Here is a 57671-nt window from a genome sequence, read left to right as displayed (position 1 = left end):
CCTTCCATTCAGGATCGACGGCGGCGGGATGGTCCAGAGCAGCGACGACGCCGTCGACGATGTCGTCGATGAAGGTGAAGTCCCGCTCCATCTCGCCGTGGCCGTAGACGTCGATCGGGCGTCCCTCGAGGATCGCCTTGGTGAATTTGAACAGCGCCATGTCCGGGCGACCCCACGGTCCGTAGACGGTGAAGAAGCGCAGGCCCGTCGAGGGAAAGCCGAACAGATGGGAATAGGAATGCGCCATCGCCTCATTGGCGATCTTGGTCGCGGCATAGACGGTCAGCGGATGGGCGACCCCCTGTTTGACCGAGAAGGGCAGGGCGCCGTTGGCCCCGAAGGCGGAGCTGGTCGAGGCGAAGACCAGATGCTCGGCCTTCACCGCCCGGGCGCCTTCCAGCACGGTGAGGAAGCCGACGACGTTCGAATCGACATAGGTCTCGGGCGCTTCAAGGCTGTAGCGCACGCCGGCCTGGGCCCCGAGATGGACGATGCGGCGCGGCGCCTCCAGGGCGAACAGGGCGGCCATGCCGGGGCGGTCGGCGAGGTCCAGCGTGTGATGGCGATAACCGGGCTGGGTCAGCAGCCGCTCGAGCCGCGCCTGTTTCAGCGCCGGGTCGTAGTAGTTGTTCAGATTGTCGAGGCCGATCACCGTCTCGCCGCGCGCCAGCAGGCGGTTTGCGACATGGAAGCCGATGAAGCCGGCGGAGCCGGTGACGAGAACGGGGCCGCGTGCGGTCATGCCGCTTCGTTAGCCCCGCCCGTCGTCGCGCGCCAGCGTCAGCGCGCGTACCTGTCTTCCACCGGGGCATAGCGGTCCCACACCGCGCGGTCGGCGAGGGAGCGCAGCAGCTTGATGTATTCGGCGTGGGTCCAGGCCAGGGGGGTGGCGGAGTTGGTGCCCTGGCCGGGCTGGTAGCCGTGCGGCGTGGCGTCGCCGACGCCGTCCCAGACCTGTTCCGGCAGCAGCAGGCCGTCGTTGGCGAAGGACTCCATGCCGGCGACGTATGTCCGGCGGATGGCGTCGAAGGTGGCGGCGGGCGCGCGATCGGCGGAGGCGCGGGCGATCTCATAGTGGCCGCGCTCGCCGGTGAAGATCGGCCAGACCCGGCCGCGCTGGCCCGGCGTCATGCCGCCGACGCCGTAATTCCCGCCGGTATCGGTGTTCTCGCCATAGCCGTCATTGCCGTAGCGGCGGAAGCCGGGGACGCCGTTCAGGTCGTAGCGGACGCGGAAGCGGGCCTCGCGCTGCTGGTCGTCATATTCGGGCAGGCTGGCGGTGATCGAGGGGGCGTCGGCGGCGCGCACGCCGTAGCGGACCAGTTCGAGGAAGCCGCCGTCGATGATGCGGTCCTCGGGCATGGCGGGCTGGCCGTTGTTCTCGCCCAGCGGCAGCTTGTCGTTCGGGTTTTCGTTGCGGCTGAGGCGCAGGAAGTAGCGGCCGTCGCCGTATTCGCCGGCGGTGGTGAACATCCGCGCCTCGACCTTTGACGCATAGTCGTCGGCGGCCGCGAGATAGCGGGCGGCGGAGGCCGGATCGCCCGAGGCGCGGGCGATGTCGGCGGCCACGGTCAGGCCGGTGATGACGGCGGCGGTGGTGGAGGGGGAATAGCCCTCCTGCTCCTCCCAGCGCTCCTGCTGGGTCCAGGGCGGCGTGATCTGGCGGTCGTTCCACAGGAGGCCGGCCTTGCCGCCGTCCACCAGGAAGTCGGCGGCGGGTTTGATCATCCGCACGTACATGGCCGCCAGTTCGGCGTCCCCGATGCGGCCGGCCTTCCACAGCTTCCAGCCCAGCATGATGGGCATGGCGGTCTGGTCGAGCTGGACCCCGACCCATTCGATCCGGCCGTCGACGTGGGTCTTCTGCAGGAACCAGCCGGTGGCGCCAGTATTGCCGGGGGTGTCGGCGCGGACCTGGACCTGGGGCAGGTAGCGGAAGGCGGCGACCGGCGTCTCGGCGTCGCCCAGGGCCATCAGGGCCATGGCCACCTGATAGAAGTCGCGCGGCCAGACGGCCTTGTAGCCGGTCGAGGATTCCGTGGCGTCGACGGTGTCGCCCCACGGGTTGGACAGGGAGGCGATCAGGGCGCCGGCGTGGGTGCGGTCCTCCTGCACCTTGAGCATCAGCGCCGAGGCGTACGCCAGCTTGCCGCCGTCGGTGGACTGTTCGGCGATCCGGGGCAGGTCGGTGAGGGAGGCGACGTAGTCTTCCCAGCCAATGCGGTCGCCTTCGCCGTTGAAGCGGGCGAGGACCTCGTCGAGGCCGGTCGCCACGGTCCGGTTCGCGGCGCTGCTTGCGGCCGTCCGGGTTGAGCCGAAGCCGATGACGAAGTCGCGGCTCAACGACTGGTTCGGCCCCAGCCGCGGCAAGCCGCCCGTCAACATGATGTTGCCCGGCTGGTTGCCGTTGGTGTCATGGACCTGGTCCAGGCGACCGTCGGCCAGATCGGTCAGGCCGTCAGACGCGCCGACGAAGCCGACGCTGGCGGTATCGAATGGCAAGGTCGGCCGGAGCGTCAGATGGACATCGCCTTCCAAGGCGTACAGCGCGCCGCGCTGGGCCTCGCCTGAATCACCGACGCCGGTATTGGCCATGTGCGGTTCGAGCAGGACATACGGGGTGACGTCGCACTTCAGGGCCCGGATCGTTGCGCGGACGACCAGCGACTGATTGTCCGGGTCCGTGAAGATCCGCTTCTCGATCTCGTACCGGCCCTGCTTGTCAGTGGTGATCACCCGGTAGGCCGGCGACAGCGGCCGGCCCTGTTCGTCCGTATGCAGATATTCCGTGCGGCTGGTGGTGTCCGTTCCCTCGACCGACAGGCCGGTTTCGGTGACGACGGCGAAGCGCAGCTGCTTGATCTGGGCCTCGTGGATCAGGCCGTACATGGTCTCGGTCAGGACGCCGTCGGCGATGGAGAACCAGACACGGCTGACGTCGCCGGTGCGGCCGCCGTCGCGGTACTGGCCGTCGACATAGGCCTCGTACGAGGCCCCCACGCCCGTCTTGGCGGCGTTGACCCAGGTGGGTTTGTCGCCCGGCGCGCCGGGGGCGACGGAGGAGACGACCGGCGCCGGCGTGTCCGCGACCGGAGCGGCGTCAAGGGTGGCGCAGCCGGCGAGGGCGGCGAGGGCGACGCCGGATGCGAGGCGGGTGATCATGCGCATGGGGGGCTCATCAGGCAGGGGGAAGCAGGAAGGTCAGGGGAACGTCGAGGCGCTGGTTCCACGACGCCTCGTTGTGTTCGGCGCCGGGGAAGACGAGGCTGCGGAAGCGGTCGGGGCCCCAGCCGGCGGCGCGGATCGTCTGGTCGATGCGCGACTGGAAGACGGCGTAGAAGGCGTCCAGGGTTTCGTCGCCGCGGTCGAAATAGAGGCGGTGGTTGCGGGGGTCGGGCAGGCCGTCGCGGACGACGCGGGTCCAGGCCGAGACCAGCCGTTCGCGCCAGGGGGCCAGCGCCGCCTCGTCGGTGATCCGGTCGATGCGGATGGGCCAGTGGGTCGAGACGCAGCCGGCCGCGCCGAAGACGCCGGGGTGTTTCATCAGGGCGTAGAGCGAGATCAGCCCGCCCATGCTGGAGCCCATGACGACGGTGTCGTCGCGGCGCGGGCGGGTGCGCCAGGTCCGGTCGATGAAGGGCTTCAGCTCCTCGACCATGAAGCGCAGATAGGCGTCGGACAGGGGCTCGCCGCCATAGACGGCCTGGATGTCGGCGCGCATGTCGTCGGGCAGGGCGCGGATCAGGTCGGCGGGGACGTATTCGCGCAGGCGCAGGGGCGTGTTGTGGATGCCGACGACGATGGGCGCGCGGATCTGGCCGCTGGCGGACAGGCGGGCGGCGTGCTCGTCGACGCCCCATTCCTTGCCGTAGCCGGCGCGCGAGCCGTCGAACAGGTTCTGGCCGTCGTGCATGTAGAGGACGGGGTAGCGGGCCTCCGAGGCGTCGTAGCCGGGCGGCAGCCAGACGGTGACGTCGCGCGGCTGGACGTGGGCCGAGGCCATCTGCCGATAGTCGACGAGGCGGCCTTCGGCGGGGGTGTCGGCGCGGGCAGGGGCGGCACGGGCAGCCAGCGGCAGCAGGGCGAGGCCGGTCAGGGCGGTGCGGCGATCCAGCCTCATGCCGGTCTGGCCTTCGGATCGGCGACCCCCAGGCTGAAGGCGGCGGCGATCAGGAAGCTGACGCCGCCGAGGACCAGGGCCCAGATCGGCTGGCCGTCGAACAGGCCGTTCAGCACGGCCCCGAGGATGGTGGCGGCGACCAGCTGGGGCACGACGATGAAGATGTTGAAGACGCCCATGTAGAGGCCCATTTTCCGGCCCGGGATGGCGTTGGCGAGAATGGCGTAGGGCAGGGAGACGATCGAGGCCCAGGCGAAGCCGACGCCGATCATGGGGATCCACAGCAGGGCCGGGTCGCGGATCAGGAAGAGGCCGAAGAAGCCGGCGGCGCCCAGCGTCAGATTGATCGCATGCGCGCCCCTCACCCCTGTGCGGTGGGCGATCGCGGGGATGAGGAAGGCGGCGAGGGCGGCGACGCCGTTGTAGACGCCCATCAGGACGCCGACCCAGTTGGCCCCCTCGCCATAACCGACCGAGGTCGGGTCGGGCGAGGCGTAGTGCACGGCGGTGACGGCGGGGGTCATGTAGATCCACATCGAGAACAGGGCGAACCAGCTGAAGAACTGGACCACGGCGAGGCCTTGCAGGGTCTTCGGCATGGCGAAGATGTCGCCCATGATGTCGGTCAGGGCGTTGGAGCGGCCGGCGGCGGCGAGCGCCCCGACGGCCATCTGCATGAGGCCGAAGGCGACGATGAACCCGGCGAGGACGTAGAGCTCCTTCTGCAGGTCAAGGGCGCCGACCGCGCCGACGCCAAGCGAGCCGGCGAGGGCCCACATCAGGCCGCCCGTGTACCATGCCGTCTGTGAGCGGGCGGCGGCGGGAGCGTGGTCCGCGTCACGTCCGGCCTCGAAGGCGTCGATCTGTTCGGGGCTGTATTCGCGGGTGGTGAAGACGGTCCACAGCACGGCGGCCAGCAGGGCGGCGGCCCCGACGTAGAAGGATATGCGCACCGCCATCGGCACCACGCCCTCGGGCGCGGTGGAGGCGACGTCGAACCACTCGGTCAGGATCCACGGCAGGCAGGAGGCGAAGACCGCGCCGGCGCCGATGAAGAAGCTCTGCATCGCATAGCCGGTGGTGCGCTGTTCCTCGGGCAGGTTGTCGGCGACGAAGGCGCGGAACGGCTCCATGGTGATGTTGATCGAGGCGTCCATGATCCACAGCATCGACGCGGCCATCCAGAGCCAGGGCGAGTGCGGCATGACGACGAGGGCCAGGGTGGTCAGGATCGCTCCGACAAGGAAGTACGGTCGCCGACGACCCAGCCGGGTCCAGGTCCGGTCGCTGAAATAGCCGACGATGGGCTGGATCAGCAGGCCGGTCAGGGGCGCGGCGATCCACAGGATGGCGAGGCTGTCGACCTCGGCGCCGAGGGTCTGGAAGATGCGGCTGGTGTTGGCGTTCTGCAGGCCGAAGCCGATCTGGATGCCGAAGAAGCCGACGCACATGTTCCAGATCGACCAGCCACTGAGGCGGGGGCGGACGGACGGAGACGGCGGCGCGTCGGTCATGCGCGGCGGCCCCGGCCGAGCGGCACGAAGCGGATGGCCTGGCCGCCGCCGGGGGCGAGGCGCAGGCTGAGGGTGTCGGCGGCGGTGACCTCGCGTTGCTCGATGACGATCGCCTCGCGGTTGGTCTTCCAGTGGGCGTCGGGGGCGTCGCGGTAGATCTCGGCGCGGTAGCGGCGGCCCGGGTCGAGGAAGGACAGCGGCGCGTCGAGCACACGCGGATGTTCGTCGGTGATGGCGCCGAGGAACCATTCGTCCGAGTTGCGGTCCTTGCGGACGGTGGTGACGTAGTCGCCGATCTCGCCGTTGAGGATGCGGGTCTCGGCCCAGTCGACCGCGACGTCCTTGATGAACTGGAACGGGCCGGGGTTGGCCTCGTAGTTCTCCAGCAGGTCGGCGGCCATCTGGATGGGGCTGTAGATGGTCACATACAGGGCCAGTTGCTTGGCCCAGGTGGTGGCGATTCCGTCGGGGCTGCGGGTCTCCATGCCGAAGACGCCAGGGGTGTAGTCCATGGGGCCGGCGAGCAGGCGGGTGAAGACCAGGTTGGCCTCATGCTCGGGCGGATTTCCGGGCTGGCCCCAGGCGCTGAACTCCATGCCGCGCGCGCCCTCGCGGGAGATCATGTTGGGATACGTCCGGCGCAGGCCTGTGTCCTTGAACGGTTCGTGGGCGTTGACGGCGACCTGGTATTTGGCGGCGGTTTCGACGACGCGCAGGTGATGCTGCGCCATCGGCTGGCTCTCATGCCAGGCCAGGCGGGGCTGGCCGTCGGGACCGCGCACCCGGGCGCCGGCGGCGTCGGCGACATAGCCGGTCTTGACCGAATGCCAGCCGAACCGCTGCATCTGGGCGAAGGCGGCGTCCAGTTGCTGCTCGTAGTGGAAGGCGTTGCCACCGGTTTCGTGGTGGCCGATGATCTCGACGCCCTTCGACCGGGCATGGGCGGCGACGCGTTCGATGTCGAAATCCGGGTAGCTCCGGGTGAAGCTGTAATTCCAGCCCGTGCCGAACCATTCGCCGTCCCAGCCGACGTTCCAGCCCTCGATCAGCACGCCGCCGAAGCCGTGCTCGGCGGCGAAGTCGATGTGTTTGATGGCGTTTTCGGTGGTGGCTCCGTGCTTCGGACCCGAGTTCCAGGTCTTCAGGTCGAGGTGCATCTCCCACCAGATGCCGACGTATTTCATCGGCTTGAACCAGCTGACGTCGCCCAGCGCATTGGCCTCGTTGAGGTTCAGGATGAGGCTGGATTCGACCAGGTCGCCGGCGCGGTCGGCGATCTGCAGGGTGCGCCACGGGGTGGTGAAGGGCGTGGTCAGCTCGACCGCCGCATTGGTCAGGCCGGGGGTCAGGAAGGCCTTGAACCGCCCGCCCTCGACGCGGCGCAGGTTCATGCCGGAATAGTCGACCAGGGCGGCCTCATGGATGGAGACGTGCAGGCCGTCGTCGGTGCGGACGGTCAGGGGCGTCTGGGCCACGCCGACCGACTCGATGCGGGTGCGGTTGTAGAGATATTCCTCGCGATTCCATTCGAAGGCGGGGATCCACCAGGCCGTTCCGGAGTCGGCAACGGCGAACTCGGTCAGTTCGTCGCCGATGTTGACGGTCTTCAGATTGGGCTGGTCAGGGAATTCGTAGCGGAAGCCGAGGCCGTCGTCATAGAGGCGGAAGACGACATCGATGCGCCGCTCAAGGCCCCCTTTCTCGGTCAGGTGGACGCGCAGCCGGGTGTAGCGGTTGCGGATGAAACGGCGCTCGCCCCACGGCTGCTCCCAGGTATCGTCGTGCGAGGTCGGGGCGTCGGCGGTGACGGCGAAATTGCGCTCCAGCTTGGCCGCGTCGGTCAGCAGGAAGCCGAGGCGGGACGGGGCGATGACCGGGCGGCCGAGACGGCTGACGCTGTATTCGGCGCGGCCCTCGCCGGTGACGGTCACCGAGACGGACAGGACGCCCTCGGGCGAGGTCGCGCCGACTACGGCGGCGGTCTCCTGCGCCCTGGCGGCGGCGGGCAGGGACGCCAGCGCGGCGGTGGTCGAGATCAGAAAGCGGCGGGTCAGCATGCGGGGGCGCTCCACGTAACGGCACTTGCCAAGCGCGGCCGTAACAGCGCAGAACAAGCAAGGTTTGCAGCAAAATTTGCAGACATGATATCGACCGGAGTCCGCGCTTGAGCCGCCGCAACACCCGTCTGGAAGACCTGGCCACATTGGCGGGCGTGTCGATCTCCACGGCGTCGCGGGCGCTGAACGACAGTCCGGCCGTCAACGCCCGCACCAAACAGCTGATCTGGAAGCTGGCGCGCGAGCACGACTATCCGTTCCGCCGCTACATGCCCGCCGGGCCGATCGGCGCCGACGGCGTGATCGCCCTGGTCACACCCCGTCCGCAGGGCCGCGAGGGCCGGCTGAGCGACCCCTTCTTCCTCGAGCTTCTGGCCGGCGTCGGCGAGGCGGCGCGCGAACGCGGCTGCGACGTGATCATGAGCCATTTTTCGCCGACCAGTTACGACGATCTGTCGGCGGCGATGAACACCAGCCGGGCCGACGGGGTGATCTTCCTGGGCCAGAGCACCCTGCATCAGAGCCTGAACCGTCTGGCCGAGACCGAGGGCCGGTTCGTGGTCTGGGGCGCCCAGATGCCGGACCAGGCCTATTGCTCGGTCGGGTCGGACAATCTGGCCGGCGGTCGGCGCGCGACGCTGCATCTGGCCCGGCTGGGACGCAAGCGCATCGTCTTTCTGGGCGATCTCGAACCGCCCGAAGCCATGCAGCGTCATCGCGGATATCTGGAAGCCCTGGCCAAATCGGGCATCGAGGTCGATCCCGACCTGATCATGGAGGCCCATTTCGAGGTCGAGTCTGCAGAGGCCTCGGTCGACAGCCTGATCCGGCGCGGGGTGAAGTTCGACGGCGTCGTTTGCGCCTCGGACCAGATCGCCCTGGGCGCGGTGCGGGCCCTGCTGCACGCCGGACTGCGGGTGCCCGAGGACGTGTCTGTCATCGGTTTCGATAATGTGCCGTTCAGCCGCTACGCGCGCCCGGCCCTGTCGACCATCGCCCAGGACACGATGAAGGCGGGCCGCCTGCTGGTGTCCAAACTGCTCGACAACCCCGGCGACTCGGTCGGCCGGTCGGAGCGGATCCCCACCGATCTGATCGTGCGCGAGAGTTGCGGCGGCTGAGGTCATCCGGCCGCCAGAACCAGACCGGCCATCGGCGGCAGCACGCCCGATTGTGACGGGTCGAGATTGACCGCCTCCAGCACCTGATGCCCCTCAGGCAGGGTCCAGGCGACGGGCGTGTGGCCGAGGTTGAAGACGCAGACCAGACGTTCGCCGTCGTGGACGCGCTCGAACGCCAGCAGGTCGTCGTTGCGGTCCGCCAACGTCATCTCGCCCAGCACGAGAGCCGGATGCGCCTTGCGGAAAGCGACCAGACGGCGCGTGGCGTGCAGCATGGATGACGGGTCGCGCTCCTGCCGGTCGACGGACAGGGCGATGTGGCGCGGATCGACGGGCAGCCAGGGCTCGACGGTCGAGAAGCCCGCCTGGGGCAGATGCTCCGCCCACGGAATGGGGGTGCGGGCGCCGTCGCGGCCGAGCGTCTGGGGCCAGTTGGCGATGGCCTCCGGGTCGGCCAGCCGGTCGAACGGAACCTCGGCCTGGGGCAGGGCCAGCTCCTCGCCCTGATAGATGAAGACATTGCCGCGCAGGGTCATCAGCAGCAGCATAGCCATCTCGGCGAAGGCCCTGGGATCCCGCCCCTCGGCCCAGCGCGAGATGGCGCGCGGGGCGTCGTGGTTCGAGAAGGTCCATGACGGCCAACCCTGACCGTCGCGGCCGTGCCATGCCTCGGCCCCTTCACGCACCAGCGCCGCGCCCAGCGCGGGGGCGTAAAGGTAGAGGAAGCCGTAGGCGCTGTTCAGATGGTCGTCGCCCTGGGTGAAGGCCTCCATCTCGCGTTCGGCGTGGTCGCCGCCGACCTCGGCCACGCTGAATCGGCCGCCGTAGCTGTCGGTCAGGGCGCGGACGCGGGCGAGGAAGTCGACGATGCCGGGCTGGGACTGGTTGTGCACCTTGTCCTGGAAGTCGAACGGCCGGGTCCGCTTGCCGCCCGGCGGCAGGGGCGGATTGTCGGTCAGCTTCGGGTCGTGCATCGAGAAATTGATGGCGTCGAAGCGGAAGCCGTCGACGCCGCGATCCAGCCAGAAGCGGGCGGCGTCCAGCAGGGCGTCCTGGACGTCGGGATTGTGCAGGTTCAGCTGCGGCTGCTCCGGCAGGAAATTGTGCATGTAGTACTGGCCGCGCCGGGCGTCCCAGGTCCAGGCCGGGCCGCCGAACACCGACTGCCAGTTGGACGGCGGCGAGCCGTCGGCCCTGGCGTCCGCCCAGACGAACCAGTCGGCCTTCGGATTGATGCGCGACTGGCGGCTTTCCTCGAACCAGACGTGCTTGTCGGAGGTGTGGGCGAAGACCAGATCGGTGATGATCTTCAGGCCCAGTTCGTGGGCCCTCGCGATCAGGCGGTCGAAGTCGGCCAGCGAGCCGAAGATCGGATCCACGTCGCAATAGTCGGCGACGTCATAGCCGAAATCCTTCATCGGCGAGGTGAAGAAAGGGCTCAGCCAGATCCCGTCCACGCCCAGCGAGGCGATGTGTTCCAGATGCGCGGCGACGCCGGCCAGATCGCCGACGCCGTCGCCGTTGGTGTCGGCGAAACTGCGCGGATAGACCTGATAGATGACGGCGCCGCGCCACCATTCGGCGGCGTCGGTCCGGGCGGCGGGGTGTTCGAGAATCTGTGCGGTCACGCTGGTCTTTCGGATACGCAGACAAGATAGCCCAGGGCGGGCACGGAGACAGAGACGGCGCCCGGAGCGGCGCTGCGGGCGGGGCAGGCGCCGATCAGGGCGCGCCATTCGGCGGACCCGACCTCGACCGCGACGTTGACGTCGCGCGCCTCGGTTGAGGTGTTGAACACCACCAGGGTCTCGCCGTCATCATCGAGACGCGAGATGGCGAGGACGCCCGGCGCCTGGTCGGCGGTGCGGACCACGACGCGGCCGCGGCGCAGGCGGACGTCGGCGGCGCGGGCCGCGCTCATTGCGGCGATGCGGCGGTACATGTCGGCGTTCGTGTCGAACGGGCCGGCGGCGGATCCTATGCGGCGGTCGTCGGCGTAGGACGGGACGCGGGTCTGGAACATGTCCTGACGCGAACGGCGGTCGTCGCCGTCGCCGGTGAAGCCCTGCTCGTCGCCGTAGTAGATGACCGGCACGCCGCGGCCCAGCAGCACCAGAGCATGGGCGAGGGTCGAGCGGTCCAGCAGTTCAGCGTCCGAAATGTCGGGCTTCGCGGTCAGGATCAGATGGCCGATCCGGCCCATGTCGTGGTTGCCGGTGAAGGTCGGCAGACGCAGCGCCGTCCCGGCCCCGCCGGCGTAGATGGCGTCCTCCATCAGCAGATAGCCCATGGCGTCGGGGTTTCCGGTGCCCGTCACCATGTTCTGGACGGCGCGCTGATAGGCGAAGTCCAGCACCGTCGGCAGGCCGTCGACCACGGTGTGCATGGCGGCCGTGCCGGACTGGAAATCGTAGGTCTCGCCGAAGATGTGGAAGTTGGGGATGCCCTTCGCCCGGGCCCGCTCGAGGATGGCGGGGACGAAGGCCCGCCAGAACTCGGGGTTCACATGCCGGGCCGTGTCGATGCGGTAGCCGTCGATTCCGTAGTCGTCGATCCAGTCGCCGTAGACGTCGATGAAGCCCTGGACCACGCGCGGATGCTCGGTGAACACGTCGTCGAGGCCGGAGAAGTCGCCGTCCATGCGGGCTTCGCTGTACCAGGCGCTGTTGCCCCGGTTGTGATAGAGGTCGACGTCGTTGAGCCAGGCCGGGACCTTGACCGTCTCCTCTCCGGCCGGGACGTAGGGCGTGTACGCATAGTCGGGGCGGGTCAGGGTCGAGAAGTCGCCGCCCGGCGCGCCCGTGAAGCCGGGGTTGATCGCCTCGCCCTGAAGGCCGCCGCGACGCTGGTACGGATAGTCGCCCTTCCAGCGGTAGCCGCAGTCGTTGGCCGGGCACTCCCGGTAACGAATGACGTCGGCGGTGTGGTTGATGACGATGTCGAGATAGACCTTCATCCCCCGCGCATGGGCGGCCTCGACCAGGGCGCGGAAGTCGTCGTTGGTCCCGAAGTGGGGGTCGATACGGGTGAAGTCGGTGATCCAGTAGCCGTGATAGGCCGCGCTTTCCTGGCCCGGGGGGCCCTGCACCGGCTTGTTGACGAAGGGCGGCGCGATCCACAGGGCGGTGGCGCCCATGCCCTGGATGTAGTCCAGCCGCGCGGTCAGGCCCTTCAGGTCGCCGCCGTGGTAGAAGCCGGGATCGGTCGGGTCGTAGCCGGTGGCCAGTCGGTCGCCGCCGGCGCCGCCGCGGTCGTTGGCGGGGTCGCCGTTCTCGAACCGGTCGGGCAGCAGGAAATAGATCACCTCGTCTTCCGCCGGACGCTGGCGCAGCGCCTCCAGACCGGCGGGCGCGGACTGGGCCCAGGCGACCGGGACGGCGCAGACGGCCATGCCGGCCAGCAGGGCGGCGACCCCGGTCTGAATCCGTCGGGCGCGATTCCGTCGGGCAGGATGTCCCGTCATGGTCTGGCGTTCCTCAGTGTCCGCGGACGGCGTGGCCCGCTGGATCAGTTTGCAAGATTTTGCAGTGCTGGAAGCGTCTGTCAATCCGTCCAGTCATCCCGTCGAAAATACGGCGCTGCAAGGCCAAATCCCCTTGTGCAGTGCAGTATGTGCCGTGGGGCCGTCACATTTCGGCCACGCTGACGGTTCGCCGCAAGATTAACGACTTGCAACGTTCCCATAAGTTTGCATAACTTTGCGGTGACAGTCCGGACGCTTCGCCAGAAATGCGCCGGCCCCAGGGAGAGAATGATGAGAACTCAAGCCACCCGACGCGCGCGTCTGCTTGCCGGAGCCGCCATCGGCCTTGTCGGCGTCATGGCCCTCACCGGCGCGGCGGCCGCGCAGACGGCCCCGCAGGACCCCGAGGCGACCGAGATCGACGAAGTCATCGTCACCGGCATCCGCGCCTCGGTCGAGGCCTCGATCTCGGCCAAGGCCAACAACACCTCGATCGTCGAGGTCATCTCGGCCGAGGACATCGGCAAGCTGCCGGACGTCTCCATCGCCGAATCCCTGGCCCGTCTGCCGGGCGTGACCTCGCAGCGTCTCGACGGCCGCAGCCAGTTGATCTCCATCCGGGGCCTCGGCCCGGACTTCACCACGGCGCTGCTGAACGGCCGCGAGCTGGTCACCACCGGCGACAACCGCGGTGTCGAGTTCGACCAGTTCCCGTCTGAACTGCTGGGCAGCGTGGTCGTGTACAAGACCCCCGACGCGCGGCTGGTCGGCCAGGGCCTGGCCGGCACCGTCGATCTTCGCACCGTCCGCCCGCTGGCCTACGGCCGCCAGGCGATCGCGCTGAACTATCGCCATGAGTGGAACGAGATCGGCGCCCTGAACTCGGGCACGACCGACAGCGGCGACCGCTATACCCTCTCCTATATCGACCAGTTCGCGGACGACACGATCGGCGTCGCTCTCGGCTACGCCCATATGTCGTCGCCCTACCAGTCCGAGCGGTTCAACGCCTGGGGCTACCCGACCTATAGCGACGGCAATCTGCTGACGGGCGGCGTCAAACCCTATGTCATGTCGTCGGAGCTGGAGCGCGACGGCTATATGGGCGTGCTGGAATGGCGGCCGAACGATCGCTTCCACACCACCATCGACGCCTTCTATTCCGAGTTCCAGAACACCCAGGTTCTGCGCGGCATCGAATTCCCGCTGGCCTGGGGCGGTTCGGCCGAAGCGGCGCCGGGGGCCTGCGCCGCCGGCGGCAACGTCCAGAGCGCGGTCTGCCGTCCCGGCCCGTCATTGCGCCCCGGCTACACGGTCGAAGACGGTCTGATCGTCGCCGGCACGTGGGACAACATCAAGGGCGTGGTCCGCAACGACCTGAACCAGCGCGAGAGCACGATCACGGCGATCGGCTGGAACACCGAGTTCGTCGCCAATGACGAATGGACCCTGGGTCTCGACCTCAACTATTCGAAGGTCGAGCGCAACGACATCATCCTGGAGACCAACGCCGGCACGGGCCGCAATATCAACGGCGCTCTCGACACCCTCGGCTTCGAGCTGACCGACGACGGCGTCACCCGTTTCAGCAGCCAGCTGAACTATGCGGACCCGACCCTCATCCGCATCACCAGCGCGCAGGGCTGGGGCGGCGACGTCGTTCCGGGCGGGCAGGTCGGCTATATGAACACGCCGGTCGTCACCGACGAGATCAAGGCGGTGCGTCTGAACGCGACGCGGACTGTCCATGACGCGCCGTTCAAATCGGTGGAGTTCGGCGTCAATCTTTCGGAACGCGAGAAGGGCTTCGTCAACGACCAGTTCTACATCGGCGTCCCTGGCGGCGGCGACCTGTTCGTGCCGGCCGGCCTGCTTCTGGCGCCGACCGACCTGGGTTACCTCGGCATTTCGCAGGTGCTGAGCTACGACGCCCTTGGCCTGGTCAACAGCGGCGCGCTGGACCTGATCCGCAACCCGAACGCGGATGTCATCTCGGGCAACTGGGAGGTGACGGAAAAGGTCTCCACCGCCTACGCCATCGCCAATATCGACCACAATCTGTTCGGCCTGCCTCTGACGGGCAATGTCGGCATCCAGCTGGTCTACACCGATCAGAGCTCGGACGGTTTCTCGGCCCGCCAGGTCGGCCCCGGCGTTTCGGAGACGGTCGCGGTGTCGGGCGGCGACAACTACCTGGAAATCCTGCCCAGCTCGAACTTCATCCTCGAAGTCCGCGACGACACCTTTATCCGTTTCGCGCTGGCCCGCACGCTTGCGCGTCCGCGGATGGACGACATGCGTGCGTCGCGGAACTATTCGTTCAACGTCGCCAACAACATTCCGACGGCCCAGCCGGACGTCAATTCTCCCTGGAGCGCGTCGAGCGGCAATCCGCAACTGCGGCCCTACATCGCCGACGTGGTGGACCTCTCGCTCGAGAAATATTTCGCCGACCGCCGCGGCTATGTCTCGCTGGCCGGCTTCTACAAGCATCTCGAGACCTTCGTTTACACCCACAACCAGATTGTCGACTTCACCGGCTATCCGACCGGCGGGGTGACGCCGGTCATCAATCAGGGGCTGTCGTCCGCTCCGGATAACGGCGAGGGCGGCTGGATCCAGGGGGTCGAGTTCGCGGTCTCCGCCCCGCTCGACATCTTCCACCCCGTCCTGGAAGGGTTCGGCTTCATGTTCAGCACCTCGGCGACGGACAGCGAAATCCAGCCCGACCCGACCCAGGCCCCCACGGCCCTGCCGGGGCTGTCGGAAACGGTGGTCAACGGCACGCTCTACTACGAGCGCGCCGGCTTCCAGGCCCGCGTGTCCAGCCGTTACCGCTCGGCCTTCCTCGGCGAAGTCGCCGGTTTCGGAAACGGCCGCACCCTGCGGTCGGTCGCCGCCGAGAACGTCATCGATGCGCAGATCGGCTATGAGTTCCGGTCCGGGCGGCTCGAAGGCCTGTCGATCCTGGCCCAGGCCAACAACCTGACGGACGAGCCGTTCAAGACCTTCGAGAACGGCGACGAGCGCCGGACCATCGACTACCAGCGCTACGGCCGGACCTTCTCGGTCGGGATCAACTACCGCTACTGACCGGCCCGATCGGTCGGGAAGGGGCCGCCGCGGGGAACCGGGGCGGCCTTTTCGCTTTCAGGCGCCCTGCGGCCACTTTTGGTTACGACGTCCTCAAAGCACTGGACGGGGCCGCCCACGGATGAAACCAGAGAAGCAACGGCCGCGCGTGGGGACGACGCGGTGACCCGGGGAGCGAAATGACCGACACCCAAACCTCGACCGTTCACAAGACCGGCGCCGCCTTCGCCTATGTGACGACCCTGTTCTTCGCCTGGGGCTTCGCCACCTCGCTGATCGATCCGTTGATCGCGGCGGTGAAGGGCGTGTTCGATCTGAACTATACCGAGGCGCTGCTGACCCAGTTCGCCTGGTTCACCGCCTATGGCGTCGTGTCCTTGCCGGCCGCGGCCGTGCTGGCCCGGCTGGGCTATGCGCGCTCGATCGTGGGCGCCCTGGCCGTCATGGTGCTGGGGGCGCTGATCGTGCCGCTGTCGACGATGGCGGACTTCTATCCTGGCGTGCTGGTGGCGCTGTTCGTCATCGCCGCCGGCGTGACCCTGCTGCAGGTCGCGGCCAATCCTCTGGCGGCGTCGCTGGGCGCGGCGAAGAGTTCGCACTTCCGCCTCGTCCTGTCCCAGGCTTTCAACTCCCTCGGCACGGTGGTCGGGCCCCTGCTGGGCGCAACGGTGATGCTGTCAGGCGGCATCTTCGCCGTCGGCGGCGTCAGCGCGCTGGCGTCTCCGACCGCCCTGATCCTGATCCTGCTGGGCGTCGGCTTCGGCCTCGTCGCCGGCTTCCTGATCGGCAAGCTTCGGCGAGACGTGAAAGGTTGGCTGGCCATTGGCGCGGCCGCAGGTCTCGTGGTCGGCTGGGTGATCTTCCTGCAGAGCTATATCGGCGCCATGGGGGCCTTCGTGGCGCCGACGGCGCCCGCGACCGCCGCCGCCGCCGAAGCGGCCGCGCCGGCGGTCATGGACGACACGGCCCGCGACGCGACGCTGCGCAACATCGACAGCATCTTCATCGGTCTGGCCGTCTTCTTCGCCATCCTCGGGGCCTTCATCTGGAGCGTGCGCGGCAAGCTGACAGCGGCCAGCGCCAACGCCTCGGCCGAGACGCCGGGCTCGCCCCTGCGGGCGTTGAAGTCGAAATGGGCGATCTTTGGCGCCGTGGCGATCTTCGTCTACGTCGGCTCGGAGGTGACCATCGGCAGCCTGATGACCAACCTGCTGCACTCGGAAGGCGCCCTGGGCCTGCCGATCCACGACGCCGGCCGGCTGGTCGCCCTGTACTGGGCAGGGGCGTTGATGGGCCGGTTCGCCGGCAGCGCCTTCCTGACGCGCGTGCCGGCGGGAATTCTGCTCGCCATCTGCACGGCCTGCGCGGCCGTCCTGTGCCTGATCGTGGCGCAGACGGGCGGGGTCACCGCGGCCTTCGCGGCCCTGGCCGTGGGACTGTTCAACTCGATCATGTTCCCGGCCATTTTCACGCTGACGCTGGAACGGTCCTCGGCCCCGGCCTCGGCCACCTCGGGCCTGCTGTGCATGGCCATCATCGGTGGCGCGGTCCTGCCCCTGATCGGAGGCCGGGTCGCGGACGCCGGCAATCTGAACGCGGCCTTCCTCATACCGATGGCCGGCTACGTCGTCCTGACCGTCTTCGCGATCGCGGCGGCGCGGACGCATGCCGTCGGGTCCGACGTGGTGGCGGCGCCCGCGTCGCACTAGGACCAGGCGCGACACGGCAGGGCCGCCGGCGCATCGTCGGCGGCTCTTGCGCGTTGGGGTCCCGGTCTCCCAGGATGGGGCGGGGCCGCGGAGAGCTGCATGATCGGAATGATGAGACGCGCCGGACTGCTGGGACTGGCGCTGGCGCTGAGCGCGGCCCCGGCCTGGGCGGCGGTGACCCTGACCTTCTACGCTCACCCGGGCGCGCGCATCCGGGGGGGAGAACTGCTGTTCCCCCACGCCTACGTCCACGCCTCGGGATCGCTGGACGACACCGGCGACGCGGTCGACTGGGCGGCGGGCTTCACGGCCCGGTTTCCCGGCCCCCACCTGCTGCTCGCGACCGGCCCCGGCGTCGTCGCCACGCCCGAGGCCCGCTATGTGGGGGAGGGCAGGCCCTATCTGCGGATGACGGTCAGCGACGCCGTCTATCGCTCGGTCCGCGCCCGCGCCGACTGGTGGCACGGGCCGGAGGGATCGCTGTACGACCTGCGGCGACGCAACTGCATCAGCTTCATCGCCGATCTGGCGCGGGTCGCCGGCCTGCAGACGGCCCGGGAGCCGTCGATGAAGCCGGGCACGTTCCTGGAGGCGACGGCGACCCTGAATCCCGCCGCGGCGTGGCGCGAGTCTCCGCCGGGCGACGGCGCGCCGCCCATGCCCGTGCCCACGCCGTTGCCGGAGCAGGCGTCCGCCCCACTTGCCGTCGACTGACCCACGACGCAGGCGGCCCGGGGGTTCGCGATTTGTTTACCTGGGCCAAAGCCATTGTAGCCATTGCCTAAACGGCGATCCGGGCTCTAGGGTCGAGGTGGGGCTTGGTCGGGTAATTATATGCGCAGCCGATTTGCAGTGGGACTGGTGTCCCGGGCCCTCTTCCTCGCCGCGATCCTGACGCCGCTCGCCGCCTGTGGCGGGGGTGGTGGCGGCGGCGGTGGCGGGGGTGGGGGTGGAATTGTCACCCCGCCGCCCCCTCCGCCTCCTCCTCCTCCTCCTCCCCCACCGCCTCCTCCGCCGCCCGCGCCGCCCCCCTCGGCGAGCTCGGCCGAATATCTGCGCAACTATGGCGTGGCCAACATCAGGGCGATCAACGCCTGGAACGCCGGGGCGACGGGCGCCGGCATCAACGTCGGGGTCATCGATTCCGGCATCCATTTCGCGCAGCCGGACCTCGCCGGACGCATTTCGTCGGCCTCGGTCGACGTTGTGCCCGGCCGGTCCACACCCGACGGGCCGGACAACCACGGCACCTTCGTGTCCGGCGTCATCGCCGCGGGCTTCAACGGGTTCGGCACCATCGGCGTCGCCTATGAATCGACCATCGTGTCGATCCGCACCGACGTCGACGACTGCACGGATCCGGCCGACGACGTCTGCTTCAAGTCCTCCGATCTGGTCCGCGCCATCGACTATGCAATCGCCGCCAATGTGAAGGTCGTGAACATGTCCCTGGGCGGCGATTCGCCCCTGGGCGGCGCGTTCGAGGCGGCGCTGCTGCGCGGGGTCAACGCTGGCCTGGTCTTCGCCATCTCGTCCGGCAACGAGGCCGGCGCCGATCCGGAGTGGCCGGGCCGTTACGCCGTCGATCCACGCTTCGCCGGCGCCATCATCGTGGTGGGCGCGCACAACAGCGCCAACCTCATGGCGGACTTCTCGAACCGGGCCGGGGTCGCGGCGGCGAACTACATCAGCGGCCCGGGGGTCGATATCATCACCGGTTGCGACGGGACCATCTGCTATCGCGTCAGCGGCACATCGTTCTCCTCGCCCGCCGTGGCGGGGGCGCTGGCCCTGCTGCTGCAGGCCTTCCCCAATCTGACGGGGCGCGAGGCGGTGCAGATCCTGCTGACCACCGCGCGCGAGGCGGGCGACCCCGGTGTCGACGGCGTCTATGGCCGCGGCCTGCTGGACCTCACCCAGGCCTTCCAGCCGGTCGGTTCGACCCAGGTCAGCACCCGCGGCGGCCAGACGGTGTCGGTCACCACCGACCGGTTCGCCTACACAGGCGGCGCGTTCGGCGACGCCCTCAGGAACGCCCGGGGCGGACTGGATACGGTGGGCCACGACGACTTCAACCGCCTGTTCCGGGTCGATCTGGCCGACAGCTACGGCCCGGCGCCGCGCGGCGTGGCGAACATGCTGCCCCAGGCGCCGCGTCAGCAGGCGCGCCTGATGGCAGAAGGTCCGCTGGGCTCGACCCTGACGCTGACGACCACCGCGGCCCTGGAAGACAGCGCCCAGGACCTGCTGGCCACGACCAACGTCATCACGCCCTGGCTGGATGAGCGCCGGCGCGAGGACATGACGGTGGAATTCTCGGCAGGGCGCGGCGCGGTCGCCTTCTGGCAGGGTCGCAACGGCGCGCGCTCGCCCTTCGAACTTGGCGCGGCCGACAATTTCGCCTCCCTGGCCCAGGTCGACCGGGCCTGGCTGGGCGCTGTGCGGGTGGGGGCCGTGACCCTGACGGCCGATACGGGCGTCGGCGACCGCGCCATGCCCTTCCAGGCGCGGGAGGAAGACGTTTCCAGCTATGCGCGCTTCGTCGCCGACTGGGAGACGTCGTCGACCAGCCGTCTGCGGTTCGCCGTCGGCGGCCTGGACGAGAAGATGGGGCCGCTGGGCTCGTATGCACCGCTCGACTCCGGCTTCGCCCTGCCCAGCACGACGACCTTCGGCTCGGTCGGCGGCCAGTTCGCCCTGCGATCCAATCTGTTCCTGAACGCCGAAATGGGCTGGGCCCGCACGGACCTGACCGGCCGGTTCCTGACCCTGTCCGAGACGGCGCTGAGCTCGACCTGGGCGCTGGGTCTGACGACCTTCTGCAAACAGCTGGGCTTTGCCTGCGAGACCCTGACCTGGGCGATCTCGCAGCCGTTGCGAACCGAAAGCGGCGTGTTCAGCGCGTATCTGGCCGACTCTCCGGCCGGGTATTTTGACGAGCTGACCTTCTCGGAGCGAACCTTCTCGGCGACGCCCAGCGGGCGTCAGATCGACATGTCGCTGGGCAGCGTCCACCGGTTCGGCGACGGGTCGGCGCTGAGCCTGCGCGGCATGGTCACGCGGGACGATCAGAACGTGCGGGCGTCGCCGACGACCTTCACCCTGATGGGAAGCTGGGGGAAGACGTTCTAGGCCGCGCGCCAGCGGGCCCGGGCACGTTTGCCGCCGGCCGTTCCCGCGTCTATGGCTCCTGAAAACGAGGGGCGAAGGTGGCGATATTTCCGGTGATTCTGTGTGGCGGCGCGGGAACGCGTCTTTGGCCGGCCTCGCGTCCGGCGCGCCCCAAGCAGTTCATCGACTTCGCCAGCGACCTGTCCCTGTTCCAGGAGACGGCGCGGCGGACGGCGCCCCTGACGCAGGGGGGCGGACGCCTGCTGGTCGTCTCGGGACAGGCGCATCGGGGCTTTGTCGACGACCAGCTGTCGGCCCTGGGGCTGGAAGCGACGATCCTGCTGGAACCCGAGGGCCGGGAATCCGCGCCCGCGATGGCGGCGGCGGCGGCCTGGATCGCGCGCGAGGCGCCCGACGGGGTGGCGCTGTTCGTGGCCTCCGATCACCACATCCCCGACGCCGAAGCCTTCCAGCACGCGGTGCTGGAGGCCCTGCCGACGGCGGAGGCGGGACGCATCGTCACCTTCGGCATCCGACCGACAGAGCCCTCGTCGGCCTATGGCTATATCCGGCCTGAGGGCCCCGGCCTGTCGCCGGTTGCGGCCTTCGTCGAAAAGCCGGACCGGACGCTGGCCGAAAGCCATGTGCGCGACGGCTATCTGTGGAACAGCGGCAACTTCATGGTGCGGGCCTCGGTCCTGCTGGACGAGCTGGACGCCTTCGCGCCCGACGTGGCCCGTGTCGCGCGCGCGGCGGTTCCCCGGGACGCAGGCCGTGTCGTCCTGCTGTCGCCAGTGTTCCGCACCGCGCCCAGGATCTCGATCGACTATGCGGTCATGGAGCACAGCCGCCGGATCTCGGTCCTGCCGGTCGACTATGGCTGGTCGGACCTGGGGGCTTGGGACGCGGTCGCGGCCGCGGGCTCGGGCGACCGCGGCGTCTGGATCGCGGCGGACGGTGACAGCGGTCTGGTGCGCGCGGCCGAAGGCATGGTGGTCGCCACCGTCGGCGTGACCAACCTGGCCATTATCGCCGAGCGTGACGCTGTCCTTGTCTGCAGCCTGGACCGGGCGCAGGAGGTGAAGGGGCTGGTCGAGCGACTCCGCGAGGTCTCTTCGGCGCACGCGCACGGCCGGTGGGAGGCCGGCGGGACGCTGGCCGAGCGCGCGCGCTATTTCGACAGCTGGATGCGGCTGAATGCCCTGCCGGTCTGGGGTGCCCTGGGCGTCGACGAGGACGGCGGCTTCCGGGAAGCGATCGGCCTGTCCGGCCGGCCCTTCGGCGATTTCCGCCGGGCGCGGGTACAGGCGCGCCAGGCCTGTGTCTATGCGGTAGCGGGCGCGGCCGGCTGGGCGGGTCCATGGCGGACATTGGTCAGCCGAAGTCTGGAGCGGTTCGAGGCGACCAATCGGCGCGCCGACGACCTGTACCGGACGCGGGTATCGGCGGACGGCGCCGTTCTGGACGACAGCGCCTCGCTGTACGACCAGGCCTTCGCCCTGTTCGCCTTCGCCGCGGCCGCCGGAGCCGGGATCGCTCCAGAAATGATGGCGGAGCGGGCGCACTCCCTGAGTGATGCCCTGGCGGCTCTGCGGGCGCCGGCCGGCGGGTGGCGCGAGACCGGCGATCACCCGTATCAGGCCAACGCCCACATGCATCTGCTCGAAGCCTGTCTGGCCTGGGAGGCGATCGAGCCCGAAGGCGGATGGCGCGAGATGGCCGACGAGATCGCCGCCCTGGCCCGGCGCGCCTTCATCGACGCGGAAGGCGGCTTCCTGCGCGAGTTCTTCGACGCCGAATGGGGGCCGGCCGCCGGCGACGACGGTCGGCTGGTCGAGCCCGGGCATCAGTTCGAATGGGCCTGGCTTCTGACGCGCTGGGGCCGTCTGCGCGGCGATGCCTGGGCGCTGGAGGCGGCGGTCCGGCTTTATGACGTCGGCGCGCGCGGCGTGGATCAGGGGCGGGGCGTGGCCATTGACGCCCTGAACGACGATCTGTCCGTGCGCTCGGATCAGGCGCGGTTGTGGCCCCAGACCGAACGGCTGAAGGCGGCGTTGATCCTGGCGGAAAACGCTGAGGGCGGACGCCGGATCCTGTTGCTGGACGACGCGCGCAAGGCGCTGGCGGGCCTGCAGCGCTATCTCGAACCCTCGGGCCTGTGGCGCGACAAGATGCGTGCGGACGGGTCCTTCGTGGATGAACCGGCGCCAGCCAGTTCGCTGTATCACATCATGGTCGCCTGGGAGCAGGCGAGGGCGACGGCGGCGATCACGCCGGAGCTCGGCTGGACCCCCGGGGACGGACTGTGATCGGCGGCCGGTCGGTTCTGGCCGTCATCACCGCCAGGGGCGGATCGAAGGGCCTGCCGCGCAAGAATCTGCTGCCGTTTCGCGGCGCGCCCCTGATCGCCTGGACCATTCAGGCCGCGCAGGCGGCGAAGAGCATCGATCGGCTGATCCTGTCGTCCGACGATCCGGAGATCATCGGGACCGCCAGGGCGCTGGGCTGCGAGGCGCCGTTCCGGCGCGCGCCCGAACTGGCCAGCGACACCGCCGCCTCCGTCGATGTGATGCTGGATGCGGCGGACCGCGCGCCGGGCCATGACATCGTCGTGCTGCTGCAGCCGACGTCTCCGCTTCGGACCGCCGGGGATATCGAGGCGACGTTGGCGCTGATGGCCGAAAGCGGGGCTCCCAGCGCCGTGTCCGTCAGCGAGGCGCCCTGTCATCCGTATCTGATCTTCCAGCGCGACGGGGCGGGGAGGCTGAGCCCCTTCGTCGAAAAGCCCGCGGAGCTCAGCTGGCGGCGTCAGGACCTGCCGTCGGCCTTCCGCATCAATGGGGCTGTCTATGCGGCGGACCTGGCGTGGCTGAGAGCCGGGCGAAGCTTCTGGAAGGCCGGCGAGACCGTCGCCCATGAAATGCCGGCCGAGCGGTCGGTCGACATCGACACGCTCGAGGATTTCCGCGTCGCCGAACGGTCGTCCGCCTGACGGTCAGGGCAGCAGGGGCCCGCCTTCGCCCCGTTTCGCGTCGATCTCGACCTGCACCGCCTCCAGCGCCCGGGCCCGGGCCTCGGCGGAGGCGTGGCGAAGCTGCGGATAGCGGACGCGCCAGTTGGCCGCGCCGAAGCGGCGCCAGAAGGCGGGCGCGACGCGGGTGTCGTATCCGGCGCGGGCGACCAGGAAGAGACCGACCCGGTCGGCCTGGGTTTCCTTGTCGCCGACGCCGTTGACGGTGGTCGCGTCATTGGCCTTGCGTCCCGCCCCGCCGACGTCGCTCCACGAGCGGTGGCGCAGCACATGGTGGGCCAGTTCGTGGCCGAGGATCAGCGCCAGTTCGTCGTCCGACTCGGTGAAGCCGGCCAGGGCGGTGCTGATGAACAGCCGCCGGCCGTCGGCGCGGGCGTTCAACTCGTCGGAGGGATTCAACTGAACCTCATAGCCGCAGGACCTGTGCGGCTGGACCCTGACGGTCAGGGGTTCGCCGCCGCGACGGATGTCGAGGCGTATCGCTCCGTCGGCGAGGGCGCGGTCCAGAACGGCGACATTGGCCGCCAGACCCTCGAAGGCGGGCGTCGTCCGGGCCGGACCGGGGTTCAGCGGCGTTCCGTTGACGGCGAGGATCAGGTCGCCCTCGCGCAATCCGGCGTTCGCCGCGGCCGAAGTCGGGGGCGCGGAGAGCACGCCCGGCAGGTCGCCCTCCAGCCCGAAGCGCGACTGGACGAGGGGGCGTAGTTCATTGCTGTACTGGCTGGCGGAATGCAGGGCCCAGCCGGCCGCCAGCCGGACCGCGGGACATAGCTCGACATTCTCGTCGGACAGCCGCTGCGCCACCCGGGCCACGCGCTGGTCCAGCGCGGTCAGGGCCGTCAGTCGTTGAGCTGCGGCGTCGCCGACCCCGGTCGCCATCGACCCGCCCGACGCCTGACCGCAGGCGACCACGCCAGCGGCGGCGGCCATGGCGACGGCGGCGGACAGCAGAGGGTGACGAGACAGCATGGCCGGGGTTCTATCGCCGACATGGACAGCCGGCTCGCCCAGAGACAGGATAGAGGCGGAGGAGGCAACCTGCTTTTCCGCCGCAGCCGGCGCTTTGGAGCCCCGGCCTTTTCGGTTCCTTAACGGCCACTAAGCACGTTGGCCCCACGGCGCATTCCGCCGCCCGGGACGGACCCATGAGACTGGACGGCAAGCGCATACTGGTCACCGGCGCTGACGGCTTCATCGGCTCGCACCTGACCGAGCGGCTGGTGCGGCGCGGATGCGACGTACGGGCCTTCGTCCAGTACAACAGCCTGGGCGGCTGGGGCTGGCTGGACGATAGCCCGGCCGACATCCGAAAGGATCTCGACGTCTTCGCCGGCGACATTCGCGATCCGCACGGGGTGCGCACGGCCATGACCGGTTGTGACGTGGTGCTGCATCTCGCGGCCCTGATCGCCATCCCCTACAGCTACCACTCGCCCCAGACCTATGTTGAGACCAACGTCCTGGGGACGTTGAACATCGTCCAGGCGGCGCGCGATCGGGGAGTCGAGCGGGTGGTCCACACCTCGACCAGCGAGGTTTACGGCACCGCCCGGTTCGTGCCGATCACCGAGGCCCATCCGCTGCAGGGTCAGTCGCCCTATTCGGCCAGCAAGATCGGCGCGGACCAGATCGCGCTCAGCTTCCACGCCGCCTTCGGCGCGCCGGTCACAGTGATCCGGCCGTTCAACACCTATGGTCCCCGCCAGTCGGCGCGGGCGGTGATCCCGACGGTCATCACCCAGATCGCCGCGGGCGCTAGCGAGATCAAACTGGGCGCGGTGCATCCGACGCGTGACTTCACCTTCGTTTCCGACACCGCCCGCGGCTTCGAGGCCCTGGCGGAATGCGACGCGGCGGTGGGCCAGACCGTCAATGTCGGCAGCGGCTTCGAGGTCTCCATCGGCGACACGGCGCGCCAGATCATCGCCCTGATGGGCCGCGACGTCGCCATCGTCACCGACGACCAGCGCCTGCGCCCCGAGGCCAGCGAGGTCGAACGGCTGTGGGCCGACAGCGCGTTGATGCGATCCCTGACCGGCTGGTCGCCCGAATACGGCGGCGGCGAGGGCTTTGCGCGCGGTCTGCAAGAGACCATCGACTGGTTCAGCGATCCGGCCAACCTGGCCCGCTACAAGGCGGATCGGTACGTGCTGTGAGCCTGCCTGATCAGGTCCTTGCGGCGGTCCGCGCCGCCCTGCCGGCGTCGGACGGCTCCGTCGCCCTGCATGAGCCCGAATTCCGGGGGCAGGAGTGGTCCTATCTGAAGGATTGCCTCGACACCGGCTGGGTCTCGTCCGTCGGCGCCTATGTCGACCGCATCGAGCGCGACCTCGAAACCATCACCGGCGCGGCCCATGCGGTGGCGACCTCCAACGGCACGGCGGCGCTCGACATCTGCTTGCGCCTCGCCGGGGTGCGGGCGGGGGACGAGGTGCTGGTTCCGGCCCTGACCTTCGTCGCCACCGCCAACGCCGTGGCCTATCAGGGCGCGACGCCGCATTTCGTGGACTCCGAAGCGACGGCGCTGGGTGTCGATCCCGTCCGGCTGGATGCGTATCTGCGCGGGACCGCGCGCGTGGACGGCGACGTCTGCGTCAACACCCGCACCGGAGCGCCGATCCGGGCGCTTATGGTCATGCACGTATTCGGCCATCCCTGCGATCTGGACGGCTTGGCCGGGGTCGCGGCGCGCTGGAAGCTGACGCTGGTCGAGGACGCTGCCGAAGGCCTGGGCTCAAGCTGGAATGGCCGGCACGTCGGCAACGTTGGCCGCGTGTCGGCCCTGAGCTTCAATGGCAACAAGATCGTCACCACCGGCGGCGGCGGGGCTATCCTGACCAATGATCCCGACCTCGCCCGTCGGGCCAAACATCTGACCACCACGGCGCGCACGCCGCACAAATGGTCTTTCGTGCACGACGAGGTGGGCTGGAATTACCGCATGCCCAACCTCAACGCCGCCCTCGGCTGCGCCCAGCTGGAGCAGCTGCCCGGCATGCTGGCGCGCAAGGCGGTGCTGACGGAACGGTACGCGGAGGCGTTTCGGGATGTGGAAGGCGTGCGCCTGCTGACCGCCCGGCCCGGGGCCGAGGTCAACCACTGGCTCAACGCCCTGATTCTCGACCGGCCCGACATGGCGATGCGTGACACCCTGCTGGAGGCTCTGAACAACGCCGGCTTCATGGCCCGGCCGCTGTGGACGCTGATGCACCGACTGCCGATGTATGCGGCCTGCCCGCGCGACGCCCTGCCGATCGCCGAGGCGCTGGAGGCCAGCGTCATCAACATCCCCAGCAGCGCCCGGCTGGCCGACGCATGACCGCGCGCCGCAGGATCTGCGTCGTCACCGGCGGCCGGGCCGACTACGGCCTGCTGCAATGGGTGATGCACGACATCCGCGCGGCCGGAGATCTGGAGCTGCAACTGATCGCCACCGGCTCGCACCTGGAAGCCTCGTTCGGCATGACGGCCGACCAGATCGAGGCCGACGGCTTCCACATCGACGCCCGCGTGCCGCTGGGCCTGGAGTCCGACGGCCCGCTGGATACCGTCCGGGCCATGGCGCGCTGCCTGACCGGGGTTTCGGAGGCGCTGGAGACGCTGCAGCCCGACATCATGCTGGTGCTGGGTGATCGCTACGAGATTTTCGCGGCGGCGCAGGCGGCCCTGATCCACCGGGTCCCGATCGCCCACATCGCCGGCGGCGACACCACCGAAGGCGCCTTCGACGAAAGCATCCGCCACGCCCTGACCCAGATGGCCCACATCCACCTGACGACCCACGAGACCTCGGCCCGGCGCGTCCGCCAGATGGGCGCCGCGCCTGACCGGGTCCATGTCGTCGGCAGTCCCGGGCTGGATCAGCTGCGGCGCCGGCCCTTGCTGGACCGGGCCGCGCTGGAGGCCGCTCTCGGCGCGCCGCTGGGTCCGCGGAACATCCTCGTGACCTTCCATCCCGTGACCCTGACCGCCGACCGCGGGCAGGGCGAGTTCGAGGCCCTGCTGGCGGCGCTGGACGCCCTGCCGGCCGATGTCGTGAAATGGGTCACCCGCCCGAACGCCGATCCGGGCCATCGCGCCATCGAGACGGCGCTGGATGTCTGGGCCGGTGATCGGCCCGATGTGCGGGTCTTCGCTTCCCTCGGCCAATTGCGCTACCTGTCGCTGATGGCCCAGGTCGATGCGGTGGTCGGAAACTCTTCCAGCGGACTGTATGAGGCGCCGTCCTTCGGCGCGCCCACGGTCGACATCGGCGACCGCCAGAAGGGCCGGCTGGCCGCAGCTTCCGTGATCCGCTGCCCTGCGGAGGCCCCGGCCATCGCCGCCGCCGTGCTGGAGGCGTTTGCGCTCGACTGCACCGACGTCGTCAATCTCTATGGCGACGGCTTCAGCGCCGGGCGCATCGTCCGGATCCTGCGCGACGCGCCGCCCCGCGAGACGCTGCTGGCCAAGGCCTTCCATGAGGTCGGTCAATGAATGACCGCGTCTTCATCATCGCCGAGGCGGGGGTCAATCACGACGGCTCGCTGGACGATGCACGCCGCATGATCGACGTCGCCGCCGAGGCCGGCGCCGACGCGGTCAAATTCCAGACCTTCCAGGCCGATCAGCTGGTCACGCGCCGCGCCGGAAAGGCGGCCTACCAGGCCCGCAACACCGGCGAGGACGGCAGCCAGATGGCCATGCTCAAGGCGCTTGAGCTGGCGCATGAGGACCACAGGGGCCTGGCCGCCCACGCCGCCGCGCGTGGCGTTCGTTTCATGTCCACGGCCTTCGATCTCGACAGTCTCGCCTTCCTCGCCGCCCTGGGCATGCCGGCGGTCAAGATCCCCTCCGGGGATCTGACCTGGGGGGCCATGTTGCTGGCGGCTGCCCGGCTGGACCAGCCGCTGATCGTCTCGACCGGCATGGCCAACCTGGACGAAATCCGCGACGCCCTGGCCGTGATCGCCTTCGGTCTGACGCGGACGGACCTGCCGACGGGCAAGGCCGATCTGGCGGAGGCCTTGGCCAGTCCGGCCGGTCAGGCGCGCCTGCGCGAGCGCGTCACCCTGCTGCACTGCACGACCGAATATCCGGCGCCGCTCAGGGCGGTGAACCTGCGGGCCATGGACGTGATGGCGCAGACGTTCGGCCTTCCGGTCGGCTATTCCGACCACACCCTGGGGACCAGCGCGGCCATCGCTGCCGCCGCTCGCGGCGCTACGGTGATCGAGAAACATTTCACCCTCGACCGCGCGCGGCCGGGTCCCGATCACGCGGCCTCGCTGGAGCCCGCCGAACTCGTCGCCATGATCGCCGCCATTCGCGAGGTCGAGATCGCTCTCGGCCGTTCGGTGAAGGCGCCGGCGCCTGAGGAACTGGGCAATCGCGCGATCGCCCGCCGCAGCCTGGTGGCGGCCCGGCCGATCGCGGCGGGCGAGCCGCTCAGTCTCGACAATCTGACCGCCAAACGGCCCGCCGACGGCGTCTCGCCGATGGAGATCTGGCCGATGCTGGGTCGCCCGGCGGCGCGCGCCTATGAGGCCGACGAGGCGGTCGAGCCATGAGCGGACGCCCCGTCATCGTGGTCGGCGCGGGGGGACACGGCGCGGTGGTGGCCGACGCCCTGCTGGCGGAAGGCCGCACCGTTCTGGGCTTCGTCGACCCCGGCCCCGAGGCTGCGAGCGGTCTTCCGAGTCTCGACCTGCTGGGCCCCGACGACGTCCTCGACCCCGAAGCCGGCTATGACCTCGCCAACGGGATCGGCGGCACGGGACGGGGCGGCGACCCGGATCTGAGGCGGCGCGTGCAGGTGCGGCTGGAGGCGCGGGGCTTCCACTTCACAGGCGTCCGTCATCCCTCGGCGGTCGTTGCCTCGCATGTCGCCCTGGCCGACGGCGTCCAGCTTCTGGCCCGCAGCGTGATCCAGACCGGGGCGCGGATCGAATCCGGGGCGATCATCAACACGGGTGTCATCATCGAGCACGGCTGCCGGATCGGCGCCTTCACCCATTGCGCCAGCGGCGCCATCCTGTGCGGCGACGTCGAGGTGGGCGAGGACTCCCACATCGGCGCCGGCGCCGTGATCCGGCAAGGCGTCAGGCTTGAGCCAGGCGTGGTGGTCGGCGCCGGCGCGGTGGTGCTCGAGGCGGGCGAGGGCGAGGGCATGCTGATCGGCGTGCCGGCCAGACGCAGGGGGATTGCATGAAGGCCTGGGAACGCGCGCTGATCGGACCGGAGGCCACCTTCCGCAATGCGCTGGAGTCGATCGACCAGACGGGATCCGGCATCGCCCTGGTGGTGGATGCCGACCGCCGGCTGCTGGGGGCCCTGTCCGACGGCGACCTGCGCCGGGCGCTGATCCGCGGAGCGGGCCTGGAGGACAAGGCGATCGGCGCGGCCAATCCAAATCCAATCTGCGCCGACCAGGGTCAGGATCGTGCCGCCACCCTGGCCATCCTGCGCGCCCATAGTCTGCGTCAGCTGCCGATTCTTGACGCCGACCGACGGGTCGTCGGCCTGGTCACCCCGGCTGACTTCCTCGACATCCCGGTGCGGACCAATGCCGTGGTCATCATGGCCGGCGGAAAGGGCGAGCGGCTGGCCGAACTGACCCGCGACACGCCCAAGCCGATGCTGAGGGTCGGGTCAAAGCCCATCCTCGACACGATCGTCAGCAATCTGGCCGGGCAGGGGTTCCGGAATTTCTGGCTGGCCGTGAATTACAGGGCCGATCAGATCGAGAGCCATTTCGGCGACGGGTCCGACATGGGCCTGGATATCCGCTACCTGCGCGAAGACAAGCCGCTGGGTACCTGCGGAGCCTTGGCGCTCATGCCGCGTGCCGACGAGCCGTTCGTCGTTACCAACGGCGATGTTCTAGCCAAGGCGGACTACAGCCATGTCCTGGATTCCCACCTGCAGTCGGACGCATTGGCCACGGTCGTGGTGCGCGATTACCAGATGCAGGTCCCGTTCGGGGTCGTGAACGCCAACGGGGCCCAGGTGACCCGAATCGATGAGAAGCCGACCCAGAGCTACACCATCAGCGCCGGGGTCTATGTATTGTCGCCCACGGTTTTGGATTTGATCCCCAAGAACACCTTTTACGACATGCCGGCCCTGATCGCCGACATGATCGCGCGCGAACTGCCGGTGAGGCTTCAACGCGCCGAAGGATACTGGATGGATATAGGCCGCCCGACCGAATATGCGCAGGCAAACGCGGATTTTGGAGCGGTGTTCGAGGGGTAAGGCGCTCCAAACATCCTTTTTACATGGGACGGCCAAGGCTGGTCTCATCGGAGCAAGTGATGCCTTGATGGCTCCGACCTTGAGGGCTTCCAGGCTTTCTCAACAGAACTGGCCGGCGCGCGTCTGTCCGCTCGCGTCGTGGCGTCGTACAGCCGGAGGCCTTGAGCCCTCGTATCGCGGGCAGGTGGGACCGCGCAGACATTCGCGCCAAGGTCAGCCATCACATCTTCCATGTGCACGCGGCATTGCCTTCCGACGATCCTTGTGGCGGAGCACGGCCCAAACGCCAAAAGGATCATCCGGAAATCCGGATGATCCTTGCAGTACGATAGATGATAGCTGGCTGCCAGTAGGAAGCCGTTGCCTTCTGGTCCTGACTTAGTCGCTCTCGCTGTCGTCGTCGGTCGCAACCACGACGGTGGCGACAACAACCGCAGCGCCGATCAGGAGAACGGGGAGCGGAATGCCGGCGAATTCCGAAGATTCACCGGTGGCAGCACCGACGCGATCACCAACGCGGGTCACGGCGGAATTCGAACCGGCAGCGGCCGCTTGGCCAGCAACTAGCAGCAGGCCGGCCGTAACGGCGGCGATGGTCTTACGCATGCTAAATCCCCTTGAGTTGTTCTTTGCACCAAGGCGCGAAAACCTCAGCATGCTTCCTCATATATTCGGAGGTCGTGCCCAAGCAAGCGAAAAATTGAGTTGCGGGATGTGACTCGACACCGTTTCGGCCGTTGTTTCAACGAGTACGCTCGGCTGCGGCCATCGACAGGGGATCCGTAAGCCGTCGTTCCGGGACGACGGGGGGGTCACAGTAGGGGGTGTTCGAAAGCGTTTGTCACGCGCCAGCCGACGCGGCCACGGGTGCGTTCTCGTGAATCGTCGTTGGCGGCTATCTGACCCTTGACGGCCCTGCGCCGTCGAGCGATTTGTTCCTAATCGTTGTGGAGGGCTCGTTTCGCGCCTATTCAGGCGCGGCGCATGATTTCCCGACTGTTCAAAAGAAAACTTCAGGCCCAAGCCCCTCGGATGCCGGTCGTCCCGAAGGGCGTGGTGACGTGGGCCGTTGGCGATATCCATGGTCGACTCGATCTGCTCGAACCTCTCGTCGACAGCATGATCGCGGATCGCGCGGCTTCGCCCAGCGAGCACATGGTCGTCATTTTCCTGGGCGATTACATCGATCGAGGCCCGCACTCGCGGCGCGTTATCCGGTATTTGTGCAATCTGCCCGAAGACCTCGGCATCGAGTGGAAGTTTCTAAAGGGAAACCACGAGGAGGCCATGCTGGACTTCCTGCGTGATCCTGCGACCGGATCGACCTGGTGCGAGTACGGCGGTGACGCCACCCTAGCGTCCTACGGGCTACGTTTGCCGCAGATGAAGCACAAGCCCCAGGCGTGGGCCCACCTTTCGGCCGACTTGGATCACAAGCTCGCACCGGTCGAGCGGGCGTTTCTGGAAGGCCTAGAGCTCAGTCTGGCAGTGGGGGACTATTTCTTCGCTCACGCCGGGGCCCGTCCCGGTATCGCGCTCTCCGAACAAACAGAGCGCGATCTGATGTGGATACGGGGAAGCTTTCTGGAGAGCGAGATCGAATTCGAGAAGGTCGTCGTCCACGGACATACGCCGGCGCCTGCCGTCCAAGCCGATCGGCGACGAATCGGGATCGATACGAAGGCGTACGAAACCGGGGTGCTGACCGCCTTGAGACTATCGGGGGCGGATCGCCGCATTGTCCAGTGCGTTGACGGGACAGTGCGCGACTCGACGCCTGTTTTTTCGGCGTCCGCATAGGCGATCATCGCCATCTGGCGGCGCGATCGGTCAGCTTCACAGGATTCGCCGTTAGTCGCCGGCTTGATGCCAGCGCCGGTGGGCGCAGCCTTGCCCAGTCATCGGGCATGGCCGTCGGGAGACTGGTCCGATCGCCGAGCGAGTTCCAAGAGGCCGCAGATCAGGGCGAAGAGAACGGCAAGCGTAACCGTTCGCAACGGGTAATCCGCGACGGAATGCAGTAGCAAGGCCCCGATCCCGATGCTTGCCGCGCGTTGAAGGTCTCGCTCTCTGGACGGCAGCGCCCTCCAGGCGCTCCAGCAACGTCGGCTATACCAGATCAGGAATGCCAGGATCAGGCCCCCTCCCAGCCAGCCTGCTTCGAGCCAGGTCTCAAGGTAGTCGTTGTGCGCCTGATTGAAGAAGGTGCTGTCCAGCTCCTGCAACGGCTCGACTGACCGATAAACCGTATCGAAACTGCCAATGCCGGAACCGAGCGGAAGATAGGTCTGGGCGGTCTCGGCCACCAAGGGCCAGCGTTCGAATCGAACTTCGGAGCCCTTCTGGGTGTCGAAGCGCGCAAGGATAGGCGGCAGCGCCAGTATCGCTACGACCGTCAGGGCCGCGCCTGTCGCGCCTGCCAGCGCAAGAAGCCCCAGCCGCGGACTTCCTCGTCCCGCCGCGATCCACGCCGCCAGCAAGCTGGCCCCCATGACCGGCGCAAACAGGGTAATCCCCGCGCGTGAGCGGATAGCCGCAAGGCCTACGACGACTAGGCCGATAAAGAGGGCTCCGAGCCACAAGGGAGTATTTTCTCGCCTGCGGCGTCTCAAGGTCGCGGCCCCCAGCGTGATGGCGAAGGGCGCCGTTATCAGGAGGTAGGACGCCAGATGGTTTCGATTGGCGAAGAAACCGGTAACTGATCCGGCGTCAGTGGTCGCCCATGGGTATAGTCGCTCGCCTCCACTTGCGAGCTGTGCGGCTCCCAGCAGAACGCCCCCGATAGCGGCCGCGATACCGAGGTGGACTAGCCGTTCCAGTTGGCGCTGAGTCAGTGACAGCGTGGCGAGGAACACGGCGGCTGGGGGCAGGAGCGCCAGGACGGAGCTCCACGTAATAGCGGGGCTCAGGCTCAGAGGCCCCCACCCCGGCTCGAGTCCGGCGAGTTGAAGGGCCAACAACATCTGGTCTCGGCCGGGCAGGGCTCCCCATATCGCGGGGGGGAGGGGAATTAGCTGGATCAGAGGGATGGCGAAGAAGGCCGCCAGCAGCCCCAAGGCGAAGCGATGGTTTCGCCATAGCGACGTTCGGATAAGCCGTTCCGCGCTGAGAACCAGCAGGGGCAGGGCCGCGAGCTCGACGAACGCCAGCCGCAGGGCGTGGTCACGGCTTGCGCCGCCGAACAGAATGGATATCCCCAACAACGCCAGAGCCGCGATCACGACGGGGTCCCAAGACCCCTTGGACTCTTTTTTGGCAAGTTCACGGACCTTCAATTCACTCTTCCAATCGGCGAAATCGTGATGTTGTCAAACCAGACCACTGTCGGTGAGCGACTGTCCCCCGCCCGCGTTTCCAGACGCAGCCACTGCGCCGAACATTCCTTTGGAACATCAAACCGCCCTGACATGGTCGTCCAGGCGCCCTGCGAAGATCTGCTGGCTTCCGCGCCGAAAGAGCTGATCGCACCCCCGTCGGTAGCGCAGGAGACGGTCCATGCAAGGCGAGCGGCCTGGTTGCCGGTCTCGGTCCTGAACCGGGCGGCGAACTGATAGGAGCCCGCAGGCATGGAGGTCAGTTGCTCTGCGATCGTTCCAGTGGCGTAACCGTCATAATCGATACGTATGGCGGAGTTGGACGGATTGAGATCGTCAACGGCGATCTCCCCCACAATGCCGGCCTTCTGGTACAGCCGCCACTTGAACGGCTCTGGTGCGGTCGCCTCGGCGAATCCGCCGTTGGTCACGGCCTTGCCAGGCGGCGGGCGCCCAATCCGTTCGCGCAACGCACCCAGTATCGGAAATTGACGGCGGGCCGCCAGATCTCGATAGATCTGCCCGAGTTCATCATTGGTCAGAGGGGCGCGGCCCGCCTCAAGCAGGAGGCCGAGGTTGGCCGCAAGCTGCAACTCCTGCGGGGTCTCGAGAGTACTCAGATATGCAACCCGCCAAGGCGGCCGAACGGCCAGCAGGCCTGCGAGCACCGGCAAGGATCGCTGCGGGTCCGCGGTGCCAGCGGCCGTGAATAGCCGGAAGACCTGAGGCTGGATATCCTGTCGACGCCGGACCAAGGTGTCGGCGTGCGCGAAGGACGACGCATAGTCGCCGCGCCGAAGGCGGCGCTCAACCAACCAGGAGTGGGCCGGGTCGTCCCGCAGGCTCCAGTTTCCGGCCAAGGTCAGGATCTCGTCCGCCTCATCCTCGCGTCCCGCCCGCGCTTCCGCGAGGCCTAAAACGCGAAGCGCCCTTACGTCGAAGGGGGACCGTACAAGAGCCTCCCGGCTGAGACTTGCGGCGTTTTCGACGCGCCCCGCGGCCAGTTCGGACTCCGCTGCCCGACGCAGAACGAGCGGCGACGCCGGGGCGATGCGGATCGCGGTCTCGACCGGCGCCCGCTGTATCAGCGGTTGAATGGCGATCTGCCAGCCCAGCAGCACCGCACCTGCCGTCAAACCGTATACGACGATATCCTTGACATTGAGGCCCTCCCGCGGAGCGGCGGGCCTGACCGCCTTGTTCCTCAACCGCGCTTGCCCTTCTTGCCGGCCCCTTGGTCCGGTTTGGCCCCGTACTGGTAGTCGTACGCGTAGTCATAGCCGCCATAAGAGGTCGTCTTGGCGTTGAATTTCGTCAGCACGACGCCGAGCAGATGAGCCTGACCCACCTGAATGCGCTGAAGGGCTCCGCGCGCCTGACCTCGGCGAGTGCCGCGGGATTCCAACGCGAAGAGGACGCCGGTGACCGCGTTAGCCAGCATCGGGGCGTCCGCGAAACCGAGGACAGGAGGACCATCCAGAACGACGTGATCGAAATTGTTCTGGGTCTCGGCCAGGAACTGTCGGAGACGATCGCCGCCCCAAAGTTCCGCCGGGTTGGGCGGCAGCGGGCCGCAGGGGATGAAGAACAGATTCTCTTGCCGCGTAGGCTGAACAACCGCCGCAAGATCCGCCGAACCTGAGAGGAGATTGCTCATGCCGAGCTCGTTCTCAAGGCCGACGACGCGGTGCATCGAAGGATTGCGCAAGTCGGCGTCGACCAGAAGCACTCGCTTGCCGACGCGAGCCAGGTTGAGAGCCACAGCATAGGCAGTGGTTGACTTGCCCTCGGCCGGCCGGGCGCTGGAGACCAGCAAACTGCTGGGAGTGCCGTCCGGGGTGGAGAACTGAAGCGCGGTTCGAAGGGAATAGTAGGCCTCCGAGAATCCGGATCGGATGTTGCCGAGCGCATCGGCGGGAGTCTCGCCCTTGTCGAGAAGGGGAACGACCCCGAGCACCGGGACGCCCAGCTTCTTCTCGACATCGTCGGGTGTCGCCAATGTTTCGTCGAGGGCTTCCAGAACAAAGGCGGCCAGGAGGCCAAGACCCAACCCCAGCAAGGCGGCAAGCGCCATGTTCATCAACATGTTGGGCTTGGAGGGCTTCGGCGGCGGAGTGGCGGAATCCACGATCGAAATGTTGTTGGCGGTGACGCCGCCTGTGACGCCGACCTCCTTGTACCGCTGCAGCAGCCCCTCGTAGAGGGTGCGAGTGGTGTCCAGTTCGCGCTGCAGGATATTGTACTCGATCGACCGGTCACGCAGATCGAGAACATCGACCGTCAGGCCGCTCACCCTGGCCTGGAGCGCGCGCTCCTGGTTGGCGGCGATCTGGTACTGACTGCGGATGGAGGTGCGGATATTGCCGGCAATGGCCTGAATCTGGCCATCGGCTTCCGCGATCCGGGCTTGGAGCTGCACCATTTCCGGATAGTCCGGCTTATAGATGCTCAGCTTCTGCTGGTACTCGGCGTCCAGGATCGCCCGTTGCTCCGTCAGCCTTTGCATCGTCGGATTCTGGAGAACTTCGGGCAGGGTCATCAGGTTCGACGTACGGGCCGACCGCCAGCGCTCTTCGGCGGCGATCCGTTCGGCGCGTGAGCGGGCCAGGGCGCTGTTGAGGGCGACCAGATTGTTGGACGTCAGGGATTCGGTCGCGCCGCCGGACGTGGCCCCTTCGCTGGGCTCGCGGACGTTGATGATCTGCTGGGTGACCGCATAGGCGACCAGCTGACGTTCGGCGGATTCCAGCCGTTGCTTGGTCTGGGCAATACGCTCTTCGAGAAACTCCCGAGCGTATTTTGAGCTCTCGAATTTTCGATCGAGGTTGGACTGGATGAAGTTCTCTGCAAAGCCGTTGGCGATACGGGCCGCCACCACGGGATCCGGATTCTCATAACCGACGGCGACCAGCCGCGAGCCGCGAACGGGAGAGACGCTGAGGTTCTCCTCAAGGGCTTTGAGCACGGCCGCCTTGCGGCGCGCCGCCTGGGTCGCGGCGGTTCCACCGGCCTCCGGCGCCTCGACCCCGATCGCCTCAAGCGCCGCGTTTGAACTCGCCAGTCCCAGGCTCTCGATGACGCGCTCCGCGAGCGATCGACTACGAAGCAGGCCGTACTGAGTCTGGAAGAACTCTTCACCCTGCGCCGGGTTTTCGGACGGCGTGACCTCTTCAGCATTGAAGATTCGAGCCGCTTCCCGATCAATCTGCAGGGTCGCCTGAGCCCTGTAGATGGGCGTCATCAGCAGCGTCAGCGTCGCGCCGATGACGAGGGCTCCGAGGAAGCAGCCAATGATCAGGAGCCGATGCTTTAGCGCGAGCCGCCAGTAGGAAGCGAGATCCACCGTGGGTTGGTCGTCGACCTGCTCGACCCAACCCCGCTCGCCGGCGAAAGAACCGAAGGGATCGGTTGCTCGTCCCTGAGGACGCCGACCGCGCACGTCAGCGAGTTGATTGTCGCCCAGCATTCTTGAAATCCGTCACAGTGTTGCGGCCACGACCGCATAAAATCCATCAGGCTGATATCGCATTGTCCCTGATCGCGCACCACGATTTTGCCGGTGGCGGATCTCACGACCGAGCCATGGCAATCCCGTAGATAGCGGCGACCAGTCCCATGCGACGAGTTTGGGTAGAGGTCTAGAAATACCTCGAAAAACTAACAGGGGCAGGCAGGATCGGATGGACGATCGAGCCCGGTGGCCTCCCACGCCAAGGAGCCATTGTCCAGCCCTGTAGCGAGCGGTCAACGGGGCAGATTGTTCGTGAGGCCCCACGCGGAGGGACCCGGCTCAGGGTTGTCGCGTAATCCGCGGTGGTCGGGTTGGGCGCCTTCGCTCCTGGTCCGGACCGTCTCTGGAATCCTTGGGTCCGCGGGCCATTATCGCCCGGACACCGGAGCCGACCTTGGGGGGATTTCGTCATGCAGCCATGGAAAAACCATGCATGCGCCGGACGTAGGGTATGCATTTGCCTAATGTTTCGGAGTCTGTCAGACGGAGGCCCTTGTAGGTAGGTTAGCCTCCGGCCGGCTTTTCGGGGACTGCGTAGGATGGGCCCGACCATCGGGGGGTTATATGACGGGTATCGCGAGAGTCGCGCGGGCGGATCTTACTTTGATTTGGGTGGCGAAATTCGGCCTCCACGTCGGCCTGCTGTTTTTGGGCTTCATCCTCGCCTACGAACTACGTCGGCCCTTGCCTATCATCTGGTGGACGACCCATCCGGATGCTCTCCGCGTGATCGGGTGGGCGGGCCTCTACGCCCTGATCGGCGCTGGCGTCGAACTGATCTTCCAGTCGGAACGATCGGCTTGGCGCTTCGCCTCCATGCGCGAGGTAGTGGGTCTTGTCCGCAATGTTACCGTGACGACCGGCCTGTTCCTCGGCGTGATTTTCTTTCTCGATCGCGGCGTGCAACTGCCCCGGTCCATCCTGCCTCTGACCTGGCTGGTCAATCTTGCTCTGCTGGTTGGTTCCCGGATGATCTGGCGCCTGCCGCACGACCCGGGCCTGGTCGCCCACTTCCTGCCCAGCTGGTGGCCACGCCCCTCGACCGACCGGACGCCACTTCTGATTGTCGGTCCCATGGCTGCCGTCGATCGGCAACTGAGGCTGATCCAGGGGGACCCTGACAGTCCGTACCAACCCGTCGGTGTTATCACCCCCCATCCCGAAGAAGTCGGTCTTCGCCTCCATGGCGTGCCTTTCATCGGCGACCTAGCGACCTGGCTTCCGGCTCACAGCGGACTGACGACGCGTGGAGCACGGCCGCACGCCATCGTATTTCTTGACGATCCCGTGCAAGCCTACGGCTTCTCCACCGAGCGGATCGGTGAACTGCACCGCGCTGGTCATACGCTGCTGAAGCCGCAAACCCTCACCGAGATCGGCGGCGCTCCCGGGACAATCAACTTGTTGAAGGAAATCCCGCTTGAGGATTTTTTGGCCCGCAAGGTGATCTACCTTGATCCGGCACCCATCCATGACCTGGTCGCCGGCCGGCGGGTGCTGGTCACCGGCGCTGGCGGCAGCATCGGCTCCGAACTATGTCGCCAGCTGCTGGCGCTCGGTTGCGCTCATCTCAGCATGGTCGATCACTCGGAATTCCTGCTGTTCGAAATCGATCGCGAGCTGGAGGGTCCGGCCAGTCGCCGCGCTATCCTGGCCAATGTGCGCGATGCGGACCGTATCGCCGACGTGGTCCGCACCGAGCGGCCGGACATCATCTTTCACGCCGCGGCCCTCAAGCACGTCGCCCTCGTAGAGAACAATCCAGCTGAGGGGGTACTGACCAACGTTCTGGGCACCTGGAACGTCATCAAGGCCGCCGTCGCCAATCAGGTGAATCAGTTCGTGCTGATTTCAACCGACAAGGCCGTCGCCCCCACCAACGTCATGGGCGCGACCAAACGGATCGCAGAGGCGCTTCTGGAGCTGGCTCCGAAGGGTGCCACCCGTATGGCCGCGGTGCGTTTCGGCAATGTCCTGGGGTCGGCCGGCTCGGTTGTGCCGATCTTCCGCGATCAAATCGCTCGCGGCGGTCCGGTCACCGTGACCCACCCCGAGGTCAACCGCTTCTTTATGACCATTCCCGAAGCGGTCCAGTTGGTTCTCCACAGCGCCGCAATCGGCACGGGCGCGCGCGCGGGAGAACCGCGCAAATTCCTCCTGGAGATGGGCGAGCCGGTCAAGATCGCTGACCTAGCCCGCCAGATGATAGAGCTTAGCGGCAAAATACCGGGGAAGGATGTCGTGATTGAATTCTCGGGGTTGAAGCCAGGTGAAAAGCTCTCTGAGGTCTTGAGCGACGAGGGCGAGGATGTCCGCACATGCATCGAAGGCATTATGGAGCTGTTCTGGCGACGTCGTCTGGACGCTGTGAGTCTAACTGACATCCTTGCGTTGGTGGATCGGGCTAGGTTGGCCAATGACCTTCCGGATGGACGAGTCCTGGAAATAGCCGAGAGGCTTCGGGGTGTGCCGCGTGAAACCGCAAATGTCTGACCAATGAGTCGTGACGAGCCTTCGTTGGCGGGTTTCATAGAGGCGATGGCGACGCTAAAAGCCGGTCTTGGCGCTACCGGCGGCGTCGGTTAGGCCCGGTTCATCGTGATCTCCACCAAGCCTCGTAACGCGGGGTCCCAAACGCCGGATCCAGGTTCTGTCCGTCAGGCCGCAAAGGTTAGCTCTATGCCGCAGGTTTCCGTCGTTGTGCCGGTTTATAATGCTGAGAAATACATCTCCGAAACACTGATGTCGATCGCAGGGCAAACCTTTGGCGACTTCGATGTGCATGTCGTCGATGACTGTTCCACGGACGGCTCGGCTGCGATCATTCAGCAGTTTTGCACGCAGGACGATCGCTTTCACTATCATCGCTCCGCCACCAACTTCGGGGGGCCCGCCGGGCCTCGAAATCTGGGTGTAGAGCGATCGAGCGGCGACTATATTGCGTTCTGCGATGCCGATGACCTTTGGGCCCCACACAAGCTGGAACTGCAGGTGAGCGTCGCGAGCGAGAACGGCGTAGACGTCGTTTCGGGGATAACGCGAGATTTCCCCGACGGAAAGACGCCTGAGGCCTTTGAGAAGCCCCAAGGGCGCATCCCATTGAGTACGATCACGCATGGCAGGCTTCTTCTGAAGAGCTGGATTGCGCTTTCAAGCGTTCTGGTGCGCCGCTCATCCCTGGTCGCGGTCGGTCCGTTCAATACCGCCCGATCACATATCGCAGTGGAAGACTATGACATGTGGCTCCGTCTCACGGAGCGCGGGGCGCGCGTGCTTCGCGTCGGAGTTCCGCTGGTTCATTACCGAAAAGTGCCGACGTCGATTTCGGCCAAGAAGTTCACGCAGATTCGAAAGGCACTCAACGTTATTGGCGAAGACTATGCTAGGCGGGGAAAAGCAGTAATCTACGTCTTTCTACGGCCTGTGCACTTGGCTTTGTACCTGGGCACGTCAGCCTATATGCGCGGGCTGCGACGCGAACTTTAGTTCCTGATCCGTGACAACAATTGGATTTTCACATGACATCTCGCCACGACTTGAAGCGAATCCTGGTCACAGGAGCTGCCGGCTTTCTCGGAAGCCATCTGTGCGATCGGTTGATCGCACAGGGCCACGAGGTACTGGGCGTCGACAATTATTTCACCGGAAGGCGGTCGAACATCGCGCATCTTCTTGGTGAGCCGCGCTTCGAAATGATGCGCCACGACGTGACCTTTCCGCTGTTTGTGGAGGTCGACGAGATTTATAATCTCGCCTGCCCGGCGTCGCCGATTCACTACCAGCACGATCCCGTCCAGACGACGAAGACAAGTGTGCACGGCGCAATCAACATGTTAGGCCTCGCGAAACGCACGGGAGCCAAAATTCTCCAGGCCTCGACGTCGGAAGTATACGGAGACCCGGCGGAACACCCGCAGACTGAGGGATATTGGGGCAACGTGAACCCGATCGGTCCCCGATCCTGCTATGACGAAGGAAAGCGTTGTGCGGAAACGCTATTCTTCGATTATCACCGTCAGAACGGCGTCCGCATCAAGGTGATGCGCATTTTCAATACGTATGGCCCGCGAATGCACCCGGAGGACGGGCGCGTCGTGTCGAACTTCATCATGCAGGCCCTGACGGGAGAGCCCATCACCATCTATGGAGATGGTAGCCAGACGCGCTCGTTTTGCTACGCTGACGATCTGATCGACGGCATGATCAAGTTGATGGCATCACCTGACGAAGTAACAGGACCTATCAACGTCGGGAATCCGAACGAATTCACTATCCGTCAGCTTGCGGAAAAAGTCGTCGAAATGGTCGGCATCGATGCGGCGATCGTATTCAAGGATCTTCCGGTGGACGATCCGATGCAGAGACGCCCCGATATCACCAAGGCGAGAACGTTGCTCGACTGGGAGCCGAAGATTGAACTCAATACCGGCCTCGCTCATACGATCGACTATTTTCGTGCGCTTGTGAACGAGAGACGGGACGCGTGATCCAACCGATGAAATCCCGGCTCAAAGCCCGCAGGGCGCCGTCGTCGCCGATAATGGCGATTCTGAAGTTCACGGCGGGGTACGCCGTCATCGCCATGCTCTTCACCGGCGTCGTGTTCGATTATTGGGCATTCGGATTTGTTCTGTTGCTGGTCGGATCAGCCTGTATCGCGCTGGCTGGATATGGGGTTGTTACTTCTCAGTCGAACGCGCCGGTGACCCGTCTCCTGTACACGACGACGATGTTCAACATTGTCGTCTGCCTGGTAGCGCTGCTCGGCTTGCTGGCGATGTATTACGAGCGCACATCCGTTCGGGGGATCGACTACGCCAACCTCGGCATGGCTGGCGCGCGGGCCGAGTTCAATCGGGCCGGGCGTGGCGGCCTGCTCAGCATTTTCGGCAACCTGTTCTCGGCGGCAGTCTACCTGCCGCTGGTTAATCTGATTTTTGACTGGGAGCGATGGGACAGGAGTAGGTTCGTAGTCTTGGGGCTCGTGATCCTTGGCCTTCTTGGCCTGACTTACATCACAGGGGGACGGACGGCGCTGATGATCGCGGTCGCGATGGCTGCGGCCGCGATGCTGGGCCGCGGCGCGCTCGGCATGAGGAGCTTGCCGAGCTTCCTGAGTCCCGCCAAGCTTGCCTTGAGTATCTTTACTGTCGCAGGCATATTCGGTGCAGTATTTGCTCTCAGAGCGAGTGCATTCGGTGCGTCTAGCGCGGCTACATATTTGTCCCAGATGTGCGTTCACCTGTCCCAGCCAACCACCGAAATCATGGTCCGGTGCTCAACCATAGCTCAAGCGAGTGGGTTTCACATCCTCGACGAGGTCTTGAACTACGGGACCGCTGTGCTGCTCTACGCCTTTCACGTTGCCTGGGTGGGCAACGTCATTATCGACGCCCCGAACCCGGGCGCGCTCACCTCGTTCGTCGGTCCACAGGACATGTTCCTCGGGCGTTTTGGCTTCGAATTGGTGGCCACCGATTATGACGGCTATTTCATTCCAGCCTCAGCCGGTCTGGTTTATGACTTCGGCTATCTGGAGATGGCGCTGGGGTTCGCCCTCCTGGGCGGGCTGGCCGGACTTTTTCGAAACATGATGGTTTCCGGATACTTCTTCTTCGGGCGAATTGCGTTCTCTCTCACTGCCGCCGGCCTTCTGATCTCTGTGATGATCAGCCCGGTAAATTTGCCGGTGCTGTTGCTCGCGATCATGGCGATCACAGCGATCGCCGGGGCCGCGTATTTTGCACGCTTGATCGGACTGATACCCTCTAACAGCGTTGTCAGGGAACTCCGTCGCGGAACGGGATCTCCTCCCAAGGTTCCAAGATGAAGAGCTATCAATCCGTGGGGGTCGCACAAATTTACCCTTGGCGTCCCCATGCTTTCCAGCGCGACTATCTGTTGTCCTTGGCGCGTGAAGCTGGCGCGCGAACCAGCGAACTGGTCTGCAATGGCTCCTTCGTCCGTTGCTACGACAAGCAGTATCAGACACTGGGGTTCGGAACGGTCGATCACTGTGTGAAATGTCGCCTGGGCCGTGGCCGCGAGTCGTCCGATCGCCCATTCAAGGTCGATTGGTCGAAAAAGAACATCCCGGTCCTTGGCGAGGAACAGGCGATGATCTCCAACCGGGCAGCTATTGTACGCGCCGAGGTTCAGGGAGATCTCGGGACGGAGGTCGGCGCCGATGGCCTGGTGCAGGCCTACCGTGCGGGATACCACTCTGCCATTCGCTGGATCGAGGAATGCAATCTGGATCTTGTCCTCGTGTTCAACGGACGGATCGACCTGCTGAAAGGCGTCGTCGATGCGGCCGTCGCGTCCGGCGTTGACTTCATGTCATACGAGCGATCCTGGTTCGGTGACGGTCTGATGATGCTGCCGAACGAGAACTGTCTTGGCCTGCGTCACATCCATGCGATGTGCGCAGCGGTCGGGGCGTCGACACTGGCCGAAGAGGACAGGCTCCGCGCCGAGCAGATCATCAACGCGCGCGTGCACCGGACAGGCAGCAACGAGTGGCGCGACTTCCAGAAGCGGGGCGCGACGGAGTATGTCGATCTCATCAGCCAGATAGGGCGTCCGCCCAAGGTGCTGGTGCTGCCGTCCAGCACCTACGAAACCTGGGGCCATGACGACTGGCGCGTCGAATGGACCGACAACTTCGAAGCGATCGACTATCTTCAGTCCATTCTCGGGATTCCGTTTGAAGACTTCCTTGTGCGCGGCCATCCGATATGGGCGCAGCGGGTAGGGGTGAGTTTCGGCGAAAGGGCCGACCGCCATTATCGCGAATACTGCGAACGGCGCGGCATCCGGTACCTTGAGCCCGGTTCCGCCGTGCATACCTCCGCCCTCATTGATGCCTCGGAGCTGATTGCACTGAATGCCGGCAGTTCGGTGATAGAGGCGGTCTGGCGCGGAAAACCGGTCGTCTCCCTAGCTGCAAGCATCTATCAGCACATCGGAGTTTGCCCCACTCTTCTCGGGCCGGGCCAATCACTGGAACTACCCGACGACGCTACCCGCCGGCGCCAGATCGTCAAGTTCATTCACGCAATGGATCGGATTGCGCCGACGTTCGTGAACCATCTGAAAGCCGTGTCTTCGGGCGAGCAGCAGGCGTTCGAAGGGGGAGATTTTGGCGACATCGCGCGTCAATTCCAGGCCGATTCCCTGATGGCTCCTGGCAAGAACAAAGCGGCGGTCGGAGCTCCGATCAAGCGGGAGCCGACTTTGGTAGAGAACGCGCGCAAGCTGTTCAAGTATGGCGATCGCTGAGGACTATGAAAACGTTTTTCTCGTCGACCCTGTTGCTGGGGACAGCTTCGGTCGTTCACGCGATGAGAGTAATCATCCTCTCCCTCCTGCTCGGCAACCGCGAGTTTGGCACGGTATCGACGATTCTGCTGATATCAACCCTGTTCGCGGAATTCGGGTCGCTGGGCTTTTCGCAGCTCGTTTACAATCAGGGACTCTATACTCCCCGGATCATAAGCCGGGCGTCCGTGAACGTCAGTCGCTTCCTGCTTACGGGACTTTCGATCGTAAGCACGATGGCGGTTATGACGGCCCTGGTGATTTCGACCGCGGGCCTTTTTCATTTCTGGACACTGTTCCCGACGCTGATCTGCGCTGCGGCGAACGTAATGATCCTCGCTTCGTGCCGCGCGTCGAACAACAAGTTCACGCACCCTGCGGCCTATTTCCTCAAGTCTCTAATCGTCCTGATCGACATCGCGGTTCTGGGCTCGGGGCATTTCGCGATCGATACGATCATGTTGTGGGGCGAGATACTCGCCACGCCAGTACTGCTTTTCTATGCAATGCGGAGCGGCATTCTCCGCCCGCGTTGGTCGGTCCTTCGCAAGTTGCCCAGCCTCGTTGCGGCGCACAGGAACGTCGCGTTTTGGGCGATCATGTCCTCGATGACGGCGCTCCTGTTCCTTAATCAGGAACGGATAGCGGGAGGGTCCTTCCTCACGCTCGAACAGATGGGGATCATCACAAAGATCATCCTGATCAAGATCATCGGCGGTCAATCGGCATTCATTCTCGGCACCTATTTCCATCGCCATATCGTAGGGTCAGGGCAGGCGGGGCGGGTGCGGTCATTTGCCATTATTCGTCGGTACGAGTTTTGGGCCTATTCGGCGGTGGCGCTTATTTGCCTCGCCATGACGATCCCGGTTCAATGGGCCTACAAGGCCTTCTACGATATCGAGTTGACCTATGCGGTCGCGATTTCCGCGATGGTTCTGGGGATCGTCTTCTTCTTTAATCCATTCGCCATTCTGCTACAGGCGTCCGGCAAATTCGGAACGATCGCGCGGTACAATGCCGTCGCGGTGACGCTATTCATGATTCTGGCGATATTCAGCGTCGACAGTAGTTACGTTGTCATAACCTCGGCGGCGACGTCGCTGCTCTGGTATATTCTCGTCCGACGCGCAGCCTATCGGCTGCTCTGAGCTGGCTTACGGACGCGCAGTAATCTGTGCGCGAAGCGTCGCGACATCGTCGATCGACATGGCGCGGAACCTCGCGTCGACCTCGTCCATCGGAACCTCCGCCGGATCGAGACGGAACGGCTCGGCATCGATCGAGCGAAAGCCCGCTTTCTCGAACAGGTCGAGAAACTGGCTGTGCCGCAAACGGTTCATGTAAAGGAAGCGGCTGTTGTGCGGCTCCCATTGGCGATCGCTGTAGCGAAGGAAGTTGACGCGCGACACACCGCCTCCACGTGCGTAATGATCGCTATAATCGATCATGTGTACTGTGACGCCATCGGGTTTTAATCGTGCTCGCGCTGCGGCCAGGATTTCGATGAGCGAGGTCGGCGGAATATGCTCAAGAGTATCGACCGAATAGAAGCAGTCGAAATGTTCTTCGTCGATGCCCGTAATCCGCATGGGCGCTCGGTAATCAACGCCGAAGGCGATGAGATCGTCGAAGCTGGCAAACACGGGGACGGTCATACCGAGTCGCCGGGCCATATACTGGGCCGACTGATTGATCAGGTCGATCCGGGCTAGCCGGTCGACATCGAGCGTGGTGACCGATCCTACACCCATCATCCGCACCGCCAGCGCGATAGAAAGGTCCCGCCCGGCGCCGATTTCGAGGAAGCGTGTCTTGCTCAGATCGCCCTGGATCGCCGCAGCGGACAATAAAGCTTGCGCTCCAACGAATAGCTCGTCGAGCGCAGAATCCGGTCTTGGCCATTCATGCGTAACATGGCGCTGCAGGGCATGGTGGATTGCTCCGCCGAACGGAACCGCGGACAGAATGCGGAATGCGGCGCTCTTGGCTTTCCAGTGCATGTATTCTTTTTTCCTTGGGCAGATATGCTTCACCTCGCCGGAACAAATAAATCCCAGCTTGCCGGTGTTCCGCGCACGACGTCCCGCAATACTCGTCGCCCTAGTAAATGGTCAATATATTTGGGCGGCAATCCATAGCCAGGCCGTATCGCACGCAGATTTTCCGCCGTCAGCACGTCGCCTGCCTTCATGTCCTGCGCAATATAGAGTGAGCGCCGGAACAGCCGGGACCCTTCCTCGGCCTTGGTTCCGCCAAAGGTGACCGTGCCGATCGCCTGCCAAGCGCGATCGCATTCCTCCCGTAGCGCCCGGAACTCGGCCGGCTCCAGTGAGAAGGCGCTGTCGACCCCGCCGTCCGCGCGGGCGAGGGTGAAGTGCTTCTCGATGAGCGGCGCGCCCAGCGCGATGGAGGCGACGGCGACGCCCGTGCCCATCGTGTGATCCGACAGGCCGACCTCGCAGCCAAAGGTCTCCCGTATCGTCGGGATCGTCGCCAGATTGGTGTTGAGGGGCTCGGCGGGATAGGTGCTCGTGCACTTGAGCAGGATGGTATTCTGCGCGCCGGCGCGCCGGGCGGCCATTACGGCCTCACCGATTTCGGCGACCGTCGCCATGCCGGTGGACATGATCACCGGCTTCCCCGTCGCCGCGACCCGTTCGATCAACGGGATGTCGACAAGCTCAAATGAAGCGATCTTGTAAGCCGGCACGTCCAGCGTCTCGAGAAAATCGACCGCTGTCGAATCGAACGGCGAAGAGAAGCAGTGCAGCCCGAGCGACCTGGCGTGCTCCATGATCGGGGCGTGCCAGTCCCAGGGCGTGTGCGCTTCTTCGTAGAGGTCATAGAGGCTTCGACCGTTCCAGGGGCTTGCCGGGTCGTCGATCACGAAACCGGGCGTGTCGAGGTCAAGCGTCATCGTCGCCGCAGTGTAGGTCTGAAGCTTGATTGCGTCGGCGCCCGATGCCGCGGCGGCCGAAACGATCTCCAGGGCCCGGTCGAGCGAATGGTTATGATTGCCCGACATTTCGGCAATCAGATAGGGCTTGTGCCCGCGGCCGACCTGGCGGGATCCGATGCTGAAGGATTCACTCACTCTTCGATCTCAATTTTGCTGTAGGAGAATTTCTCGCGGGCGGACGTCCACTCATCGCGCAGGATTCCCATTCGCACGACGTCGTGGCGTGTCCCGTCCTTGATAACATGTTCGCGTAGCACACCCTCGACCTTGCATCCGAAGAGTTCGTGCAGCTTCACGACCTTTTCGTTGAAGCCGAGCACCTCGCACCAGACCCTGTTGAGGTCGAGCGTGAAGAACGCATAATCATATATGTTGCACTCCAGGGTCTTGGCCAAACCCTTCCCGCGTGCGGCCTCCTCGGCGATATAGTAGGCCCAGCAGCATCGCCGGTGCACCGGGTCGATGTCGTTCAGACTAAGCAGTCCGACGTCGGTTTCCGATTCCGATAGCTGGATCAGCCAGACCTTGTCCCGGTCCGACGCCGAAATCCGCTGATGCCATAACATCTGCGATTCAGGCGTGATCTCCGGATCGGTATACATGTATTTCGTTATATCTGGCAGCATTCGCCAGTGTCGAATAGTCTCCAGATCCTGTTCGAGAACTCGACGTAATCTAACAGCCATGGTCATGTCCTGAAAATTCTGTGGCCAGTATCCGGGTTATGCGCGCCACTCCCAACCCGTCGACCAGTCGAGATGCGGTCTCTGACATTTCCCGCCGCAGCGTTGGTTGCGAAAGCGTGGTCATGACGGCATGGCTGATGTGGCGCAATCTGCATTCGGAAGCGACTGCGAGAATATCGACCGCCAACAGCACATGCTCATCATGCAGATAGGGCAGGCTGTATCGTTGATTCTCCGCACAAACCAATCCGATGGTCGGCGCGCCCATGCAGCAGCGTTCCCATATGGCGCCGCCGCCAGCGCCGATCTGGAGATCGTGGCGCGCGAAGAAACGGGCAAGGTCGGGCAGGTCGATCGAGAGCGAACAGCGACCGTCAGAATCCGCCATCGCCTGAATCGATGCGACGTCGGGATTGGCGCTTGTGAGTGCGATCTCGACAACGCCTTCGAAGCCTGCAGCCCGAACGGCATCGAGCGCGACCGGCGTCACGTGCAGCAGATCTATGCCGCCCAGGAATATTCCGATGGAGGCGACGTCGTCGCGAAACGCATATTTGGGAGTCTCCGCATAGGCGTTCGAGATGAGAGCGTAGCGGGGCCCGGCCAGAAGGCACCCGATTCCGCTCATCACGTTTCGATACTTGGCCTGGTGATCGGGATGGAAATTGTGATCGATCACGACATCGGCGAGCAGGCTGCGATCAGCCAGATCGTCAATCACCGCCAGACGGCATTGCAACGCTTCGCCAACCTTCGCATGCCAACGCGCATCGAAAGCGTAGTGATCCACGATCACCCAATCGACATTCCCGGCCTGTGTCGCGGCGATCGTCTCCGCGGCGTCGAAGCTCCAGTCGGCGCGCGCCCACCGGGCGTGGGCCGGCGCATCCGGGTCGACGAGGGTTGGCTCCGGTGCCGGAGGCAAGGCGACGAATTCGAAGCTCTCGCGAAGGAAAAGCGGCCCATAGTCAAAATCGTGCTGCCGGCAGACGAACAGCACATCAAGGCCTTGCGTCCGAATTTCATGGGCGAGCGACAGGCAGCGCCGAAGATGACCGGTCCCGATCTCCGACGAAGCGTCGACCCGAAACACAAAACGCATGGTCACCTGATCTTGAAAAGCGGCACCAGCGGATCGCACCGTAAGCGGGATTTGATGTCGCCGTCGTCGAGTGCGGCGCGCATCATCGGCATCAGATGGCGATAGGCCTGCAGAAGCGTATCGATGTCTTCCGCGCTGTGAGCATGGCTGAGGTTGTGCGATCCGAGGCACAGGATTCCGCGCTGGTGGAACTCCTGCATCATCAAGGTCTTCATTTCGAAAGCACTGGCGGTCGGCTGATCAGGCATCACGAAGAATGACCAGGCGGGATGGCCCTTCACCGCAAAGACGCCCTCGAGGCCATTTTCCGCAAGGATCGACCGGGCGCCCTCGATAAGCTTTTCACCCGTCTTCGCGATGCCTTCGAGGATTGGTTCGCGCTGCAGCTTTTGCAGGGTGGCTTTGGCCGCGGCCAACGAGAGCAGCTCTCCTCCGAAGGTAAAGGAGAAGAAAACCTCTTCCATCATCTGCATGATATCGGCGCGGCCCGCGATCGCGGACACAGGATACCCGTTCGCCAGCCCCTTGCCAAAGGTCGCCAGGTCGGGCGTGACGCCGAAATATTGTTGGGCGCCGCCGTTGGTATAGCGAAAGCCAGTGATTGTTTCGTCGAAAACGAGCACCGCGCCGTGGCGGCTGGCGAGGTCGCGGACGCCCTCGAGGAAGCCGGTTTGGGGATACTCGACGTTCATCGGCTCAAGGATGATCGCCGCGATCTGGCCCGGCCATTCTGCGAGGACGGCTTCAAGCGAGGCGAGATCGTTGTATGCAAAGGGGTGCGACAGGTCGCGGGTGGCCTGCGGTACGCCGCGGTTGCGCGCCGTGGTGCCGATATACCAGTCCTGCCACCCGTGATATCCGCAGACCGCAACATGATCGCGGCCGGTAAAGGCGCGCGCGATGCGGATCGCGCCCGATGTCGCGTCGGAGCCATTCTTGCCGAAGCGCACCTTTTCGGCGCACGGCACCATCTCGCAGATCAGTTCCGCGACATCGGCTTCGAGCGACGCCGGCAGTGACAGAATGACGCCTCGATCAAGCTGATCGCGCACCGCACCGTCGACATCGGGATCCCCGTAGCCGAGCGTCACCGAGCACAGGCTGCTTATGAAATCGACATACTCATTGCCGTCGATGTCCCAGACATGGCTTCCGCGGCCGCGCTCGAGATAGAGCGGCGATACGCCCACCGGAAACTGGGTGCGGCTTTTGGAAAAGGTCTGGCTCCCCAAGGGGATCACTCGCTCGGCACGTGCGAGTTGCTGAATGGAGCGGTCGAATGTGCGCACTAGGAAGCTCCTTTGTCCGCGTCCTGCCAAACAGGATAGGGGGCGGGTTCTTTGTAGAAAATGCTCAGGCCGACGCGCTCGTCGGAGTCGGCGTCAAAACCATTGCCGGCGTGGGACAGCGGATATTTTGCGGCGAGGCTGAAGAGTCCCGTCGCGAGCGGAATCCGGGAATAGTCCTGCTTGTAGGACCAAAGGCCCTCGTGATGCGCATATGCGCGGCGGTGCTGGCGGGCGGGATCGAAATCGACGATGGCCAGATAGCCGCCGGGACGCAGTACGCGATAGGCCTCGCCCATGGCCGGAAGCAGATGCCTACGATCGACGAGGTAAAGGCAGAATCCGAATAGAACGAGATCGCTCGATTCATCGGCCAGCGGCAGGGCTTCCGCGGTTCCGCGATGCAGGGTCATCGGCAAGCCCCGGTCGGCCGCCATGCGGTTACCGTCGGCGACGGCTTGCGCCGAGGGTTCGATCCCGACACCCTCACAGCCCAGCGCCTTGCAAAGCTTCACCAACTCGGCGCCGTTACCGCAGCCGATTTCAGTCGCAAGCGCGATTTTCGCACCGGCGCCGCTCAGGAAATCGATCAGCATCGTGGTCGAAGGTCTTGCGAGGTCGGGGGTGAGATGCGCCCGGTTTCTATCGAAGAAGCCGTCACCTTCACTTTCCAAGAAAACGTCTCGCTGGATTGTCATCCCGATTCTCCTTCGGCCCCAGGAGCGCCATTCTGTTCAGGAGGCATGGTTACAAGCCCTTCGTTGCGAAGATGCGGATTCGTCGCGCGGAGCGTTGAATCGGCCTGGAGAAGCCTTAGCAGATCAAAGAGGTCCGCGGTCAGAGGGGCGTCGAGCCTGCTCCACAAGGTGCGTACAAGATCGAGGTCGTCGGGATAATCCACGGTCAATCGGATGTGAGAGCAATCGCCGAGGAAGCTATGGTTCGCCATTCGTAGTTGCGGCGCTGCCGTGGTGTACATCCAGTAGCTGACATGTTCGCGCTCGACCGGCATGCGGGCCTCGGCATGAGCGCGCCGAAGCAGGGCCGAGGTGAATACCTCGACATCCATGCCGTCCGGGAAGGTCGGGGGCGCCACATTTGAACAATAGTCCGTGCCCTGCGCATGATGGAGGTTAATGACCGCATCGATCAGCGTCGGGTCCATCAGCGGGCAATCGCCGGTAAGTCGCACATAGTGGTCGGCGGGATAGGCGGTCGCGGCGCCATGAAAACGCGCCAGAACATCGTCAAGCGCGCCGCGAAAAACGGGGGTTCCCTGAGCTTCCACGCATGCCGCGAGCTCATCGTCCGATTCGTCCTCACTGGTGACGAGGACAATGCCGTCGAGATGTTGGGCGCGGGCGACGCGGTCGATCATTGAAAGGATCATCGGACGGCCGCCCAGGTCGGCGAGCACCTTTCCGGGCAGCCGCCTGCTCGAACAGCGAGCCTGGATGAAAGCGAGCGTGCGCGTCATGCGGAGAGCCATGTCCTAGGGTCGATAACAGACGGGTCGTCGCTCGCCAATTCGGGAGCGGTGATCGCAGTCGCGCGCTCCCACGCCTCGCCGATAGCCCGCAGTTGGGCCTCGCTGTCGACGCCGACCAGGCAAAAATCGACCATCGAAAATCCCTTGGCGATCGCCAGCGCGGCTTCGAGCGGCTGAATATTCCGGCGTCTGCACCATGCATGCCATTCTTCCACGGCCGGCGCTGCAGCGGGCAGACGCTTCGCGGCGGCTGACGGCTCCATCAACAGAAGCCCCTGCAGGAACACCGAACGAAGCGATACCTCGAGGCCCCTCAATATCGCGTCCTGATCCAGAATGCGCTGATCGAGGGCGTTGCCTGGCAATTGCGCCATCCTGCAATCGGGCCAGGTGGCGGGTTCGAGCAGCGTCGTTCCGTCATAGTGCGAGGCGCCGAGTTCGATTTCGCCGTCGTCGAGCAAACTACCCAGCGTCTCGCGTGCGACACGGCCGCGTTCGCCGAGCGTCATCGCTGCATCATGGAAGATGAGCCCGCGAAGCCGATCACCAAGCCTGCGCCGACTTGTTTCGACTGTCTCGACGAGCCAGGGAACGAAACCCTCGTCGCCCAAGCCAGCGGGAGTTCCCGGTATCTTCGATACGATCGAAAAGTTCCGACTTCCACATAGCCCGGCGAGGCGCGGCTCGATGTCGCCATACCCCGGCGCGGTGTCGAGTCGCCGTATGCCCATCTCCCACGCCGCGGACAGAATCTTCGCCGCCGTCGCGTCATCGGCCCGGCGTGCGCTAGCTATTCCGTAGTCGACGCCGAACTGGACCGTACCCAGCGCGAGCTCCATGATTGCGGTCAGACCTGAAGCGCAGCGGCAAGGCTGCTGACGACATAGTCCTGTTCCGCTTCCGTCAGATCGGGGAACAGCGGCAGCGTGATTGCCTTGTCGTAGAAGGCCTCGCTTGCCGGGAAATCACCCTGAGCGAAGCCTTTCGACTGATAATAGGGCTGCAGGTGGATCGGAATGTAGTGGACATTCGCGAGGATGTCGGCTGCCCGAAGCGCCTCAAACACGGTCTCGCGCGATATGCCGTCCATGACCTCTACCGCATACAGATGATGCGCCGACTGACGGTCGTTCAGCCGCACCGGCAGCTTCAGCGCGAGTCCAGCCAGTCGCTCGTCATAGCGCCGCGCCGCGGCGTCGCGCCTTTCGAATTTTTCATCGAGGCTCTTCAGTTGGGAACTGCCCAGCGCCGCCTGGATATCGGTGATCCGATAATTGAAGCCAAGGTCGATCTGCTGATAGTACCACGGGCCCTCGCTCGGCTTGGTCATCTTCGCGGGATCGCGGGAGATGCCGTGGCTGCGCAAAAGCCGTAGCCGGTCGGCCAGGGCGTCGTCATCGGTCAGACAAAGCCCGCCCTCGCCCGTCGTCACGATCTTCACCGGGTGGAATGAGAAGACGCTGATGTGGGCATGGCGGCCGATCGGCTCGCCGCGATAGGTCGCGCCGACGGCGTGCGAACTGTCCGAGATGATCTTGAAGCCGTAACGATCGGCGAGCGCGCGGATTTCCACAAGGTCGCATGGAAGCCCGCTGAAATCAACGGGGATCACCACCTTGGGAAGCCGGCCGTCCTTCTCCGCCTGGATCAACCGCATCTCCAGCGTATCGACGGACATGTTGCGGGTGATGGGATCGATATCGACGAAATCGACGTCGGCGCCGCAATAGAGCGCGCAGTTGGCCGAGGCGACGAAGCTGATTGGCGAGGTCCAGACAAGATCGCCGGGACCGACGCCGACGGCGAGACAGGCGATGTGCAGCGCCGCCGTGGCGTTGCAAACCGCGACGGCGTGGGCCGATCGGTGCAGCGTGGCGAAGTCGGTCTCGAACCTTTCGACGGCCGGCCCTTGCGTCAGGAACGGCCCGCGCAGGACCTCGACCACTGCCGCGATATCAGCGTCGCTGATTTCCTGACGGCTGTACGGAATTGGTTTTGCCATCGACGGTCAGAAAGCGGGGTCAATGTGCTGGCGGATCAGCATCCGTATTTCCTCGACGGTCAGGAAGTGTTCGTTGGTCCCGCTGTCATAGGAGAAGCCCTCGGTGACCCGCGTCGCGCCGCGGGCGGAACAATACCGGTCGATCGCGTCCGGATCGCCCGAGGGCAGGATTGCGTAATAGTCGCCGATGTCAATGGTATTGGGGCTGTCGCTGGCGGTGATCATCTCTTCATGGATCTTCTCGCCGGGGCGGATGCCGATGATCTGCTGTTCAGCCGACGGGGCGATCGCGCGGGCCACGTCGGTGACGCGGTAAGACGGGATCTTGGGCACCAGAATCTCGCCTCCTTCGGCGTTGTTCAGAGCCCACATCACCAAAGACACGCCGCCTTCGAGCGAGATGTTGAAACGCGTCATTGCCGCATCGGTGATCGGCAGGCTGCCGTGATCGCGGCGACCTAGGAAAAAGGGAATGACCGAGCCGCGACTGCCCATGACGTTGCCGTAGCGGACCACGCTGAAACGTATGTCACGTGCGCCCCGGATATTATTCGCGGCAATGAAAAGCTTGTCTGAGCAGAGCTTGGTCGCGCCATACAGATTGACCGGCGCGGCGGCCTTGTCGGTCGACAGGGCGACGACGCGCGTCACACCGGCGTCGAGGCACGCCTCGATGATGTTCTGGGCGCCAATGACGTTCGTCTTGATGCACTCGAACGGGTTGTACTCGGCCGCCGGCACCTGCTTCAGGGCCGCCGCATGGATGACCGTGTCCGTACCTTCCATCGCACGGCGAACGCGATCGGCGTCCCGTACATCGCCGATAAAGTAGCGGAGGAACGGATAGCGTGACTCGGGGAATTCCTGAGCCATTTCGAATTGTTTCAGCTCGTCGCGAGAAAATATCACCAACCGCTTTGGCGATGCGCTTTCAACGACATGACGAACAAACGCTTTGCCAAAAGATCCTGTGCCCCCCGTCAAAAAAATGGAAGCATCGTCGAGCTGGAAGGGAACCAAGGATATTCCTTCTTCGAATGGAGTGGCCGCCCATACCAAGGCGTGTTTGTAAGGGTAATGTGTCGCGACGGTCCCCTACATCAGATGACGTTTCCTTACCAGTCGCGACGTTCGTCCTCCTGACCAGGGCGATGCTCACCGGCCCACGCACGAGGCGCTCGATTGAAGGAGGCGGCCTGCGCGTTGAGCGAGCCCGGGATGGGAGCCTGGCCGTGCGTGGCTTCGCTTGGCGCGCATCCGGTTCAGGCGATGGCGGTTTTGAGTCCGGAACTGACTGGCTGGGGAGGGGACCAGCCAGTCTGCTCCCAGTGAGAACGGTCAACGAGCAACGGTTTGAACAGGCTTTCGAACGTTTCCGTCCTGCCGAGTGATGTCAGTGCAAGTCGCATGGCTGCGGCCGGCACATTCAGGACGGCGCCCGGTCGGTCGGCGGCCCGGCACAACTCCAGATATGTTTGTCGAACCGTCAGATCCCTCTCGTCTGCCGGAAGCAATATGGTCGACGTGGACGGACGGACAGGTCGGCTGGCCAGGGTCAGGATGGCGTCATTGAAATTCTGCAGCGACACCATGCTCCGCTGAGCGGCCGCGCACCCCAGAGGCAGGGGCAGACCGTGCCGAGCGGCTCGCGCCAACAAAGCGAAGTTTCCCTTGGCTTCGGGACCATAGATCAACGGCGAGCGAACAATTGCGAGGTCCAGCCCGGACCTGGCTGCAAAGGCCTGTAACCGCTGTTCGGCTTCGACCTTTGAACGGGCAAAGGGAGACTTTGGATGATATGGGCCTTCCGGCGAGAGCGGGGCGTCACTCCAGCGCCCATGAACAAGCATGGAGCTCACGAAAACAAACCGCCTGACGCCAGCCGCATGGGCCAACTCGGCCGTGCGCATGGCTAAATCGACGTTGACGGCCTTGTATTCAGCCTCTGTGGCTTTCCGATGTGCGATGCCGGCCAGATGGATTACGACATCGATGTTGCGAAAATCTGAAGCGTTCACAGGGATCGCTGAGATCTGGCGCCCGGCCAGGGTGTCGCCTCCACGCGAGTAAAGCCGGATTCGGCCCGGCCTGGCGTCGAGGAGGTATTTGCTGAGGGACCGGCCGACAAAGCCCGTCGCGCCGACGACGGCTATGGTCGCGTCAGTCCTCACTTACGTCGGCCTCCCTGTCCCATTACACTTGTAATGGCAGTTGTGTTCATCGGCCTGGGCTCTTCGCAGCATCGCCTGATCCTGCACCGCTGGCGGTCGCCCATAGTATGCGAAGATCGCGCTTGATTGACCAGGCGTGGCCATATGTCTTGTCGATTTCCGCCAATAGCTGGGGCGTCGACATGTCAATCCTGCGTATCTGGGCGACGCCGGTAATTCCGGGGACCAGGGCGAAAACGTTGTGCTCGCGCCGCGCTTCGGTCAGGTCGGTCTGATTGGGCAACCCCGGTCGCGGACCGACGAAGGACATGGTTCCGTTAAGCACGTTCCAGACTTGCGGCAGTTCGTCGATCTTCAGGCGGCGAAGCAGGCGGCCCGTGAAAAGTATGCTGTTCGCCCCAACACCGTGCGAGGGGAGGTTGGGCGTAGCGGCATGCATGGTCCGCAACTTCAGCAGTCGGAATGGCCGCTCGCGAAGGCCGAGGCGAGTCTGAAAGAAGAGGGGCGAAGCGCGCGCTTCAAGCGCAATCGGCAGGGCGACCAACGCGCATGCGACGACCGCGACGGGAGCCAGCGCGAGAGCAAGTATGACGTCGAAAATTCGCTTCATATAATCGAAATCTGCTCCCGGCCGACAGCCAATCAGGTCCCATCAACCCCGAGCGCGCGAACTGGTGGCGAGGAGTTGCGTCGTTCCCGCCATTTCGGCTGAAAGTCCGGCGCTTATCTCAAAGCGATGCACCCAAGGCAACCGGCGATTCAGGCCCGTCCGATCGAGGCGTAGCGGAAGCCGCGGGCTCGCATGTCCTCGGGCCGATAGACGTTCCTCAGATCCACCATCACCGGCTGGCGCATCAGCAGCTTGACCCGGTCCAGATCGAGGGCGCGGAACTGGTCCCACTCGGTCAGGATGACCACCACGTCGGCGCCCTCGACGGCCTCGTAGGGTCCGTCCCGGAACACCACCCCGTCCAGAAGTTTCGCCGCCTCGTGCATGCCCTCCGGATCGAAGGCGTTCACCGTCGCCCCCAGGGCGATCAGGGCCGGCGCCACGTCCAGCGAGGGCGCGTCGCGCATGTCGTCGGTATTGGGTTTGAAGGTCAGACCCAGCAGGGCCACGGTCTTGCCCTTCAACTCGCCCCCCATGGCCGCGGCCACCTTGCCGGCCATCGCCTTCTTGCGGGCGTCGTTGATGGCGACGGTGGTCTCGATCAGCCGCAGCGGCGCGCCGGCGTCGGTCGCCGTCCGCACCAGTGCCAGGGTGTCCTTGGGGAAGCACGATCCGCCATAGCCGGGCCCGGCGTGGAGGAATTTGCTCCCGATCCGCTTGTCCAGGCCGATGCCGCGGGCGACCTGCTGCACGTCCGCCCCGA

At 65.5% G+C, this 57671-nt stretch carries 45 protein-coding genes (1 of these 45 running past the window's edge); 20 read left to right on the top strand and 25 right to left on the bottom strand.

From position 1 onward, the window contains the following. The 5 genes in view from PSV23_RS01995 to PSV23_RS01975 are tightly spaced (at most 38 nt apart) and all read right to left on the bottom strand, a layout consistent with a single transcriptional unit that may run on beyond the window. On the bottom strand, positions 1–742 hold the 5' portion of the coding sequence (locus PSV23_RS01995; protein WP_300465836.1) for an NAD-dependent epimerase/dehydratase family protein. 281 nt of this gene lie to the left of the window's left edge; only the first 742 of its 1023 coding nucleotides appear in the window; the start codon lies at positions 740–742; its stop codon lies beyond the left edge, outside the window. Between the two features lie 38 nt (positions 743–780). Then, complete coding sequence (locus PSV23_RS01990; RefSeq protein WP_300465834.1) at positions 781–3168, bottom strand: glucan 1,4-alpha-glucosidase; 2388 nt, start codon at positions 3166–3168, stop codon at positions 781–783. 10 nt (positions 3169–3178) lie between these two features. Next, on the bottom strand, positions 3179–4120 hold the full coding sequence (locus PSV23_RS01985) for an alpha/beta hydrolase (protein WP_300465833.1): 942 nt from the start codon (positions 4118–4120) through the stop codon (positions 3179–3181). Further along, positions 4117–5634 carry an MFS transporter gene (locus PSV23_RS01980; RefSeq protein ID WP_300465832.1) on the bottom strand — a complete coding sequence of 506 codons (1518 nt, stop codon included), beginning with the start codon at positions 5632–5634 and terminating at the stop codon, positions 4117–4119. Before PSV23_RS01980 ends, PSV23_RS01985 begins: the two co-directional genes overlap by 4 nt. Further along, complete coding sequence (locus PSV23_RS01975) at positions 5631–7691, bottom strand: glycoside hydrolase family 97 protein (protein WP_300465831.1); 2061 nt, start codon at positions 7689–7691, stop codon at positions 5631–5633. Before PSV23_RS01975 ends, PSV23_RS01980 begins: the two co-directional genes overlap by 4 nt. A gap of 107 nt (positions 7692–7798) precedes the next feature. Between PSV23_RS01975 and PSV23_RS01970 the strand changes: the two genes are divergently transcribed. Further along, positions 7799–8812, top strand: a complete 1014-nt coding sequence (locus tag PSV23_RS01970) for a LacI family DNA-binding transcriptional regulator (RefSeq protein ID WP_300465830.1) — start codon at positions 7799–7801, stop codon at positions 8810–8812. Positions 8813–8814: 2 nt separating this feature from the next. Here PSV23_RS01970 and PSV23_RS01965 read toward each other — a convergent pair whose 3' ends face one another. Together PSV23_RS01965 and PSV23_RS01960 are read right to left on the bottom strand one after the other, a co-directional pair. Beyond that, entirely contained in the window at positions 8815–10440 is a 1626-nt protein-coding gene (locus PSV23_RS01965; RefSeq protein ID WP_300465829.1) for an alpha-amylase family glycosyl hydrolase, read from the bottom strand. Further along, on the bottom strand, positions 10437–12275 hold the full coding sequence (locus PSV23_RS01960) for an alpha-amylase family glycosyl hydrolase (protein WP_300465828.1): 1839 nt from the start codon (positions 12273–12275) through the stop codon (positions 10437–10439). The genes PSV23_RS01965 and PSV23_RS01960 overlap by 4 nt, the downstream gene beginning before the upstream one ends. 291 nt (positions 12276–12566) lie before the next feature. Between PSV23_RS01960 and PSV23_RS01955 the strand changes: the two genes are divergently transcribed. The 6 genes from PSV23_RS01955 (at position 12567) to PSV23_RS01930 (ending at position 23180) form a co-directional block, all read left to right on the top strand. Continuing rightward, complete coding sequence (locus tag PSV23_RS01955) at positions 12567–15368, top strand: TonB-dependent receptor (protein ID WP_300465827.1); 2802 nt, start codon at positions 12567–12569, stop codon at positions 15366–15368. A gap of 179 nt (positions 15369–15547) precedes the next feature. Continuing rightward, positions 15548–17077 carry a glucose/galactose MFS transporter gene (locus PSV23_RS01950; protein ID WP_300465826.1) on the top strand — a complete coding sequence of 510 codons (1530 nt, stop codon included), beginning with the start codon at positions 15548–15550 and terminating at the stop codon, positions 17075–17077. A gap of 111 nt (positions 17078–17188) precedes the next feature. Then, positions 17189–17791, top strand: coding sequence for a hypothetical protein (locus tag PSV23_RS01945; protein ID WP_300465825.1), 603 nt, complete (start codon positions 17189–17191; stop codon positions 17789–17791). A 120-nt stretch (positions 17792–17911) separates the two neighbouring features. After that, the gene (locus PSV23_RS01940) at positions 17912–20209 is read left to right on the top strand and encodes a S8 family peptidase (protein WP_300465824.1); all 2298 of its coding nucleotides are present in this window, start codon (positions 17912–17914) and stop codon (positions 20207–20209) included. Positions 20210–20286: 77 nt separating this feature from the next. Beyond that, positions 20287–22497, top strand: a complete 2211-nt coding sequence (locus tag PSV23_RS01935; protein WP_300465823.1) for an AGE family epimerase/isomerase — start codon at positions 20287–20289, stop codon at positions 22495–22497. Further along, on the top strand, positions 22494–23180 hold the full coding sequence (locus PSV23_RS01930) for an acylneuraminate cytidylyltransferase family protein (protein ID WP_300465822.1): 687 nt from the start codon (positions 22494–22496) through the stop codon (positions 23178–23180). The genes PSV23_RS01935 and PSV23_RS01930 overlap by 4 nt, the downstream gene beginning before the upstream one ends. Before the next feature lie 3 nt (positions 23181–23183). On the opposite strand, the gene PSV23_RS01925 is transcribed toward PSV23_RS01930, so the two are convergent. Continuing rightward, positions 23184–24188 (bottom strand): M48 family metallopeptidase, encoded by a 1005-nt coding sequence (locus tag PSV23_RS01925; RefSeq protein ID WP_300465821.1) that lies wholly within the window; start codon positions 24186–24188, stop codon positions 23184–23186. Positions 24189–24364: 176 nt separating this feature from the next. Between PSV23_RS01925 and PSV23_RS01920 the strand changes: the two genes are divergently transcribed. Genes PSV23_RS01920 through PSV23_RS01895 form a run of 6 tightly spaced genes read left to right on the top strand, consistent with a single transcriptional unit; the run spans position 24365 to position 30455 of the window. Beyond that, entirely contained in the window at positions 24365–25375 is a 1011-nt protein-coding gene (locus tag PSV23_RS01920; RefSeq protein ID WP_300465819.1) for an NAD-dependent 4,6-dehydratase LegB, read from the top strand. Beyond that, entirely contained in the window at positions 25372–26538 is a 1167-nt protein-coding gene (locus PSV23_RS01915) for a LegC family aminotransferase (RefSeq protein ID WP_300465818.1), read from the top strand. The genes PSV23_RS01920 and PSV23_RS01915 overlap by 4 nt, the downstream gene beginning before the upstream one ends. Then, complete coding sequence (gene neuC, locus PSV23_RS01910) at positions 26535–27695, top strand: UDP-N-acetylglucosamine 2-epimerase (RefSeq protein WP_300465817.1); 1161 nt, start codon at positions 26535–26537, stop codon at positions 27693–27695. The genes PSV23_RS01915 and neuC overlap by 4 nt, the downstream gene beginning before the upstream one ends. Continuing rightward, positions 27692–28768, top strand: a complete 1077-nt coding sequence (gene neuB / locus PSV23_RS01905; protein WP_300465816.1) for an N-acetylneuraminate synthase — start codon at positions 27692–27694, stop codon at positions 28766–28768. Before neuC ends, neuB begins: the two co-directional genes overlap by 4 nt. Next, positions 28765–29409, top strand: a complete 645-nt coding sequence (locus tag PSV23_RS01900; RefSeq protein WP_300465815.1) for a NeuD/PglB/VioB family sugar acetyltransferase — start codon at positions 28765–28767, stop codon at positions 29407–29409. The genes neuB and PSV23_RS01900 overlap by 4 nt, the downstream gene beginning before the upstream one ends. Beyond that, entirely contained in the window at positions 29406–30455 is a 1050-nt protein-coding gene (locus tag PSV23_RS01895) for a nucleotidyltransferase family protein (protein ID WP_300465814.1), read from the top strand. The genes PSV23_RS01900 and PSV23_RS01895 overlap by 4 nt, the downstream gene beginning before the upstream one ends. A gap of 378 nt (positions 30456–30833) precedes the next feature. On the opposite strand, the gene PSV23_RS01890 is transcribed toward PSV23_RS01895, so the two are convergent. Beyond that, positions 30834–31061 carry a hypothetical protein gene (locus tag PSV23_RS01890; RefSeq protein ID WP_300465813.1) on the bottom strand — a complete coding sequence of 76 codons (228 nt, stop codon included), beginning with the start codon at positions 31059–31061 and terminating at the stop codon, positions 30834–30836. Between the two features lie 378 nt (positions 31062–31439). On the opposite strand from PSV23_RS01890, the gene PSV23_RS01885 reads away from it, so the two are divergent. Beyond that, positions 31440–32255, top strand: coding sequence for a metallophosphoesterase family protein (locus PSV23_RS01885; RefSeq protein ID WP_300465812.1), 816 nt, complete (start codon positions 31440–31442; stop codon positions 32253–32255). A 98-nt stretch (positions 32256–32353) separates the two neighbouring features. On the opposite strand, the gene PSV23_RS01880 is transcribed toward PSV23_RS01885, so the two are convergent. The 3 genes from PSV23_RS01880 to PSV23_RS01870 are packed head-to-tail and all read right to left on the bottom strand — an operon-like array spanning position 32354 to position 37235. Next, entirely contained in the window at positions 32354–33730 is a 1377-nt protein-coding gene (locus PSV23_RS01880; RefSeq protein WP_300465811.1) for an O-antigen ligase, read from the bottom strand. Further along, positions 33727–34977, bottom strand: coding sequence for a hypothetical protein (locus PSV23_RS01875; protein WP_300465810.1), 1251 nt, complete (start codon positions 34975–34977; stop codon positions 33727–33729). Before PSV23_RS01875 ends, PSV23_RS01880 begins: the two co-directional genes overlap by 4 nt. Beyond that, a complete protein-coding gene (locus tag PSV23_RS01870; RefSeq protein ID WP_300465809.1) occupies positions 34974–37235 on the bottom strand; it encodes a polysaccharide biosynthesis tyrosine autokinase in 2262 nt (753 codons plus the stop codon). The genes PSV23_RS01875 and PSV23_RS01870 overlap by 4 nt, the downstream gene beginning before the upstream one ends. Positions 37236–37844: 609 nt before the next feature. Here PSV23_RS01870 and PSV23_RS01865 point away from each other — a divergent pair. The 6 genes from PSV23_RS01865 (at position 37845) to PSV23_RS01840 (ending at position 45751) form a co-directional block, all read left to right on the top strand. Continuing rightward, positions 37845–39773, top strand: a complete 1929-nt coding sequence (locus PSV23_RS01865; protein WP_300465808.1) for a nucleoside-diphosphate sugar epimerase/dehydratase — start codon at positions 37845–37847, stop codon at positions 39771–39773. Positions 39774–39959: 186 nt separating this feature from the next. Next, positions 39960–40766, top strand: coding sequence for a glycosyltransferase family A protein (locus tag PSV23_RS01860; RefSeq protein WP_300465807.1), 807 nt, complete (start codon positions 39960–39962; stop codon positions 40764–40766). A gap of 32 nt (positions 40767–40798) precedes the next feature. Continuing rightward, on the top strand, positions 40799–41767 hold the full coding sequence (locus PSV23_RS01855) for an SDR family oxidoreductase (protein ID WP_300465806.1): 969 nt from the start codon (positions 40799–40801) through the stop codon (positions 41765–41767). Further along, complete coding sequence (locus PSV23_RS01850) at positions 41764–43110, top strand: hypothetical protein (RefSeq protein WP_300465805.1); 1347 nt, start codon at positions 41764–41766, stop codon at positions 43108–43110. The genes PSV23_RS01855 and PSV23_RS01850 overlap by 4 nt, the downstream gene beginning before the upstream one ends. Next, on the top strand, positions 43107–44561 hold the full coding sequence (locus PSV23_RS01845) for a hypothetical protein (RefSeq protein ID WP_300465804.1): 1455 nt from the start codon (positions 43107–43109) through the stop codon (positions 44559–44561). Before PSV23_RS01850 ends, PSV23_RS01845 begins: the two co-directional genes overlap by 4 nt. A gap of 5 nt (positions 44562–44566) precedes the next feature. Continuing rightward, positions 44567–45751 carry a hypothetical protein gene (locus tag PSV23_RS01840; RefSeq protein ID WP_300465803.1) on the top strand — a complete coding sequence of 395 codons (1185 nt, stop codon included), beginning with the start codon at positions 44567–44569 and terminating at the stop codon, positions 45749–45751. A 6-nt stretch (positions 45752–45757) separates the two neighbouring features. Here PSV23_RS01840 and PSV23_RS01835 read toward each other — a convergent pair whose 3' ends face one another. From PSV23_RS01835 to PSV23_RS01775, 13 genes are all read right to left on the bottom strand, one after another. Then, the gene (locus PSV23_RS01835; protein ID WP_300465802.1) at positions 45758–46603 is read right to left on the bottom strand and encodes a class I SAM-dependent methyltransferase; all 846 of its coding nucleotides are present in this window, start codon (positions 46601–46603) and stop codon (positions 45758–45760) included. Between the two features lie 29 nt (positions 46604–46632). Then, positions 46633–47697: a pseudaminic acid synthase gene (gene pseI, locus PSV23_RS01830; protein ID WP_300465801.1), complete on the bottom strand. Its 1065-nt coding sequence runs from the start codon at positions 47695–47697 to the stop codon at positions 46633–46635. Then, complete coding sequence (gene pseH / locus PSV23_RS01825) at positions 47694–48248, bottom strand: UDP-4-amino-4,6-dideoxy-N-acetyl-beta-L-altrosamine N-acetyltransferase (RefSeq protein WP_300465839.1); 555 nt, start codon at positions 48246–48248, stop codon at positions 47694–47696. The genes pseI and pseH overlap by 4 nt, the downstream gene beginning before the upstream one ends. Then, the gene (pseG, locus tag PSV23_RS01820; protein WP_300465800.1) at positions 48238–49350 is read right to left on the bottom strand and encodes a UDP-2,4-diacetamido-2,4,6-trideoxy-beta-L-altropyranose hydrolase; all 1113 of its coding nucleotides are present in this window, start codon (positions 49348–49350) and stop codon (positions 48238–48240) included. Before pseG ends, pseH begins: the two co-directional genes overlap by 11 nt. Before the next feature lie 2 nt (positions 49351–49352). Beyond that, complete coding sequence (locus PSV23_RS01815) at positions 49353–50639, bottom strand: aminotransferase class III-fold pyridoxal phosphate-dependent enzyme (protein ID WP_300465799.1); 1287 nt, start codon at positions 50637–50639, stop codon at positions 49353–49355. Further along, entirely contained in the window at positions 50639–51334 is a 696-nt protein-coding gene (locus tag PSV23_RS01810; protein ID WP_300465798.1) for a class I SAM-dependent methyltransferase, read from the bottom strand. Before PSV23_RS01810 ends, PSV23_RS01815 begins: the two co-directional genes overlap by 1 nt. Then, positions 51331–52113 (bottom strand): glycosyltransferase family protein, encoded by a 783-nt coding sequence (locus PSV23_RS01805; RefSeq protein WP_300465797.1) that lies wholly within the window; start codon positions 52111–52113, stop codon positions 51331–51333. The genes PSV23_RS01810 and PSV23_RS01805 overlap by 4 nt, the downstream gene beginning before the upstream one ends. Then, positions 52110–52964 carry an aldo/keto reductase gene (locus PSV23_RS01800; protein ID WP_300465796.1) on the bottom strand — a complete coding sequence of 285 codons (855 nt, stop codon included), beginning with the start codon at positions 52962–52964 and terminating at the stop codon, positions 52110–52112. Before PSV23_RS01800 ends, PSV23_RS01805 begins: the two co-directional genes overlap by 4 nt. Positions 52965–52972: 8 nt before the next feature. Beyond that, the gene (pseC, locus tag PSV23_RS01795; RefSeq protein WP_300465795.1) at positions 52973–54127 is read right to left on the bottom strand and encodes a UDP-4-amino-4,6-dideoxy-N-acetyl-beta-L-altrosamine transaminase; all 1155 of its coding nucleotides are present in this window, start codon (positions 54125–54127) and stop codon (positions 52973–52975) included. A gap of 6 nt (positions 54128–54133) precedes the next feature. Then, entirely contained in the window at positions 54134–55147 is a 1014-nt protein-coding gene (gene pseB, locus PSV23_RS01790) for a UDP-N-acetylglucosamine 4,6-dehydratase (inverting) (protein WP_300465794.1), read from the bottom strand. Between the two features lie 242 nt (positions 55148–55389). Beyond that, positions 55390–56298: an NAD-dependent epimerase/dehydratase family protein gene (locus tag PSV23_RS01785; protein ID WP_300465793.1), complete on the bottom strand. Its 909-nt coding sequence runs from the start codon at positions 56296–56298 to the stop codon at positions 55390–55392. Positions 56299–56344: 46 nt separating this feature from the next. Further along, entirely contained in the window at positions 56345–56908 is a 564-nt protein-coding gene (locus tag PSV23_RS01780) for a sugar transferase (protein ID WP_300465792.1), read from the bottom strand. 149 nt (positions 56909–57057) lie between these two features. Beyond that, a partial coding sequence (locus PSV23_RS01775) for a UDP binding domain-containing protein (RefSeq protein ID WP_300465791.1) occupies positions 57058–57671 on the bottom strand: 614 nt, incomplete at its 5' end.

The organism is Brevundimonas sp. (assembly GCF_029946145.1).
In the GTDB taxonomy this organism is placed as follows: Bacteria; Pseudomonadota; Alphaproteobacteria; order Caulobacterales; family Caulobacteraceae; genus Brevundimonas.
Note: the sequence above shows the minus strand (reverse complement) of the source record. Positions and strands in the feature narration are given on the sequence as shown.

What these genes read in the sequence shown, in the direction of transcription:
- PSV23_RS01925 (WP_300465821.1), bottom strand. Translation starts at nt 24,188, where the DNA reads ATGCTGTCTCGTCACCCTCTGCTGTCCGCCGCCGTCGCCATGGCCGCC.
- PSV23_RS01900 (WP_300465815.1), top strand. Translation starts at nt 28,765, where the DNA reads ATGAGCGGACGCCCCGTCATCGTGGTCGGCGCGGGGGGACACGGCGCG.
- pseG (WP_300465800.1), bottom strand. Translation starts at nt 49,350, where the DNA reads ATGCGTTTTGTGTTTCGGGTCGACGCTTCGTCGGAGATCGGGACCGGT.
- pseH (WP_300465839.1), bottom strand. Translation starts at nt 48,248, where the DNA reads ATGGCTGTTAGATTACGTCGAGTTCTCGAACAGGATCTGGAGACTATT.
- PSV23_RS01840 (WP_300465803.1), top strand. Translation starts at nt 44,567, where the DNA reads ATGAAAACGTTTTTCTCGTCGACCCTGTTGCTGGGGACAGCTTCGGTC.
- PSV23_RS01990 (WP_300465834.1), bottom strand. Translation starts at nt 3,168, where the DNA reads ATGCGCATGATCACCCGCCTCGCATCCGGCGTCGCCCTCGCCGCCCTC.
- PSV23_RS01890 (WP_300465813.1), bottom strand. Translation starts at nt 31,061, where the DNA reads ATGCGTAAGACCATCGCCGCCGTTACGGCCGGCCTGCTGCTAGTTGCT.
- PSV23_RS01950 (WP_300465826.1), top strand. Translation starts at nt 15,548, where the DNA reads ATGACCGACACCCAAACCTCGACCGTTCACAAGACCGGCGCCGCCTTC.
- PSV23_RS01985 (WP_300465833.1), bottom strand. Translation starts at nt 4,120, where the DNA reads ATGAGGCTGGATCGCCGCACCGCCCTGACCGGCCTCGCCCTGCTGCCG.
- PSV23_RS01980 (WP_300465832.1), bottom strand. Translation starts at nt 5,634, where the DNA reads ATGACCGACGCGCCGCCGTCTCCGTCCGTCCGCCCCCGCCTCAGTGGC.
- PSV23_RS01895 (WP_300465814.1), top strand. Translation starts at nt 29,406, where the DNA reads ATGAAGGCCTGGGAACGCGCGCTGATCGGACCGGAGGCCACCTTCCGC.
- PSV23_RS01835 (WP_300465802.1), bottom strand. Translation starts at nt 46,603, where the DNA reads ATGCACTGGAAAGCCAAGAGCGCCGCATTCCGCATTCTGTCCGCGGTT.
- PSV23_RS01945 (WP_300465825.1), top strand. Translation starts at nt 17,189, where the DNA reads ATGAGACGCGCCGGACTGCTGGGACTGGCGCTGGCGCTGAGCGCGGCC.
- neuB (WP_300465816.1), top strand. Translation starts at nt 27,692, where the DNA reads ATGAATGACCGCGTCTTCATCATCGCCGAGGCGGGGGTCAATCACGAC.
- PSV23_RS01975 (WP_300465831.1), bottom strand. Translation starts at nt 7,691, where the DNA reads ATGCTGACCCGCCGCTTTCTGATCTCGACCACCGCCGCGCTGGCGTCC.
- PSV23_RS01870 (WP_300465809.1), bottom strand. Translation starts at nt 37,235, where the DNA reads ATGCTGGGCGACAATCAACTCGCTGACGTGCGCGGTCGGCGTCCTCAG.
- PSV23_RS01860 (WP_300465807.1), top strand. Translation starts at nt 39,960, where the DNA reads ATGCCGCAGGTTTCCGTCGTTGTGCCGGTTTATAATGCTGAGAAATAC.
- PSV23_RS01805 (WP_300465797.1), bottom strand. Translation starts at nt 52,113, where the DNA reads ATGACGCGCACGCTCGCTTTCATCCAGGCTCGCTGTTCGAGCAGGCGG.
- PSV23_RS01940 (WP_300465824.1), top strand. Translation starts at nt 17,912, where the DNA reads ATGCGCAGCCGATTTGCAGTGGGACTGGTGTCCCGGGCCCTCTTCCTC.
- neuC (WP_300465817.1), top strand. Translation starts at nt 26,535, where the DNA reads ATGACCGCGCGCCGCAGGATCTGCGTCGTCACCGGCGGCCGGGCCGAC.
- PSV23_RS01800 (WP_300465796.1), bottom strand. Translation starts at nt 52,964, where the DNA reads ATGGAGCTCGCGCTGGGTACGGTCCAGTTCGGCGTCGACTACGGAATA.
- pseC (WP_300465795.1), bottom strand. Translation starts at nt 54,127, where the DNA reads ATGGCAAAACCAATTCCGTACAGCCGTCAGGAAATCAGCGACGCTGAT.
- PSV23_RS01955 (WP_300465827.1), top strand. Translation starts at nt 12,567, where the DNA reads ATGAGAACTCAAGCCACCCGACGCGCGCGTCTGCTTGCCGGAGCCGCC.
- PSV23_RS01810 (WP_300465798.1), bottom strand. Translation starts at nt 51,334, where the DNA reads ATGACAATCCAGCGAGACGTTTTCTTGGAAAGTGAAGGTGACGGCTTC.
- PSV23_RS01960 (WP_300465828.1), bottom strand. Translation starts at nt 12,275, where the DNA reads ATGACGGGACATCCTGCCCGACGGAATCGCGCCCGACGGATTCAGACC.
- PSV23_RS01780 (WP_300465792.1), bottom strand. Translation starts at nt 56,908, where the DNA reads ATGAAGCGAATTTTCGACGTCATACTTGCTCTCGCGCTGGCTCCCGTC.
- PSV23_RS01855 (WP_300465806.1), top strand. Translation starts at nt 40,799, where the DNA reads ATGACATCTCGCCACGACTTGAAGCGAATCCTGGTCACAGGAGCTGCC.
- PSV23_RS01920 (WP_300465819.1), top strand. Translation starts at nt 24,365, where the DNA reads ATGAGACTGGACGGCAAGCGCATACTGGTCACCGGCGCTGACGGCTTC.
- PSV23_RS01845 (WP_300465804.1), top strand. Translation starts at nt 43,107, where the DNA reads ATGAAGAGCTATCAATCCGTGGGGGTCGCACAAATTTACCCTTGGCGT.
- PSV23_RS01865 (WP_300465808.1), top strand. Translation starts at nt 37,845, where the DNA reads ATGACGGGTATCGCGAGAGTCGCGCGGGCGGATCTTACTTTGATTTGG.
- PSV23_RS01885 (WP_300465812.1), top strand. Translation starts at nt 31,440, where the DNA reads ATGATTTCCCGACTGTTCAAAAGAAAACTTCAGGCCCAAGCCCCTCGG.